At 43.2% G+C, this 56,759-nt stretch carries 56 protein-coding genes, 2 tRNA genes and 1 other RNA gene (2 of these 59 cut by a window edge); 29 read left to right on the forward strand and 30 right to left on the reverse strand.

What is annotated here, in order from left to right; all coding sequences use genetic code 11:
- The 6 genes from GJS45_RS03105 to acnA all read left to right on the forward strand — a co-directional run.
- Positions 1 to 2,484, forward strand: partial view of a PD-(D/E)XK nuclease family protein gene (locus GJS45_RS03105; RefSeq protein WP_162340012.1) — the 3' portion only. Its footprint begins 390 nt before the window's first position; 2,484 of the gene's 2,874 nt are visible here — the last part of the coding sequence; its start codon lies off the left edge, out of view; the stop codon is at positions 2,482 to 2,484.
- A gap of 57 nt (positions 2,485 to 2,541) precedes the next feature.
- On the forward strand, positions 2,542 to 3,708 hold the full coding sequence (locus GJS45_RS23755; RefSeq protein ID WP_235954572.1) for a response regulator: 1,167 nt from the start codon (positions 2,542 to 2,544) through the stop codon (positions 3,706 to 3,708).
- Positions 3,709 to 3,763: 55 nt separating this feature from the next.
- Positions 3,764 to 4,561 (forward strand): MlaE family ABC transporter permease, encoded by a 798-nt coding sequence (locus tag GJS45_RS03115; RefSeq protein WP_162340013.1) that lies wholly within the window; start codon positions 3,764 to 3,766, stop codon positions 4,559 to 4,561.
- 1 nt (position 4,562) lies between these two features.
- Positions 4,563 to 5,315 (forward strand): ABC transporter ATP-binding protein, encoded by a 753-nt coding sequence (locus GJS45_RS03120; protein ID WP_162340014.1) that lies wholly within the window; start codon positions 4,563 to 4,565, stop codon positions 5,313 to 5,315.
- Positions 5,312 to 6,286, forward strand: a complete 975-nt coding sequence (locus tag GJS45_RS03125; RefSeq protein ID WP_162340015.1) for an MlaD family protein — start codon at positions 5,312 to 5,314, stop codon at positions 6,284 to 6,286. The genes GJS45_RS03120 and GJS45_RS03125 overlap by 4 nt, the downstream gene beginning before the upstream one ends.
- 133 nt (positions 6,287 to 6,419) lie before the next feature.
- The gene (gene acnA / locus GJS45_RS03130; RefSeq protein WP_162340016.1) at positions 6,420 to 9,200 is read left to right on the forward strand and encodes an aconitate hydratase AcnA; all 2,781 of its coding nucleotides are present in this window, start codon (positions 6,420 to 6,422) and stop codon (positions 9,198 to 9,200) included.
- A gap of 283 nt (positions 9,201 to 9,483) precedes the next feature.
- On the opposite strand, the gene GJS45_RS03135 is transcribed toward acnA, so the two are convergent.
- A tRNA-Lys gene (locus GJS45_RS03135) sits at positions 9,484 to 9,556 on the reverse strand.
- Positions 9,557 to 9,905: 349 nt separating this feature from the next.
- Positions 9,906 to 9,979 (reverse strand) — tRNA-Arg (locus tag GJS45_RS03140).
- A 152-nt stretch (positions 9,980 to 10,131) separates the two neighbouring features.
- Here GJS45_RS03140 and GJS45_RS03145 point away from each other — a divergent pair.
- On the forward strand, positions 10,132 to 11,586 hold the full coding sequence (locus tag GJS45_RS03145) for a DUF294 nucleotidyltransferase-like domain-containing protein (RefSeq protein WP_162340017.1): 1,455 nt from the start codon (positions 10,132 to 10,134) through the stop codon (positions 11,584 to 11,586).
- A 100-nt stretch (positions 11,587 to 11,686) separates the two neighbouring features.
- Positions 11,687 to 13,018: an MATE family efflux transporter gene (locus GJS45_RS03150; RefSeq protein ID WP_162340018.1), complete on the forward strand. Its 1,332-nt coding sequence runs from the start codon at positions 11,687 to 11,689 to the stop codon at positions 13,016 to 13,018.
- A 147-nt stretch (positions 13,019 to 13,165) separates the two neighbouring features.
- Here the strand turns inward: GJS45_RS03150 and GJS45_RS03155 are convergent, their stop codons facing one another.
- From GJS45_RS03155 to GJS45_RS03170, 4 genes are all read right to left on the reverse strand, one after another.
- Positions 13,166 to 13,612, reverse strand: a complete 447-nt coding sequence (locus tag GJS45_RS03155) for an Hsp20/alpha crystallin family protein (protein ID WP_162340019.1) — start codon at positions 13,610 to 13,612, stop codon at positions 13,166 to 13,168.
- A 119-nt stretch (positions 13,613 to 13,731) separates the two neighbouring features.
- A complete protein-coding gene (locus tag GJS45_RS03160; protein ID WP_162340020.1) occupies positions 13,732 to 14,415 on the reverse strand; it encodes an ABC transporter ATP-binding protein in 684 nt (227 codons plus the stop codon).
- 1 nt (position 14,416) lies between these two features.
- Positions 14,417 to 15,676, reverse strand: coding sequence for an ABC transporter permease (locus GJS45_RS03165; protein ID WP_162340021.1), 1,260 nt, complete (start codon positions 15,674 to 15,676; stop codon positions 14,417 to 14,419).
- Positions 15,673 to 16,764, reverse strand: a complete 1,092-nt coding sequence (locus GJS45_RS03170) for an efflux RND transporter periplasmic adaptor subunit (RefSeq protein WP_162340022.1) — start codon at positions 16,762 to 16,764, stop codon at positions 15,673 to 15,675. Before GJS45_RS03170 ends, GJS45_RS03165 begins: the two co-directional genes overlap by 4 nt.
- A 196-nt stretch (positions 16,765 to 16,960) precedes the next feature.
- Between GJS45_RS03170 and GJS45_RS03175 the strand changes: the two genes are divergently transcribed.
- From GJS45_RS03175 to GJS45_RS03190, 4 genes are all read left to right on the forward strand, one after another.
- Positions 16,961 to 17,908, forward strand: coding sequence for a sensor histidine kinase (locus tag GJS45_RS03175; RefSeq protein ID WP_162340023.1), 948 nt, complete (start codon positions 16,961 to 16,963; stop codon positions 17,906 to 17,908).
- 12 nt (positions 17,909 to 17,920) lie between these two features.
- Complete coding sequence (locus GJS45_RS03180; RefSeq protein ID WP_162340024.1) at positions 17,921 to 19,909, forward strand: PAS domain S-box protein; 1,989 nt, start codon at positions 17,921 to 17,923, stop codon at positions 19,907 to 19,909.
- A gap of 178 nt (positions 19,910 to 20,087) precedes the next feature.
- Positions 20,088 to 20,519, forward strand: coding sequence for a response regulator (locus GJS45_RS03185; RefSeq protein WP_162340025.1), 432 nt, complete (start codon positions 20,088 to 20,090; stop codon positions 20,517 to 20,519).
- Positions 20,520 to 20,523: 4 nt separating this feature from the next.
- A complete protein-coding gene (locus tag GJS45_RS03190; RefSeq protein ID WP_162340026.1) occupies positions 20,524 to 21,540 on the forward strand; it encodes a response regulator in 1,017 nt (338 codons plus the stop codon).
- 7 nt (positions 21,541 to 21,547) lie between these two features.
- Here GJS45_RS03190 and GJS45_RS03195 read toward each other — a convergent pair whose 3' ends face one another.
- Complete coding sequence (locus tag GJS45_RS03195) at positions 21,548 to 22,048, reverse strand: GNAT family N-acetyltransferase (protein WP_162340027.1); 501 nt, start codon at positions 22,046 to 22,048, stop codon at positions 21,548 to 21,550.
- Positions 22,049 to 22,302: 254 nt separating this feature from the next.
- Here GJS45_RS03195 and GJS45_RS03200 point away from each other — a divergent pair, with 254 nt between their 5' ends.
- Entirely contained in the window at positions 22,303 to 23,283 is a 981-nt protein-coding gene (locus GJS45_RS03200; RefSeq protein WP_162340028.1) for an aldo/keto reductase, read from the forward strand.
- Between the two features lie 21 nt (positions 23,284 to 23,304).
- Here the strand turns inward: GJS45_RS03200 and GJS45_RS03205 are convergent, their stop codons facing one another.
- Positions 23,305 to 24,108, reverse strand: a complete 804-nt coding sequence (locus GJS45_RS03205; RefSeq protein ID WP_162340029.1) for a 3'-5' exonuclease — start codon at positions 24,106 to 24,108, stop codon at positions 23,305 to 23,307.
- A gap of 327 nt (positions 24,109 to 24,435) precedes the next feature.
- Here GJS45_RS03205 and dnaB point away from each other — a divergent pair, with 327 nt between their 5' ends.
- Positions 24,436 to 26,016, forward strand: coding sequence for a replicative DNA helicase (gene dnaB, locus GJS45_RS03210; protein ID WP_162340030.1), 1,581 nt, complete (start codon positions 24,436 to 24,438; stop codon positions 26,014 to 26,016).
- Between the two features lie 42 nt (positions 26,017 to 26,058).
- Positions 26,059 to 27,075, forward strand: coding sequence for a quinone oxidoreductase family protein (locus tag GJS45_RS03215; protein ID WP_162340031.1), 1,017 nt, complete (start codon positions 26,059 to 26,061; stop codon positions 27,073 to 27,075).
- Between the two features lie 65 nt (positions 27,076 to 27,140).
- On the opposite strand, the gene GJS45_RS03220 is transcribed toward GJS45_RS03215, so the two are convergent.
- Positions 27,141 to 27,467, reverse strand: a complete 327-nt coding sequence (locus tag GJS45_RS03220) for a tetratricopeptide repeat protein (RefSeq protein WP_162340032.1) — start codon at positions 27,465 to 27,467, stop codon at positions 27,141 to 27,143.
- A gap of 47 nt (positions 27,468 to 27,514) precedes the next feature.
- On the opposite strand from GJS45_RS03220, the gene GJS45_RS03225 reads away from it, so the two are divergent.
- The 4 genes from GJS45_RS03225 to GJS45_RS03240 all read left to right on the forward strand — a co-directional run bounded on the left by GJS45_RS03225 (position 27,515) and on the right by GJS45_RS03240 (position 31,254).
- Positions 27,515 to 28,246, forward strand: a complete 732-nt coding sequence (locus GJS45_RS03225; RefSeq protein WP_162340033.1) for an electron transfer flavoprotein subunit beta/FixA family protein — start codon at positions 27,515 to 27,517, stop codon at positions 28,244 to 28,246.
- Between the two features lie 13 nt (positions 28,247 to 28,259).
- Positions 28,260 to 29,225 carry an electron transfer flavoprotein subunit alpha/FixB family protein gene (locus GJS45_RS03230; RefSeq protein ID WP_162340034.1) on the forward strand — a complete coding sequence of 322 codons (966 nt, stop codon included), beginning with the start codon at positions 28,260 to 28,262 and terminating at the stop codon, positions 29,223 to 29,225.
- Between the two features lie 6 nt (positions 29,226 to 29,231).
- Positions 29,232 to 29,846, forward strand: a complete 615-nt coding sequence (locus tag GJS45_RS03235; RefSeq protein ID WP_162340035.1) for a bifunctional nuclease family protein — start codon at positions 29,232 to 29,234, stop codon at positions 29,844 to 29,846.
- A gap of 124 nt (positions 29,847 to 29,970) precedes the next feature.
- Positions 29,971 to 31,254 carry a NupC/NupG family nucleoside CNT transporter gene (locus tag GJS45_RS03240; RefSeq protein WP_162340036.1) on the forward strand — a complete coding sequence of 428 codons (1,284 nt, stop codon included), beginning with the start codon at positions 29,971 to 29,973 and terminating at the stop codon, positions 31,252 to 31,254.
- A gap of 8 nt (positions 31,255 to 31,262) precedes the next feature.
- Here the strand turns inward: GJS45_RS03240 and GJS45_RS03245 are convergent, their stop codons facing one another.
- Positions 31,263 to 31,697 (reverse strand): peptidylprolyl isomerase, encoded by a 435-nt coding sequence (locus GJS45_RS03245; RefSeq protein ID WP_162340037.1) that lies wholly within the window; start codon positions 31,695 to 31,697, stop codon positions 31,263 to 31,265.
- 209 nt (positions 31,698 to 31,906) lie between these two features.
- Between GJS45_RS03245 and GJS45_RS03250 the strand changes: the two genes are divergently transcribed.
- Positions 31,907 to 33,406, forward strand: coding sequence for a peptide MFS transporter (locus GJS45_RS03250; protein WP_394366568.1), 1,500 nt, complete (start codon positions 31,907 to 31,909; stop codon positions 33,404 to 33,406).
- Between the two features lie 48 nt (positions 33,407 to 33,454).
- Here GJS45_RS03250 and GJS45_RS23615 read toward each other — a convergent pair whose 3' ends face one another.
- From GJS45_RS23615 to GJS45_RS03265, 4 genes are all read right to left on the reverse strand, one after another.
- The gene (locus tag GJS45_RS23615; RefSeq protein WP_202927950.1) at positions 33,455 to 33,601 is read right to left on the reverse strand and encodes a hypothetical protein; all 147 of its coding nucleotides are present in this window, start codon (positions 33,599 to 33,601) and stop codon (positions 33,455 to 33,457) included.
- Positions 33,602 to 33,738: 137 nt separating this feature from the next.
- Positions 33,739 to 33,939 (reverse strand): hypothetical protein, encoded by a 201-nt coding sequence (locus GJS45_RS03255; protein ID WP_162340039.1) that lies wholly within the window; start codon positions 33,937 to 33,939, stop codon positions 33,739 to 33,741.
- A 54-nt stretch (positions 33,940 to 33,993) separates the two neighbouring features.
- The gene (locus GJS45_RS03260) at positions 33,994 to 34,482 is read right to left on the reverse strand and encodes a hypothetical protein (protein ID WP_162340040.1); all 489 of its coding nucleotides are present in this window, start codon (positions 34,480 to 34,482) and stop codon (positions 33,994 to 33,996) included.
- 73 nt (positions 34,483 to 34,555) lie between these two features.
- Positions 34,556 to 34,933 carry a response regulator gene (locus tag GJS45_RS03265; RefSeq protein WP_162340041.1) on the reverse strand — a complete coding sequence of 126 codons (378 nt, stop codon included), beginning with the start codon at positions 34,931 to 34,933 and terminating at the stop codon, positions 34,556 to 34,558.
- A gap of 226 nt (positions 34,934 to 35,159) precedes the next feature.
- Here GJS45_RS03265 and GJS45_RS03270 point away from each other — a divergent pair, with 226 nt between their 5' ends.
- A complete protein-coding gene (locus GJS45_RS03270; RefSeq protein ID WP_162340461.1) occupies positions 35,160 to 35,642 on the forward strand; it encodes a deoxycytidylate deaminase in 483 nt (160 codons plus the stop codon).
- Positions 35,643 to 35,871: 229 nt separating this feature from the next.
- On the opposite strand, the gene murB is transcribed toward GJS45_RS03270, so the two are convergent.
- Positions 35,872 to 36,909, reverse strand: a complete 1,038-nt coding sequence (gene murB / locus GJS45_RS03275) for a UDP-N-acetylmuramate dehydrogenase (protein ID WP_162340042.1) — start codon at positions 36,907 to 36,909, stop codon at positions 35,872 to 35,874.
- Between the two features lie 117 nt (positions 36,910 to 37,026).
- On the opposite strand from murB, the gene GJS45_RS03280 reads away from it, so the two are divergent.
- The gene (locus tag GJS45_RS03280) at positions 37,027 to 37,992 is read left to right on the forward strand and encodes a succinylglutamate desuccinylase/aspartoacylase family protein (protein WP_162340462.1); all 966 of its coding nucleotides are present in this window, start codon (positions 37,027 to 37,029) and stop codon (positions 37,990 to 37,992) included.
- Between the two features lie 89 nt (positions 37,993 to 38,081).
- Here GJS45_RS03280 and GJS45_RS03285 read toward each other — a convergent pair whose 3' ends face one another.
- Positions 38,082 to 38,891, reverse strand: a complete 810-nt coding sequence (locus GJS45_RS03285; RefSeq protein ID WP_162340043.1) for a hypothetical protein — start codon at positions 38,889 to 38,891, stop codon at positions 38,082 to 38,084.
- A 130-nt stretch (positions 38,892 to 39,021) separates the two neighbouring features.
- On the opposite strand from GJS45_RS03285, the gene GJS45_RS03290 reads away from it, so the two are divergent.
- Positions 39,022 to 39,894 carry an SDR family oxidoreductase gene (locus GJS45_RS03290; RefSeq protein ID WP_162340044.1) on the forward strand — a complete coding sequence of 291 codons (873 nt, stop codon included), beginning with the start codon at positions 39,022 to 39,024 and terminating at the stop codon, positions 39,892 to 39,894.
- A gap of 18 nt (positions 39,895 to 39,912) precedes the next feature.
- Here the strand turns inward: GJS45_RS03290 and GJS45_RS03295 are convergent, their stop codons facing one another.
- The 6 genes from GJS45_RS03295 to ffs all read right to left on the reverse strand — a co-directional run bounded on the left by GJS45_RS03295 (position 39,913) and on the right by ffs (position 42,695).
- Positions 39,913 to 40,437, reverse strand: coding sequence for a hypothetical protein (locus GJS45_RS03295; protein WP_162340045.1), 525 nt, complete (start codon positions 40,435 to 40,437; stop codon positions 39,913 to 39,915).
- Between the two features lie 70 nt (positions 40,438 to 40,507).
- Complete coding sequence (locus tag GJS45_RS03300) at positions 40,508 to 40,693, reverse strand: CPXCG motif-containing cysteine-rich protein (protein WP_162340046.1); 186 nt, start codon at positions 40,691 to 40,693, stop codon at positions 40,508 to 40,510.
- A gap of 186 nt (positions 40,694 to 40,879) precedes the next feature.
- Positions 40,880 to 41,593 carry a cell division ATP-binding protein FtsE gene (locus GJS45_RS03305; RefSeq protein ID WP_162340047.1) on the reverse strand — a complete coding sequence of 238 codons (714 nt, stop codon included), beginning with the start codon at positions 41,591 to 41,593 and terminating at the stop codon, positions 40,880 to 40,882.
- A 1-nt stretch (position 41,594) separates the two neighbouring features.
- A complete protein-coding gene (locus tag GJS45_RS03310; protein WP_162340048.1) occupies positions 41,595 to 41,798 on the reverse strand; it encodes a fructose-6-phosphate aldolase in 204 nt (67 codons plus the stop codon).
- Between the two features lie 63 nt (positions 41,799 to 41,861).
- Entirely contained in the window at positions 41,862 to 42,518 is a 657-nt protein-coding gene (gene fsa / locus GJS45_RS03315; RefSeq protein WP_162340049.1) for a fructose-6-phosphate aldolase, read from the reverse strand.
- Between the two features lie 84 nt (positions 42,519 to 42,602).
- Positions 42,603 to 42,695: signal recognition particle sRNA small type (ffs, locus tag GJS45_RS03320), an RNA gene on the reverse strand.
- Between the two features lie 150 nt (positions 42,696 to 42,845).
- Between ffs and GJS45_RS03325 the strand changes: the two genes are divergently transcribed.
- The 6 genes from GJS45_RS03325 to GJS45_RS03350 all read left to right on the forward strand — a co-directional run bounded on the left by GJS45_RS03325 (position 42,846) and on the right by GJS45_RS03350 (position 48,848).
- Positions 42,846 to 43,178 carry a hypothetical protein gene (locus GJS45_RS03325; protein WP_202928023.1) on the forward strand — a complete coding sequence of 111 codons (333 nt, stop codon included), beginning with the start codon at positions 42,846 to 42,848 and terminating at the stop codon, positions 43,176 to 43,178.
- Positions 43,179 to 43,532: 354 nt separating this feature from the next.
- Positions 43,533 to 44,879: a Gfo/Idh/MocA family protein gene (locus tag GJS45_RS03330; RefSeq protein ID WP_162340050.1), complete on the forward strand. Its 1,347-nt coding sequence runs from the start codon at positions 43,533 to 43,535 to the stop codon at positions 44,877 to 44,879.
- A 36-nt stretch (positions 44,880 to 44,915) separates the two neighbouring features.
- Entirely contained in the window at positions 44,916 to 45,524 is a 609-nt protein-coding gene (locus GJS45_RS03335; RefSeq protein WP_162340051.1) for a 3-keto-disaccharide hydrolase, read from the forward strand.
- Positions 45,525 to 45,688: 164 nt separating this feature from the next.
- Positions 45,689 to 46,831: a 1-acyl-sn-glycerol-3-phosphate acyltransferase gene (locus GJS45_RS03340; RefSeq protein WP_162340052.1), complete on the forward strand. Its 1,143-nt coding sequence runs from the start codon at positions 45,689 to 45,691 to the stop codon at positions 46,829 to 46,831.
- Between the two features lie 60 nt (positions 46,832 to 46,891).
- The gene (locus GJS45_RS03345) at positions 46,892 to 47,767 is read left to right on the forward strand and encodes a carbon-nitrogen hydrolase (RefSeq protein ID WP_162340053.1); all 876 of its coding nucleotides are present in this window, start codon (positions 46,892 to 46,894) and stop codon (positions 47,765 to 47,767) included.
- Positions 47,757 to 48,848, forward strand: a complete 1,092-nt coding sequence (locus tag GJS45_RS03350) for an agmatine deiminase family protein (RefSeq protein ID WP_162340054.1) — start codon at positions 47,757 to 47,759, stop codon at positions 48,846 to 48,848. The genes GJS45_RS03345 and GJS45_RS03350 overlap by 11 nt, the downstream gene beginning before the upstream one ends.
- A 300-nt stretch (positions 48,849 to 49,148) precedes the next feature.
- Here GJS45_RS03350 and GJS45_RS03355 read toward each other — a convergent pair whose 3' ends face one another.
- From GJS45_RS03355 to GJS45_RS03390, 8 genes are all read right to left on the reverse strand, one after another.
- A complete protein-coding gene (locus tag GJS45_RS03355) occupies positions 49,149 to 49,412 on the reverse strand; it encodes a HepT-like ribonuclease domain-containing protein (protein ID WP_162340055.1) in 264 nt (87 codons plus the stop codon).
- Positions 49,405 to 49,695 carry a nucleotidyltransferase family protein gene (locus GJS45_RS03360; RefSeq protein WP_162340056.1) on the reverse strand — a complete coding sequence of 97 codons (291 nt, stop codon included), beginning with the start codon at positions 49,693 to 49,695 and terminating at the stop codon, positions 49,405 to 49,407. The genes GJS45_RS03355 and GJS45_RS03360 overlap by 8 nt, the downstream gene beginning before the upstream one ends.
- Before the next feature lie 568 nt (positions 49,696 to 50,263).
- Positions 50,264 to 50,521, reverse strand: a complete 258-nt coding sequence (locus tag GJS45_RS03365; RefSeq protein ID WP_162340057.1) for a type II toxin-antitoxin system RelE/ParE family toxin — start codon at positions 50,519 to 50,521, stop codon at positions 50,264 to 50,266.
- Positions 50,506 to 50,739, reverse strand: a complete 234-nt coding sequence (locus GJS45_RS03370) for a hypothetical protein (RefSeq protein ID WP_162340058.1) — start codon at positions 50,737 to 50,739, stop codon at positions 50,506 to 50,508. Before GJS45_RS03370 ends, GJS45_RS03365 begins: the two co-directional genes overlap by 16 nt.
- A 335-nt stretch (positions 50,740 to 51,074) precedes the next feature.
- A complete protein-coding gene (locus tag GJS45_RS03375; RefSeq protein WP_162340059.1) occupies positions 51,075 to 52,115 on the reverse strand; it encodes a Fic family protein in 1,041 nt (346 codons plus the stop codon).
- A 289-nt stretch (positions 52,116 to 52,404) separates the two neighbouring features.
- Positions 52,405 to 53,127, reverse strand: coding sequence for a hypothetical protein (locus GJS45_RS03380; RefSeq protein WP_235954573.1), 723 nt, complete (start codon positions 53,125 to 53,127; stop codon positions 52,405 to 52,407).
- A gap of 576 nt (positions 53,128 to 53,703) precedes the next feature.
- A complete protein-coding gene (locus GJS45_RS03385) occupies positions 53,704 to 56,469 on the reverse strand; it encodes a GH116 family glycosyl-hydrolase (RefSeq protein ID WP_235954574.1) in 2,766 nt (921 codons plus the stop codon).
- Positions 56,466 to 56,759, reverse strand: the 3' portion of a protein-coding gene (locus GJS45_RS03390) for an RbsD/FucU domain-containing protein (protein WP_162340061.1). It continues 273 nt past the right edge of the window; 294 of the gene's 567 nt are visible here — the last part of the coding sequence; its start codon lies beyond the right edge, outside the window — the gene reads right to left on this strand; the stop codon is at positions 56,466 to 56,468. Before GJS45_RS03390 ends, GJS45_RS03385 begins: the two co-directional genes overlap by 4 nt.

A 56,759-nucleotide genomic window follows, 5' to 3' on the forward strand; every position in this document is an offset into this window, starting at 1 on the left:
GATTGGAGTTTCCTGAGTCCCGAACAGGTGAAATTGATTCGGGAATTTTGGGCATCTTTCGAAGGAAGGGACCGTGCCCATCAGGAGAAATTCTTAAAATTCTGGGACATCCTTTATCCCCTCTACAGGGGCTTTAATGCTGCTATTGAGAGCCTCGGACTGGCCTATGGTGGTAGAATTTACCGTGACGTGGCGACAGGATTGGAAAAGTTGAAACCAATGGAGGAGCAATTGGTCTTCGTAGGATTTAATGCCTTCACGACCACGGAAGAAAGACTGATTAAGCATTTGGTCAGCCATTTTGGGGCTGAAATTTTTTGGGATCTGGATACCTACTACCTGAATCAACCGGAGCAGGAGGCCGGACTCTTTTTCAGGAACTACCAAAAGGATCCCATTTTAGGACCTACCTTTCCGGAGCGTATTCCAAATTACCTGCAGCAGCACAAAGCAACGATTAAAACCTACAATGTGCCCCTAAAGATCAATCAGGCAAATTTGGTGGCTGGATTACTGGAACAGGTAAAAGGTAGGGAAAACTGGGAGGAAACAGTAGTGATTTTACCGGAGGAGCAATTGCTATTTCCCTTGTTAAACGTCTTACCTGAAAAGATCAATCGGGTCAATGTAACCATGGGCTATCCGGTCCGGCAAACACCGGTTTATACATTTCTGGAAGCTGTTTTGGAATTGCAGCGCTATGCGAAAATGGAGGATGGGGCGTTGCTGTTTTATCACAAACCAGTCAAGGATCTTCTGAGCAATGTGTTTTTAACCGAAATGGCTCCTGAATTTTCGAAGCAGGTTCATGACGAATTGCTGCGAACCAATGCCATCTATTTTCCAGCCAGGAAACTTCGGGAAGGAGGGGAAGTGTTTGCGCTTGTTTTTCAGCTATTTACAGCGGAAACCATTATGGATCACCTTTTGGAGCTCATCCGAACTTTAGCAGCCAGGATGGAAGAGAAAAGTATGGAGCGGACCTATCTTTATCAGTGTTTCAAGCAAATGAACAGGCTGAAAGAGGTTTTTGATAAAGAGATAAAGGAAACGGTTAGCGTGGGTTTTTTTACCAGGCTTTTCAGGCAGGTTTTTGCGGAGAGCAGGTTGCCATTTGAGGGAGAGCCCTTGGAAGGACTGCAACTGATGGGGGTTTTGGAAACCCGTAATCTTGATTTTAAGCGGGTAATTATCTGTTCTATGAATGAGGGAAGTTTTCCGCCATCCAAATCCATGGATTCACTCGTTCCCTTTAATTTACGTCAGGCTTTTGGCATGCCAGTGCAAGAACAGAACGATGCCATTTATGCATATACCTTCTACCGCCTACTGCACCGTGCGGAAGAGGTGCACCTAATTTATTCCACTGCCGGATCCCAGGGACAGGTGGGTGAAAAGAGCCGGTACATTCATCAGTTACAGATTGAAATGGAACACAGCGGGATCCAGAAAGAGGATACCCTTGTCCATGTTCCGGTAAACCTCACTCAAGCCAATCCCATTCAGATTCAAAAATCTCCATCCATCCTGCGTGTATTGGAGAGGTACACGGACAGTCCCGGAGAAGGCCAAACGGCCACCTCATTTTCACCATCTGCGATAAATATGTACCTGGACTGTCGTCTTAAATTTTTTCTGACCTATATCGCCGCTGTGGAAGTACCGGATGAGGTCCAGGAAGCCGTTGATCCTGCTATTTTTGGTAATTTGGTTCACCAGTCTCTGGAAAATCTGTATGCAGGATTCATAGCCAGAAAGGGCAGGAATTGGGTAGAGGCCTCAGATATCGAGGGGTTGATGGATTACATCAGTCCTGCGGTGGAAAAAGCCATTCGTGCACAATATTTTCTGGATGAAGATGCAAAATTGAAATTAACCGGTCAGCTGACCATCGCCCGCGATGTGTTGCAAAAGTACCTGGAAGGCGTATTGGAACAAGACCGGCATACGTCTCCATTTGAAATTATTTCGCTGGAAGGAAACAAAAAATATGCTACCCAATTACCGGTTGCCACCCGGTCGGGTGTCAAGAGGGTGTCCTTATCAGGTATTATTGACCGGGTGGATCGGGTTGGAACGACCATTCGGCTCATTGATTACAAATCTGGGAATGACAAGAAAGACTTTAAGGGAATCCCGGGTCTGTTTGACAGGGAAGATAAATCCAGAAACAAAGCAGCGATGCAAACCTTATTTTACGGGTTGCTTTATGAGGCCAGGCATCCGGAAAACAAATCACCATTGAAACCGGCATTATTTAGTTTGCGGGATGTATTTAAGGAAGATTTCTCACCCTATTTGCGAGAGGTGCTGGGTCCGGGACAAAAGCAAGAAGTAAATGATTTTGCAGATTACAGGGATGAATTTGTGGGAGAACTTACCCGTATTCTGGAAGAAATAATGAATCCTGGCGAGGATTTTGACCAAACGAATGATTTGGAGAAATGCAGGCTATGTCCTTTTTCGGAAATTTGTTCCAGATAGGTGTCTCCCTTTAGTTTTTTAATGAAATTGATTACCTTTAGCTCTTTGATGTTGAAGATGAAACCAACCATTCATTCTGTTTGGATAATTGGATTAACTGGGGGATTGGCATTGTTTGTATCGCCGTATCTGGTCAAGGGGTTGGATTGGATTTCCTTTCAGGAAAATGCCTGGCATTTCCTACAGCTATATGGTTTTATTTCCAGTGTGGCATTGATCGTCATTTCATTTACCTACAAGAAGATTACTGCCAGGGACCTGGGAAATTACGGAGGGATGTCTCACCAGATCTTCAATAAACTCCCGAATTGCGTTTGGGTGTTTTCATTGGATAACCGAAGATTGGAAATGTCTAATGAGGTAGCTGAAGCCATCTATGCGATTAAGGAACGATCCGATCCATTTGGGAGTTTTAAGTTTCAATTTTTTAACACCAGAATTGGAAATAAAGTACTTGGGGGAGAAAATTGTGTTTTCAGTAACATTGTCATGATCGACAAGCTATACGAACCCAGGTATGTAGATCTTTTTGGTATCCCCTTTAGTAACCGGCAGAAGGAGAAAATGGTCTTGGTGATGGTTTTGGATCGGTCGGAGGTGCATCGGTCACTCGATCAGATCCGGAAATTATCGGAATCCCTGCAACAGCAAAATGAGCAACTCAGAGCGTATTCGTTTATGAACTCTCATAAGATACGGTCACATTTGACCAACATACTAGGATTGATCCAGGTAGGGGAAAAGGGAATATCGGGTGAAGCCCTCGGGATGTTAAAAGAAGCTGCCGAGCGTCTGGATTCTGAGATTCAAAACATGAACAAACTATTGATGGAAAAGGACCGAAACGCAAAAAAAGTGGAGCAAAAAGAGCAAACGATTGTATTTGTAGATGATGACAAGGTACAACACATGATCAACAAAAGGATCTTACTCAAAGTAAACGAAAAGCTTAAGCTTGTGTTCTTTGAAAACCCGTACAAAGCCTTGGATTGGTTGGAAGAAAATAGAGCAGATGTGCTATTGCTGGACATCAATATGCCGGAGATGGATGGCTGGTATTTTTTGAAGTTGATGGAAGAAAAAGGAATTAAAATGGATGTGAAAATGCTTACCTCATCTCTGGACCCTGATGATTTGCAAAAGAGTAAAGCTTACCATCAGGTAAGTGGTTTTTTGATAAAACCGCTAAAAGATGAAAATATTGCGGAATTTTTGGCCAATTAGAAGTATTGGTTGATTTTTGTTGTCAAATTGCAATTCTAAATTAAACCCTCAGAACATGTCGGGAGAGTCCACAAAAAAAGACAAGGTAATCAGTAAGCGTATCGATCGGTTTTTTATGGGGCTGGAGAGTGCTTACCTTTTTGTCAAAAGATTTTTCAAAGAAGTTTGGTTTCCCCCTTACGAATTCAAGGAAGTAATCAGGCAATGCTATCAAATAGGCTACAATTCCCTACCGCTGATTTCCCTAACGGGGTTCATCGTTGGTGTAGTATTTACCAATCAATCCAGGCCTTCCCTGGCCGAATTTGGAGCCACTTCCTGGCTACCGGCCTTAATTTCTATTGCCGTCATCCGGGCCATGGGTCCTTTGGTGACAGCCCTGATTGCCGCTGGAAAGGTGGGCTCCAGTATCGGAGCAGAAATCGGATCCATGAAAGTGACTGAGCAAATTGATGCGATGGAAGTTTCCGCCACCAATCCCTTCAAATTTTTGGTGGTTTCGCGGGTTCTTGCCAGTACGTTTATGATTCCTATATTGGTGCTTTACACGGATTTTGTAGCCCTATTGGGAGCCTTTGTTAATGTTCATGCAAATGAAATGACAAGTTTAAGCACGTTTTTTGTACAGGTATTTGATGCCTTATCTTTTCTGGACATCACGTCTTCTTTAGTAAAGTCGGTTATTTTCGGATTTACCATTGGAATCGTTGGTTGTTATAAGGGATATAATTCCACCAAAGGTACTGAAGGAGTAGGTAAGGCAGCCAATTCCGCTGTGGTAATGGCCATGTTTTTAATTTTCATAGAGGAGTTACTCTCCTTGCAAGTAACTAATTTCTTTAGACAACTGTAACATGATAGAATCGGTAGTACAGGCAAGGAACCTGGTAAAATCATTTGATGACCTGCACGTTCTCAGAGGAGTGGATCTGGATTTATTCCGGGGTGAAAACCTGGTAGTATTAGGTAAATCAGGTAGTGGTAAGTCTGTCTTGATTAAAATAATGGTAGGACTGCTTACTCAGGATGAAGGATCTGTGAAGGTGTTAGGGCAGGAAGTCAAAGATCTGAATTCTAAGCAACTCAATGAACTGCGGCTGAAAATAGGTTTTTCATTTCAGGCCAGTGCCCTTTACGATAGCATGACGGTCAGGGAAAACCTGGAGTTTCCCCTGGTACGAAATGTAAAGAACCTAAGTAAGCAGGAAAAGGATAAAATGGTGGAAGAGGTTCTGGACAGTGTAGGGCTCTTGCAAACCATTAATCAAATGCCTTCTGAACTTTCGGGTGGACAGCGCAAACGAATTGGAATAGCCCGAACGCTCATTCTTCAACCCGAAATAATGTTGTATGACGAGCCTACCGCAGGTTTGGATCCCATTACTTGTATGGATATCAATAATTTGATCAATCAGGTGAATGAGAAATACAAGACTACTTCCATCATTATCACCCATGATCTCACTTGTGCCAAAGTAACCGGTGATCGCGTGGCCGTTTTATTGGATGGTACTTTTGGTGCCAGTGGAAAATTTGAAGAAGTATTTGAAAATGCCGAGGATGGCAGAATTAAATCATTTTATGACTATAATTTCATTAAGCAATGAGAAATGACAATAAAAAATCGGTTACTGTTGGCATTTTTGTGCTGATAGGTATCATCATTTTGGTTACCGGCATACTAACATTAGGAGCGCAGCAAAAGGCCTTCGTGAAAAGCATTCGGGTGTCTGCTGTTTTTGATGACGTTGGAGGGCTACAAACCGGGAATAATGTTTGGTTTTCTGGTGTTAAAATCGGAACCGTAAAGAAGATCAATTTTTATGGGGAATCTCAGGTGGAAATTGAAATGAATATTGAGGCCTCGGCCAAAGATTACATCAAGAAGAACTCCAAAGCCACGATCAGTTCCGATGGCCTTATTGGTAATAAGATCATTGTTATTTATGGAGGAACAGGGCAGGGGCCGTCTGTTGAGGAAGGAGACCAGCTGACGGCGGTCATGCCGTTGGATACCGACAGAATGATGGAGACCTTACAGGTAAATAATAATAATTTGGTATCCATTACCGAAGATTTGAAGGTGTTAACTGGGAAAATCGCCAACGGAGAAGGAATAGTAGGAGCAGTTCTTACCGATAGCATGTTGGTAAAAGATTTTAAATTGATGATGAGTAACTTTCAGCGAGCGGCTGCGAACAGTACCCAAATGACTTCAGAACTTGCAGCGTTTTCAAAGGGGCTGAATCAAAAAGGAGGTCTTATTGACGAACTGGTAAATGATACGGTCATTTTTGAAAGCCTGAGGACTACCATTCAAGGGCTGGAAGCGACGGGTGAGGAAGTAAATAGCGCCGCTGAAAGTTTCAAAAAGGTCAGCGAAAATCTGAACCAAACCGATAATGCGGTAGGAATGTTGCTTAATGACGAGGAATTTGCGTCCTATCTAAAAAATACCATGGTGAATCTAGATACCGGTACGGTTCGTCTAAACGAAACGTTAGAAGCCATGCGGTATCATTGGCTGTTTCGGGGGGCCTTCCGAAAAAGGGACAAAGCTCAGAATAAAACAGAGTAACTCCATTAAAATAGTAATCAGAAGTGCATCGGTTTCCCTTTGAAATTTGATAAAAAAACGTATATTAGAGGCAATGGAAAATCGAATCCATTATACCATTTAAATCCTTTTTTTCATTAAACCAACACAACTCATGGCTTATGATCCGTATCAAATAAAAAAGAAATTACCATCTTCTCAAGGGGATCTGACTTATTGGAGTCTGGAGGCTCTACAGAATCAAGGATACGCTATCAATAAATTACCCTTTTCCATCCGAATTCTTTTGGAAAATGCATTGCGAAATTTTGATGATTTTGCCATTACCAGAGAAAATATAGAGACCCTGCTTAATTGGAAACCGGAAGTCTCTGATAAAGACATCCCTTACAAACCAGCGCGGGTGTTGATGCAGGATTTTACGGGGGTACCTGCAGTCGTTGATATTGCCTCCCTTAGGGCCGAGGCGGTAAGAAAAGGGAAAGACCCCGAAAAAATTAATCCACTTATCCCGGTGGATTTGGTAGTAGATCACTCCGTTCAGGTAGATTTTTTTGGTACCAATTATTCATACAAACGGAACGTTGACGTAGAATACGAGCGAAATGGAGAACGGTATGAATTTTTAAAGTGGGCTCAGAAATCTTTTAATAATTTTTCCGTAGTTCCTCCCGGGATGGGCATTTGCCACCAGGTCAATCTGGAATACCTCGCTCAGGGAGTCATTTCCCGGGACGGGAATGTTTTTCCAGACACATTGGTTGGAACCGATTCGCATACCCCAATGGTTAACGGAATTGGCGTAGTAGGGTGGGGAGTAGGTGGAATTGAGGCCGAAGCGGCCCTTCTAGGCCAACCGATATATTTTATCATGCCGGAAGTAGTTGGACTCCGGCTTACCGGTGCCCTTCCTTTGGGGACTACTGCCACGGATATGGTGCTTACCATTACCGAATTACTAAGAAAACAAGGGGTGGTAGGCAAGTTTGTGGAAGTATTTGGGCCGGGGCTGGATGGTTTATCCGTGCCTGATCGCGCCACGATTGCCAACATGTCTCCTGAATTTGGTTGCACGGTGACTTATTTCCCGATAGATGACCGAACATTGGACTATATGTCCCGGACTAACCGAACGGAAGAGCAGATTCAATTGGTAAGAGACTACACCAAGGCCAACATGCTTTGGCGTGCCAATGAAGATGATATCAATTATTCTACTGTGGTGGAACTTGATCTCAGCTCGGTAGAGCCAACCGTATCCGGTCCAAAAAGGCCACAGGATAAAATCCTCGTGAGAGAATTTAAAGATAAATTCGGCTCTTTGTTAAAAGAAGTACATGGAAGAGATTACATTCCTATAGACAAACGCGATGTAGGAAGGTGGTTCGGTGAAGGCGGCGGAAATCAACCGGTAGAAGGTGCGGAATCGCCAGCTGAAAAGCACGTGGAAATCGAAACGGAAGTTAAAAATGGGTTGAAGACCGTCGTGGTTGAGTTGAACAACGAAAAATTTGCCCTTCATGATGGGTCGGTTGTCATTGCTGCCATTACTTCCTGTACCAACACCTCCAATCCGAGCGTAATGATTGGGGCAGGGCTGGTAGCCAGAAAAGCCCGGGAAAGAGGCCTGGATGTGAAGCCATGGGTTAAAACTTCGTTGGCTCCGGGATCCAAGGTGGTTACAGATTACCTGGAACACTCCGAATTGTTAGATGATTTGGAAGCCCTGCGATTTCATGTGGTAGGCTATGGTTGTACCAGTTGTATTGGGAATTCCGGCCCTTTGCCCGTCCATATAGCCAAAGCAGTGGAAGAAAATGATCTGGTCGTTGCATCGGTACTCTCCGGAAACCGGAATTTTGAAGCCAGGGTTCATCCTCAGGTGAAAATGAACTACCTGATGTCTCCCATGCTGGTTGTTGCCTATGCCCTTGCAGGCCGGGTGGATGTAGATTTGAACAACGAGCCGTTGGGTTATGACCCCAACCTGGAACCTGTATACCTGAAGGATATTTGGCCTTCCAATGAAGAAATCTTTGAAGTGTCAAACAGGGTGCTGTCTCCCAATGATTACAAAAAAAATTACGGGGAGATATTTGAGGGAAATGAACAGTGGAGAACGCTTCAAGCACCAAAAGACAAAGTGTATCAGTGGTCAGATAAATCTACCTATATTAAGGAAGCTCCTTTTTTCCAGGGGATCTCGGAAGATGTTCATGAGGCCGACGATATTTTGGGGGGCAGGGTACTGCTCAAATTAGGAGATTCCATTACTACGGATCATATTTCCCCCGCAGGTTCTTTTTCTCCGTCTTCACCTGCTGGTAAATACCTGATAGGAAAAGGAGTGGAGCAATCCATGTTTAACTCCTATGGCTCCAGAAGAGGGAATGACGAAGTGATGGTCAGGGGAACATTTGCCAACGTAAGGATCAAAAATCAACTCGTTACAAAAGAAGGCGGGCATACCTTGCACATGCCTTCTGGTGAAGAGATGACCGTATACGATGCCTCCCAACAATATCAAAAGGACAATGTTCCGTTGCTGGTGCTGGCGGGTAAAGAGTACGGCAGCGGTTCTTCCAGAGATTGGGCAGCAAAAGGCACGACGCTATTGGGAATTAAGGGCGTTATTGCCGAAAGTTACGAAAGAATACATCGGTCCAATCTCGTTGGAATGGGAGTATTGCCCATGCAGTTTGCCAAAGGGGAGTCCTCTGAGTCGCTGGGTCTAACCGGTAAAGAAGAAATCTCTATCGTAGGTATTGCCGAGGGTCTGAGCCCCTTAAAAGTCCTGAATGCAAAAGCAAAAAAGGACGATGGAAGCGTGGTCAATTTTGACGTGATCGCTCGATTAGACTCTGCCATTGAGGTCGAATATTATAAAAATGGGGGGATCCTTCATTATGTCCTGAGACAATTTCTGAAATCGTAGGCACCAATGCCTGAGTTAATAAAGCAGCTGTGTTCTTGTGCAGCTGCTTTTTTTTGGCCCAATCAAGCCCCGCTCCAAAAGATCAAGATGTAATTCAAATTGGTTCCAGCCCTGCATCCTGGCCCTAGCCTAAAAATGTTCACTGGACATTTTCTTGACGGCTTGTCCTCCCGCTGGGGCTTCCCGATAGCCTCCTGGAGTCGGCATCGGGATAAACTTCTCGCCCCAAAGACGCGCGTAAAAAATAAAAACTTGCTCCGAAGAACAAGTTTTCTACAAATTGTGATCCCGCTGGGGCTCGAACCCAGGACCCATACATTAAAAGTGTATTGCTCTACCAGCTGAGCTACGGAATCAAACCTATGTGATGCTGTCAGGACTCGAACCTGAAACCTTCCCGACTTAAAGTCGGGATGCACTATCCAATTGATCTATTGAATCAAATCTATGTGATGCTGTCAGGACTCGAACCTGAAACCTTCCCGACTTAAAGTCGGGATGCACTATCCAATTGATCTATTGAATCAAATCTATGTGATGCTGTCAGGACTCGAACCTGAAACCTTCCCGACTTAAAGTCGGGATGCACTATCCAATTGATCTATTGAATCAAATCTATGTGATGCTGTCAGGACTCGAACCTGAAACCTTCCCGACTTAAAGTCGGGATGCACTATCCAATTGATCTATTGAATCAAACCTATGTGATCCTGTCAGGACTCGAACCTGAAACCTACTGCTTAGAAGGCAGTTGCTCTATCCGGTTGAGCTACAGGACCTATAAATAGAAACAGGCTTTTCAGCCTGTTTCGGAGTGCTTTTTCAAAAGCTTGTGCAAATGTAAGGCGGTTTTTTTTAATTACAAACTCAAATTCACAATTACTTTTCTTTTACTCGGGTGTATTGATGATCTTTGCAAAAAAGAGTTTTCATGTCTGAGGAGCCATTGACACCTATTGATGACTTTTATGTCAAAACCATTGGAGAAATACCGTTAAAGGAGATTCTGTTATGTTTTCCGCACACTCCGGTTTCAGAAGCAGCCCGGATAATGCGGGATGAAAAGTCAAGTTGCCTTTTTGTGGGTGATAGCAAAGAGTTGATTTACGGAGTAATTACCGACATAACGCTGCGGGACAACGTAGTGGCCTCCGGGGTTTCTCCTGAGAGCGCTGTTAGCGAAATCATGGATCCCACACTGGTATCCATTTCGAAAGAAACGTTGGTATATGAGGCCTTGCTGCTCATGTTCCGCACGAAAACCAGGTACTTGCTAGTCAAGGAGGGCGGGGCCTACATTGGGGTGACTAGCCGGAATAAGATATTGACGGTACAGTCCCAATCACCTTTCGTATTTATTCAATCTGTTAAATTGGCATTGGGAAGGGAAGAACTTAAAGAAAAGTGGAAACAAGTTCCTCGGATTGTTGATCAATTAATTCAGCGGGGAGTACGGGCTGAAATCATCAATCAGATTATTTCAGCCATTGCTGATTCGATTGCGTTACGTGTCATCGAACAGGCAATTAAAGAGAAAGGCACTCCTCCGGCCAGGTTTGTTTTTTTTGTCTTGGGAAGTGAGGGACGCAAAGAACAAACGTTAAAGACAGATCAGGATAACGCCATCATTTATGAGGACAAAGCCAATGAGCATAGGGAATTGGTTCGGACATTTTTTTTAGATTTTGCCAAAGGCGTTTCGGAAGATTTAGACTTTATAGGTTTTAATTATTGCAAGGGAGGGTTTATGGCCAGTAATCCCAAATGGACTCACTCACTTTCCCACTGGAAATCCAATTATGCCAGTTGGTTTCAGGAATCCAGCATGGAAACAGTAATGAGTTATGGGACATTTTTTGATTGTCGACCCATTTATGGGGATTTTTCATTGCTGGAAAGTTTAAAGGACTTTATGGACGAGCAATTACAACATCCACTGGAACGTTTTTTTTACAATATGGCGCAAAATGCCTTGCAATACGATACTCAGCTAACCTGGTTTCGAAACATTCGAACCTTCAAAGTAGATAAAGAACAGGTTTTTGATATCAAAAAGGCCATGACACCGATGGTAGATACCATTCGGCTTTATGCATTGGCAAACCGTGTATTTGAAACCAATACCGGGAAAAGGTTAAAATTGTTAACAGAAAAAGGAGTCTTTACTAAAAAAGAATCTGAGGAACTATACCAGGGATATTACTACCTGATGGGATTGCGGCTGGAAAAACAAGCCATAGCTGTAATTCGGGAAAATAAAGATCCGCTGAATTACATTAAAATAACAACTTTGACCAAGGTTCAAGCAGTCACTATCAAGGAAATTTTTAAAGTAATCCGAGATCTTCAATTAAAAGTTAAAATTCAGTTCACCAAAACTTTTTAGTTACTTTGCATAATTGAAGTTTATCCATTGGGATAAAATCGGTACTTTGCCGGGATAACTTATTTTCAGGAATTCCTTTCTGGCAGGAAATCCACACCCTATGGAAAAAAACAACCATTCTTTTGGTAAGGCACCTGTAGGTAAATTATTACTACAGCAGGCGGTTCCGGCCGCAGTGGGTATATTGGTTTTATCCATATACGGAATTGTAGACACTATTTTTGTGGGCCGTTTTGTCGGGTCTCTTGGTATTGCTACCATTACGGTAGTTTTGCCGATTACCTTTTTGATTTCAAGTATAGGCATGTCCATCGGGGTAGGAGGAGCATCGGTGATTTCCAGGGCTTTTGGGGATGGCAATGATGCCAGGGCTTTTTCCACCTTTGGAAATCAAATAGGAATGACCTTGACCCTGGCCCTGCTTTTTGTGGGCCTGGGTTATTTGTTTTCGGATGAGATCTTGCAACTTTTTGGAGGGAAAGGAGCGGTATTGGAGCCCTCCAAAGAATACTTTTCTATTATTTTAATTGGAATCCCTTTCTTGGCCTGGGCGATGATGAGTAATAATGTCATTCGGGCAGAAGGTTACCCTAAAGTGGCCATGTACACCCTGATAGTACCGGCCGTTTTCAATATTATTCTGGATCCCATTTTTATCGTTTGGCTGGATATGGGATTGAAGGGCGCAGCCTGGGCGACTACTATTTCTTACATTGCCAGTGCTGCTTACACCTTGTGGTTTTTCATGTTTGGAAAATCTATTATGAAAGTGAAAAGTGCTTGGTTTAAACCAGATTTCCAGATCGCCCGGGAAATTGCAGCTTTAGGAGCAGTGACGCTGGCCAGACAGGGAACGGTGAGCATACTGGCGATTGTTTTGAATAATGAACTCTTTATATACGGAGGAGAAATGGGCTTATCGGTTTTCGGAGTTATCAATCGGGTAATGATGTTTGCCAATTTCCCCGTCCTGGGGATCACACAGGGCTTTGTGCCCATAGCAGGGTACAATTACGGAGCCAAACTAAACGGTAGGGTTCACCAGACCATCCGCCTTGCCCTGAGGTCTTCTAGCCTAATAGCACTGCTTATCTTTGTGCTGATAATGAGCTTTACAAGTTCTTTGGTTCAGGTATTTACGGAAGATGAGAACCTTATTCTGGAGAGCATCCCGGCCATGCGAAAATCTTTTTTGGCCACCCCATTGCTAGCATTCAGTTTAATCGGAAGTGCTTATTTTCAGGCCATAGGTAAACCGAAAGCTGCGTTGTTACTGGCATTAAGTAAGCAGGGGATTTTCCTGATTCCGCTAGTAATAATCATGCCCCTGTTTTTTGGACTAGAGGGTATTTGGTATGCCTTTCCCCTGGCAGATACCGGAGCTGCGGTCATATCCTATTTTTACCTTAAAAAGGGAACAAACGCCCTATAGAGGTATGTTTCTTCCAAGTCAGTTAAAAAGGCTTCCATACAATGTTTTTGGGAAGGTTTACAGGGTCTGAGGTAAACCAATGTGAAAAATAAAAAATTCTGGCAAAAAAAAAGCCCCGACCAAACGATCGGAGCCTTTCTACTAGACCTAACCAACTTTAATTTTCTTTGCAGGTGGAGCCTCAACCTCGCTTACCTTGGGTAAGTGAATATGCAAAATCCCGTTTTCGTATTTCGCATTGATTCCTTCTTCATCAATTATTTCGGGGAGATTGAATGACCTTTTGATGGCAGCATAGGAAAATTCTTTTCGTTTCATCTCTCCCTTTTCATCTTCTTTCTTTTCTTCCTTTTCGGCCATTAGTGTCAGTATTCCCTTGCTAAAATCGATTTTGAAGTCATTTTTATCAAAACCTGGGGCTGCAACTTCCAACTGAAATTCCTTTTCATTTTCGTTAACATTTACAGAGGGGATTTGGTATTTTTCCTCCCAATCGTAAAACCGCTTGCTCCAATCTGGCAGATTTTCTGATTCAAAAAAATCAGAAAATACTCTGGGCCAGAAGTTGTCTTTAATTTTGGATGGAGTTTTCATAGTGCGCTTTTTTAAATATTGAAACGGCATTTAATTCACTACTAATGTATCTATAAACCATTCCATTCTGTATGACAAATGTCACAGATAGGCCTGATTTTTATCAAAAAGCATTGGCGTTAATGGGAAATGATGCGTCCATCTTCCATCACGATGGTCCGATCGGTTTTCTCGGCAAAATCCGGATCGTGGGTAACGATAAGTAGGGTTTGATTGAAATCTGTGGCCAATTCTTTAAAAATTCCGAAGACAATATCGCTGTTTTTTTTATCCAGATTTCCAGAGGGCTCATCCCCCATGATGATCAGCGGATCGTTAATTAGTGCCCTGGCTATGGCTACACGCTGTTTTTGCCCACCCGAAAGCTGGTTGGCCTTTTTGAGCGCATGTTCTTCCATTCCAAAAATCCGGAGCTTTTCCATGGCTTTTACTTCGAGCTGCTCCCTGTTCAATTTACCTAATTTCAGACCGGGTACCATCACATTTTCCAATACCGAAAATTCGGTGAGTAAGTAATGAAATTGAAAAACGAAACCAATTTTTTCATTGCGGATGCGGGAAAGGTAGCTGGCAGATTTATCGGTAATTATTTCCTGGTCTATCAATAGCTTTCCCTGGTAACTGGTATCCATGGTGGATAAAATGTAAAGAAGCGTCGATTTCCCACAACCAGATTTGCCCATGACGGATACAAAATCCCCGCGATTGATCGAAAAGGAAATTTTTTTGAGTACTTGTGTTTTTACCGGGCTGTAGAAAAACTTATCAATATTCTGTGCCTCTAATACTTTCCTGTTGTCCATTTTATTTTCCTCTGATAATATCTACCGGGTCAACCCCGCTCGCTTTTTTGGCGGGGAAATAGCCAGCAAAGTAAGTCGTGACTAAACTAAATATCCCTCCGATAAGGTAATAACGTGGGTTAAAGTCCACAGGAAAGGTCTTAATGGTAGGCAAGGCCTCTGTCTCAAATGGGAGCTGGTCAATACCCAACCCTGCCAGGTAACCAAGGCACAAACCAAGGGTACCTCCTGCTAACCCGATAATTAAGGCGATGTTGATAAAAATGATGTTAACATCCCTTCCAGAAAATCCAATTGCTTTTAAGATGGCAATGGTATCCATTTTTTCATAAATCATCATGTTTAAGATATTGTAAATACCAAATCCCGATACAATTAATAGCGTAATCCCGACGGCATAACTGATTAGGTTCCTTATCTCTGTTCCTGTCTCAAATTGAGCGTTGACCGTTTGAATATCATCTGCGTTAATCTTAAAAAGGCCGGCATAGTCTCTTGCCATGGAAGGAGCCAGATCCAATTCCCGAAGTTTTACCTGAATGTCCGTGATGTAAGAGGGGGGCTCGCCCAGTATTTTCTGGACCGTTTGAAGGGATGCATAACTTTGGATATTATCCAATTCCCCCAAACCTGATTGATAATACCCCACCACTTTCAATTGTACCCGGTCTCCACGGGAAGTCGTCGCTTGAATGACATCTCCAATATCCGCCAGCATTCGGTCAGCAGCCCCTTTCCCCAGGATGATGCTATTGTTCGTTTGAGTCAGGTCCATAGGTGTACCGACAGTAACATAATCGGATAATGCAAACAAGTCATTTTCTGCTGGTACGTCGATTCCACTTATCGTTCCGGAAATATCGCTTGAACCAACATTAAAAAACACTTGGGTAGACACCTTGGGGGCAACGCCCAAAACCCGGGGATCTTCCTCCAGGGTTTTGATAATGGCACTGCTATTGTAAATGCGTAATCGGCTGCTCGTTGGTTTGATTGACCGAATGGTATTGGTGTAATTTTTATATTTTTCCGATTGGTCTATGGGTTGATCCGGATTAGGCTTGATTTCATTATAAAACCGAATATGAGGTGTACGATTAAGCACCAGTCCATCCAGCATCTGGTTTAGCCCATTCATAAAACCAAGTAGGGCAATAAACATGGTGATACTAAACGTTACACCAACAGCTGCCACCATTGTTTGCTTAAATCTTGCCAGCATGAGAGAACGTGCAATGTGCAGTAACAAACCGTACTTCATGGTTTTAACAGTTGGGTGGTTTCGTCTATTCCGCTAAGGATTTCTGTTTCACTGTAATTTTTAATACCCGTTCTGACCTGAAGGGTATCACCGCCGGAAGTGATCACCTGATTGCCCTGAAAAATATAGGAACTGGGAATTAAAAGCGCATTTTCCTTTGCTTCTATAATAATATTGGCTTCAAATGTTAGGTTTGGGTACAATGTCTTGGGTTTGGTTACCATAGAAGCTTCCACCACGAAACTTTTGTTTCCGGAATCCATCATCGGATTGATTTTGGAAATCCGGGCATCAAAAACCTGATCCTGGTAACTGTCAAAGCTTATCATTACCTCCTGGCCTAATTCGATCTGAGAAATATCGTACTCATCTACCAATAACTCCAATATAAATTCTTCTCCATCCCCGATTATGGCCAGGGTATTCTGGGCGTTTACCAGTTCCCCCTTCTCCTTGAGCACGGAATACACACGCCCGTTAATCGTACTCTTGATTTCCAGCTCATTGGCTAAAGCGGAAGCTTTTTCCAGGTTTTTTTTAGCAGTAGTCTCGTTATGATCTAATTCCCTTTTCAGGGTTTCTTTTTTGAGTTTCAGTGAAGCATATTCGGTTTTCCTCTGGGCATAGGACAGCAGGCGCTGCTCTAGTTGCAGGTCCGTGCCTATTTCCCGTTCATTTAGTCTTTTTTGTCTCTCCAACAAAAGCGAATCATGGGCCATTTGGGATTGAGCCAGGTCAATTTGCACTTCCAGCTCCTGAATTTTCTCCAAGTTATTTTCCCTTTCCGAAAAGGATCTTGAAAGGGATGCGATTTCCCGGTTCAGGATAGTAGTTTCGTTGGACAGCGAAAACAAGCGCATTCCGTTTTGGACAGAATCGCCCTCTTTCACATAAATTTCCTTGATATAGCCTGTAGTATTCGGCTTTACTTCGTATTGGTTTTTACTTGCCACTTTCCCGGAAGCATAAACGGATAAGGTGATGTGTTCCCTTACCGGGCTGGTTTTTTCCGCCTGGGGCTGGCAGGAAATAGTAGTCAACAGGCCGCTAAAAATGGCACTCGTAACAATTCTATTTAAACTAAGCATGGTTCAGAAATTCCTTGTTTCATGGTAACAAGTTATGGGAATTTTATCTTCCTTTAATGTAAATAAAAGAAAAATACTTGCTTACTTTAGAATAATTAAAGAAAGAGATCAGAGTCCAGTTAATTTTTGTTTTGTATTTTAACGGAAGATTTTGAAGATGGAAAAGTATTCAGTTTGAAGGTAACCACTCATTAAAATGGAAGCGAGTAAAAAGATTTCGATTATTTATGTGATGGTCGGAGTCCTATGGATTTTTGGAAGTGATAAATTGATTCATTTTTTGTGGGGTGGTATGGATATGGCACAATTGGGTTATCTACAGACCGCTAAGGGGGTTTTTTACGTGGTGCTAACGGGATTTTTATTGTACTTATTGATTGACAGGCATTACCATTTTCTGGACAAGAAGGTAAAAGAGCTGGAGCTGGCTAATAGCAAATTAGAAGAAGAGCGACTGAAATCGGAGCATTCAATAAACCAGCTGGACCAGTTTATCCTGGTGGCATCCAATGACCTTGCGGAGCCTGTACGACAGAGTCAGGGTTTTTTAGAATTATTTATCAGAAAAAATGAACAAATATTGCCAGAAAAATCGATTGCTTTCTTGCGCCTTACATTAGATAACTTTATAAAAATAAAGCATGTAATTCAGGATTTGGTTTCCTTTTCACAGCTTTCAGAAAAAGGAATCCAAGTGGAAGATGTAGACTTGAATGAGGTTCTTGAAAAGGTTATTCACCTGAATTCCAAAAAAATCAAAGAGGGAAATATTGACATTAGAAAAGAGGTACTTCCCATTGTGAAAGGGGACTACAAACGTTTTACCCAGCTTTTTGACCATTTATTTAATAATGCCATTAAGTTTGGAGACCCTGAACGGGCATTGCGAATAGCGATAAGTGCCTCCCGGTCGGAGGATAGGCTCATATTGGCAATAAAAGATAATGGGAGAGGGATATCTCCTGAATACCTTCAAAGTATATTTTATATTTTGCAGCAATACGACCATGGGTTTATCAAAAGAGGCACGGGCATGGGGCTGGCCATTTGCAAAAAAATCGTTGAAGATGTGGGAGGAGAGATATGGGCTACTTCGGTACAAGGAGAGGGTAGCACGTTTTACGTTGCATTTAAGGACAAGTAAATTTTTCAAAAGATGAAACAAGATAAACGATACTCTATTGATCTGCTATCTGTTTTTGATGATGCCACTGTTGGAATTGCATTTATCGATCCGGAGGGAAATTGGGAAAAAGGGAACTCAAATTTTTTACGTTTTACCGGATGTGATGAAGAACATTTTCCCGGCTTTACCTGGGACGATGTTTTTAATAAGGACGAAAATAATGCCGGGTTTTCCAGTGCCATTAGGGCTGCGTCTTCCAAGTTTTCCCCGGTAGTGCTAAAAGTTTTTCGAAAGGATGGTAAACAGATTTGGCTGAATGTGTTTTTGCTTCCGTTAGAAAACAAGCATTTTGCCTGCATTGCAGAAGATATTACAGAGGAAATAATCTTCAAGGAGCTTGATCAACTGGAGCGGGATGTTTTGGAAAAAAATGCCTTGCCTTATTACCGGTTGGAAGAAGTTTTGGATGAATTCATTCTGGGATTGGAACAGATTTTCCCTGAGACGGTCTGTTCCATTATGAAAGTGAGTGATGATAAAGTGTATTGCTGGTCGGCGAAGGGCCTTCCGGAAGATTACCTTCGGGAAATCGAAGGGGCCAGTATCGGTCCAAAAGCCGGATCCTGTGGAACGGCGGCATTCTTCAAGGCTGCGGTGATCGTGGAGGATATTTCGAGCGATTATCGCTGGGAACCCTATAAGTCCACCATTTTATCACATGGATTTAGGGCTTGTTGGTCCAATCCGATTCTTTCAGCTTCGGGAAAAGTACTGGCGACTTTTGCTATTTATTATCGAAAGGTAACCTCTCCTGAATCGATGGAATTAAGTTTCATCAACAGATCTGGTAAAATCCTTGCCATTATTTTGGAAAACTACCAATCCGTTCAGTCTCTTAAACAAAGTAACCAACGGTTTCAATACGTAACAGAAGCAACTTCGGAGGCTATATGGGATGCGGATTTAAGAAAAGGCACCGTCGTTTGGAGTCAAGGATATCATACCCTTTTTGGACATCCCCACCAGCAAGATGAGATGGATGGTAGTTCCTGGTCAGATTACATTCACCCCGATGATTATGATGCGGTTACTGGTAGTATTCAGCGTATAATTGATGGTAGAAAGAAAACCTGGACCCAGGCGTACCGGTTTCGGAAGGCGGATGGAAGCTACCTGAGAGTGGAGGACAAAGGCTTGGTCGTACGGGACCCCGAAGGTAAGCCGCTTCGGATGGTAGGGGCTATGAGGGATATTTCTGCCCAATATGCTTACAATCGTGCGCTTAAGGAATTAAACCGATCGTTGGAAACTAGCAAGAAGCATCTTGAGGCCACTAATGCGGAATTAGAGCAGTATGCTTTTATTGCTTCGCACCACCTTCAGGAGCCTTTACGAACGGTGATTGGATTTATGGATAATCTTTACAAATCCTACGGAAAAGACCTGGATGATAAGGCCCGCAGATACGTTTTATTTGCAATGAATGATGCCAAACAAATGAGGCAGCAGATTCTTGATTTATTGGAGTACGGGACCATCGGAAAAGAGCAAAAAAAACCGCCATTTCAATGGCTTGAAACTTCCAATTTAGTAGAAGATGTGCTACGAATAAACTGCGAATTCATTCAACAGGCATCTGCGAAAATCAATGTCGGTAATTTGCCTCGGGTCTGGGCTGATAAAAAGCGATTGATTCAGGTGTTTACGCATCTGATTTTAAATGGAATCAAATACCAGCCTCCTTCTCAAAAAGCAGAAATTTTCATTAGTAGCCAACAGAAAAAAGGAGAAGTCGTCATTTGTGTTCAGGATAATGGGTTGGGTATAGACGCAGCCTATCATCAAAAAATATTTTTGCTGTTCCACCGATTGCATGGAAAGGACGCGTTTCCCGGAACCGGAATTGGTTTGCCCATCTGCAAAAAAGTAATAACACACCATGGGGGCAGCATTTGGGTGGAATCACAGCTTGGGAAGGGTAGTAGGTTTTATTTTACCATACCTTCAAAATCGGAGTAAAATGTTTGGGATTATGTCCGATTTCTTATTCGCTAACAGACTGAACTTAACTTCTTTAGAATATTATTATTAAAATTTGCAGGGTAATATTTGGATTTAAACTAGATTTGTTTTTTATTCAACTACCACGAAAGGGTACTTTCTGGTAAAGTCGGCTGACCAACCAAAACTTTAATAAATGAAAATGCTAAAGCTTTTTTTAATAGAAGATAATGAAGGAGATATTTTATTAATTTCCGAAGCACTGGAAGACTTGAATTTTCCCCTTCAAATCACTTGTGCCAAAGATGGTCAGGAAGCAGTGGAGTTTCTTAAAACCTGCGTCCATGGAAACCAAACCGAAGTGCCCGACCTTGTTTTACTGGATATTAATTTGCCCAAAAAAAATGGGCAAGAAGTGCTTCATTTCATTAAAAATTCGGAAGGATTGAAACAGCTTCCAGTGATCATGTTGACTACCTCATCTAGTCATAACGATATTCTGGAATCGTATTTAAACCATGCCAATAGTTACATTACCAAACCGGTAGGCTCAGAAAGTTATCAGGATATTCTGGAGAAAATTGAAAAATTCTGGTTTTCCCTGGCTCAGCTTCCCTCAAAATCCTGACTCCATGTCACCTGCTTATGACAACCTTAAACTTCTAGTTATAGAAGATAATGAAGGTGATTTTTTGTTGGTTTCTGAAGCCATTGAGGAAAAATTCCCTACCATTATCGTCGATAATGCGACTACTTTTAAAAGTGCATCCGAGAAAAATATGAGAGACTACCAGCTCATTTTGCTGGATTTGTCTCTTCCTGATAAAAGTGGTGAACAATTAATCAAAGAAATCCTTGGTTTGGCAGGAAAAATTCCGGTGGTGGTTCTGACCGGATATGCAGATCGAAATTTTGCCGTAAAGTCTATCGGTTTGGGCATGTCCGATTACCTTGTCAAAGACGAGCTTCATCCGGATATCCTATCCCGAAGTATTATCTACAGCATTGAGCGAAAGAAGGTTTTCAACCGCCTGGAAGAGTCTGAGCTCCGGTACAAGGAGCTTTTTCACCTTAGTCCATTACCAATGTGGGTATATGATAAGGTATCCCTTGGGTTTTTGGATGTCAATGAGGCTGCGATTCAGTCCTACGGCTTTTCACGGGAGGAATTTCTTGCCATGACCATTGAGGATATACGACCTGAAAAAGAAAAGAGGAAACTCTATGAGGCCCTCGAAGAGGGTAAACGAGTCGATGGGCTAAGGAACGTAGGTTCTTTTTTGCACACGAAGAAAAACGGAGACGTGATCACCGTAGAAGTGAGTTCAAACTTGATTAACTTTGATGGGCAGCCCGCCAAACTGGTTTTGGCTAATGATGTCACCCTGAAAAAAGCCTACATAGAAACCATAGAACAACAAAACAAACGCCTGAAGGACATTGCCTGGGTCCAATCCCATGTGGTTAGGGCACCCCTGGCGCGGCTGATGGGGCTGGTAAATTTATTGGGAATAGAATTGAAAGACCTTCCTGCGGATAAAAAAGAGCTGTTGGATCATATACTGTTTTCAGCCGATGAACTGGATGAAGTGATCAAGGACATCAATGGTAAAGCCCGGGACATTGACCTGCCGGATAATGAGGGATAGGAAGCGTTCAAATGGGTTTTAGCAGTGAGTAATCATCCATCACAAAGCCTTTTCCAATGGGAATGACCTCTTCCCTGAATTTTTGGAATCCCATCTTCAAATAAAAATCCAATGCTTGTTTATTATATTTATTAACGTTTAACTCCAGGTTTTTCATTCCTTCCTTTTGACCTGCAGTTTTCAGAGTCTTCAAAAACTTGCTTCCCAAACCTTTGCCCTGTGCCGCAGGCAAAATGTATAATTTATGAATTTTCAAGTGCGGCTTTTTTAGGTAATTGGTTTCAAAGGAGGAAAATCCAAGTGCTTTTTGACCCTCGTATGCGATTAAAAAACGATGTTCTTTTGCCTCTATTTGTTCCTTCAGAGCCGAAGTGCTGTACATTTTCTGCAGCATATAGGCCAATTGTTCCTGGCTGAGGATCTTTCCAAAAGCAGATGGCCAGGTTTCTGCGGCCATTTCCTGCACCAGGGGAATCTGCTCAATACCTGCAGGTAAAAGTTGAATCATTTCGATCAGATTGAATGGTATGGGATTGTTTTCAAGAGTTAAACTTGTAATGACTGCCTGACAAAAATACCAACAATTTTTATTTTTTAAGAAAATTGTAAGATTTAGAAAAAGGGAACATAGGACTTACCCTTAACCGAAGATCAGATTAAAATTTAGGGCTTGAATGAAGGACATATCCCTATTTTTGGTTAGCTTCATATCCTGCTATTGGAAATTTTAATGCTATTTAAAATGACACTTCACGGGTAATTATGGAGTATAGAAAATTTGGAAATACCTCGCTTCGGGTCAGTGAAATTGGATTTGGAGCCTGGGGAATCGGAGGGTCTTCCATGGCTGGAGACATCCCGATCGGCTGGGGAAGTGTGGACGATAAGGTGTCCGAAGAGGCGGTGAAAAAAGCCTTGGATTTAGGGGTGAACTTGTTCGATACCGCAGATTTTTATGGTCTAGGCCATTCCGAACGTCTGCTGGGAAAAGTTCTGGGCAATCGGCAAGATGTGATTCTGGCCAGTAAACTGGGGCATCGGTTGGACTCGAATGGGGCGATTTATACGGATTATTCCGCGAAGCACATTATTCGGTCTTGTGAGGAAAGTTTACGGAGGTTAAACCGGGAGGTAGTCGATTACTACCAGCTTCACACGGCCAAAGTCGCAGATTTGGAAAAGGGGGAATGCGTGGAAGCAATGGAGCACCTCAAAGAAAAGGGCAAGATCCGCTATTGGGGGGTATCGTTGAATACCTTTTCGCCAGAGGCAGAGGCCGAATACTTATTTTCACATAAGTTGGCTGACGGCATGCAATTGGTGCTGAATATTATGAACCAGCAAGCCCTGCCAATTGTAGAAAAATCCCAGCACCTGGGTTATGGAATATTGGCGAGAATGCCGCTACAATTTGGTTTGTTGACGGGTAAATTTTCCAAATCCACCCGTTTTCCGAAGGACGATCATCGGGCTTTCAGGTTACCACCGGAGTTACTGGCAACCGCTCTGGATACGCTGGAAAAAGACGTTTGGCACCTATGTGAAACGGATGGACTTTCAAAAACCGAGTTGGCGATGAGTTTCATTTTAAGTTTTAAAGGCGTTTCCTCGGTGATTCCCGGTATCAAAACACCCCGGCAAGCCCTTCAAAATACGCAGGGTATTCGCCCACTCGCAAAGGAAGACCTGGACTATCTCCGTTCACTATATCCCTCGCCTTTTAAGTCATTGCTTGGCCAATAAGGAATCAGCCAGCAACCAGAATTATTGATTGAATCCCCTGAGCTTTACCTGGGTAAGTTTTCTTTTGGTGTCTAATGGAAAGTCTCCTTTCATCATCCAGTCGTAATAGCCCGGCTCTTCCTTTAAAACCTGAGCCACGGGTTTGCCCTTTTGCTTTCCAAAATTAAAACACTCTTCCCCTTTGTCATTGAAAACGAATCGACCTGCCAAATCCACCATTTTTTCATTGATCATGCTATGGATTTTTTTCATGTCATTTTCCATAGTACCCACGGTATTTCCCTGAAGATCCTCCATTTCTTCACCCGCATATCGGTTGATTTGGGCCTTGAAAACTTCATAGGTTGCCAATGTATCGGCTTCGGCACTATGGGCATTTTCCAGCACCTTCCCACAGTAAAACTTGTAGGCCGAAGCGAGGTTTCGCTTTTCCATCATGAAAAAGATTTTTTGGGCATCCAGTAGATTCCTTTTTTCAATGTCAAAATCTATTCCTGCCCGCAAAAATTCCTCCACCAGCAAGGGAATATCGTATTTAAGAACGTTAAAGCCAGCCAGATCGGCACCTTCAAAAAACTGGTGCAATTCCCGGGCAACATCCTTGAAGGTTGGTGAATCTGCCACGTCCTTATCGTATATCCCATGAATAAGGGATGATTCCAGTGGGATAGGTACCGTAGGATTGATCTGCATTGTTTTGATTTCTTCCCGCCCTTCAGGGTATACTTTTAATATCGAAATTTCGACGATTCTATCGGTAGATACGTTGATTCCAGTGGCTTCAAGATCGAAAAAAGCAATGGGTGATTTTAAATTCAATTCCATGATTGGGTGTTTATTTGGTACAGAAGAAGTTTCACAGGGGAATGACGAAAGTCAGGAAACAAAAACAACTTGGTTTTGCGTCTACTACATTCCTCGAAGGATTTCTTTAAAAATTATTTTCAAGGCACAAATATAGGGAATTTTATGGCTTTAAATACCTAACCGGCTTTGTCATAGTGCCGGTAATTCATTTTTAATTAAAATTAAAAAGACTTTGGAATAGATGTTGGTGCCAAGTCGTTGTCTATATAGTGCTTAGCATTTTGTGGATAATAAAGTGCATAACTTGTTCAAAAACTTTGTACTGAAAGGGGTACTTTTGCAGATATGGCGGAAAACGATAGTAGTAAATCGGAGCGAAAAATGGGATTGAGGAGAAGGCCCTCTGAGCCTTATGGGGCCCTGGGGAAATTACCTCCGCAGGCCATTGATTTGGAAGAAGCGGTATTGGGTGCTCTGATGCTGGAAAAAGATGCACTTACCGCTGTAGTGGACATTCTTTCTTCGGGTAGTTTTTACAAGGACGCTCACAAATTGGTTTATGAAGCCATTTTGGATTTGTTTAATGCCGGAGAACCCATCGATTTGCTGACAGTTACCAACCAACTTCGAAAGAACGGAAAGCTGGAGTTGGTAGGAGGTGCCTATTTTATAACCGAGCTCACTTCTAAGGTTTCCTCCGCCTCCAATATTGAATACCATGCCCGGATTATCACTGAGCAGGCCATGAAGCGGGACATGATACGCATATCATCAGAAATCCAAAAGGAAGCATTTGAGGATACTACTGATGTGTTTGAACTGCTGGACAAAATGGAGCAGTCCCTTTTTGAAATTTCTGAGAACAATATCAAAAAGAACTACATGGACATGCGTTCGATCATGCGTGAGGCCATCGTGGAGTTGGAAAGCAAAAAGGGACAGAAAGACGGCCTTACGGGCGTTCCTTCCGGATTTACGGGTCTTGACAGGGTCACCTCCGGCTGGCAAAAGTCGGATCTGGTGATCATAGCGGCAAGGCCTGCCATGGGGAAAACGGCCTTTGTACTTTCTGTCTTGCGAAATGCGGCCGTTGATCATGACCGGCCGGTAGCCATTTTTTCCCTGGAGATGTCTTCCCTTCAGTTGGTAAATCGACTGATAAGCTCGGAAGCAGAACTTGATTCGGAAAAAATAAAAAAGGGAAACCTTGCCGATTACGAATGGCAGCAATTGATACATAAAACAGGTAAACTTACAGCAGCTCCCTTGTTTGTGGACGATACGCCAGCCTTATCCATTCTGGAGCTCAGAGCAAAATGCAGACGGCTTAAAGCACAAAATGACGTGCAACTCATTGTTATTGATTATTTGCAATTGATGTCAGGAGACAGCAAAGGAAACCAGGGAGGTAACCGGGAACAGGAGATTTCAAGTATATCCAGGGCGTTGAAGAAAATTGCCAAAGAGCTGAACGTGCCTGTCATTGCGCTCTCACAGCTATCAAGGGCCGTAGAGACAAGAGGGGGCGACAAGCGGCCACAGCTATCCGATCTCCGGGAATCCGGAGCCATCGAGCAGGATGCAGATATCGTCATGTTTTTATACCGGCCAGAGTATTATGGGATTACGGAAGATGAGGATGGTAATAGCACCTCCGGGGTTGGGGAAGTAATCATCGCCAAGCATCGGAACGGTTCCCTGGAAAGTGTCAAGCTCAGGTTCATTGGAAAATACACCAAATTTACAGACCTGGACATGAACGTCCCTTACCAGCCGCAGGATGCGCTTTATGGAAGCAGGTTTCCCAGCAGTGCTGGCGGGCAGGGTTTTGATGATGCTGGCATGGTAAGAATGGGGAGCAAGGCAAATGGGGATGCCCAGGGAGATAATCCCTTTCCGGAAGGGGACGACAAAGCTCCATTTTAGCCAACCAAAGCGAATAATTCGTTAACCATAGAAACCAAACTCATGAAATGCATTGTACTGGACAGTAGTCATAAAGATGGAGTGACCTTCGTGGAGCTTCGGGAGCCCATACCTGAAGCGGGGGAGGTAAAAGTGAAGATCAGTGCTGCGGCTTTAAATCACCGGGACCAATGGTGCCGGGAACAAAAATACCCCAATCTAAAGGACGGTATTATATTAGGCTCGGATGGAGCCGGTGAAGTAGTTGCGGTAGGAGAGCAGGTGGATAAATCCTGGATTGGGAAAGAAGTTCTAATCAATCCTGCAAAAAACTGGGGAGAAGACGCTGCAGCTCAGGGCCCGGATTTTAGCATATTGGGAATGCCCGAACACGGCACTTTTGCGGAGTATTGCTGTGTGCCAGCAGATAGGATTCATCAGAAACCCGTCCATCTGGACGCTGTTCAGGCGGCGGCACTTCCCTTGTGTGGCGTGACAGCCTACCGGGCTACGATCGTTCAGGGAAAGGTGAAAAAAGGAGATAAGGTATTGGTCACTGGGTTTGGAGGAGGAGTGGCTCAAATGGCAGTTCAATTTGCCCTCTCAAAAGGGGCCAGGGTGTTTGTTACCAGTGGTGCCGTCTGGAAGCTGGAAAAAGCAATAGCTATGGGAGCAGAGGCGGGCTATTTGTACCATTCGGAGTCCTGGACGGACGAGGCAATGGCCCATACGCAAGGTTTTGATTTGATCATTGACAGTGCCATGGGGGCTACGGTCAACCAACTGATGGATGTCATTCGACCTGGCGGGAGCCTTGTGTTTTACGGAGCCACCCTGGGGAATATACCAGAGCTGAATGCCCGAAAACTATTTTGGAAACAAGTGACCCTACAAGGGACAACCATGGGATCAGACAGTGATTTTGAAGAAATGCTTGCCTGGGTAACAAATCAGGAGCTTGTACCCGTGGTGGATGCAGTCTTTCCGCTAAGCGGTGCGCTACTGGCATTTGAAAAAATGGAAAAAAGTTCTCAACTGGGAAAGTTGGTGTTGCAAACCGGTCCGGAGGCGCAGGATTAGCCTGTTGGCGGGATGCCTTTGGGGAATAAAGTGATTTATCCGGTTATTGCCATGGAAAACAGGAGCTAATCGTTCTCAAATTGGAAATTTAGGTAAGCGTTCTGCAGTTCTTTGAGCGCGTGAGCATTGCTTTGGTTTTTAGCAAGTTCGATTCCTTCCAGGTAGGTGCTTTCTGCTTTTTCCATCAGCCCCAGGTCGGAAAACAAGCGGGCAGCATGGTAATAAGAAGGAAGATAGCTTTTATGTTCACGTAATAGTTTGTTAAAATAAAAAGAAGCCTTTTCTTTGTCTTGGTTTTGATATTCCAACGCCAAGGCATAAATATTAAATGGATTTCCGGGTTCCTCTTCCAGGTACATTTGCAGTTCCCGGACTCTGTCATGCTGATTCATGGTTTTGCGTTTGATTCCTAATTGACAAATTTAATTAAAAATTATACATGAAAATATTGGTTTGTATCACGCATGTGCCGGATACCACTTCAAAGATAAAATTTACCGATAATAACACCCAATTTGATAAAACCGGCGTTCAGTTTATCATCGGTCCTTACGATGATTATGCGCTGGCCCGAGCGGTTGAGCTGAAGGAGCAAGGTGGAGGTAGCATTACCGTTTTAAACGTAGGAGAATCGGATACGGAGCCTACCTTACGGAAGGCGTTGGCGATAGGAGCCGATGAAGCCGTTCGTATAAATGCTTTTCCTAGAGATGCGGCGTTTGTGGCCGGTGAGATTGCCCGGTTTGCGAAAGAGGAAGCCTTCGATCTGATTCTTATGGGTAGAGAATCCATTGATTACAACGGAGGGATGGTTCACGGGATGGTGGGAGAGTTGCTGGGCATTCCTTCCGTATCTCCGGTGATGAAATTGGATATTGAAGGGAATACAGCTACTATTTCGCGCGAAATTGAAGGGGGGAAAGAATTTATCTCCGTAGACCTCCCGTTTGTTGCGGGTTGTCAGGAACCCATTGCGGAATGGAAAATCCCGAACATGAGAGGAATCATGTCCGCCAGAAGCAAACCTTTGAAAGCGGTTGATCCGGAAACGTCTGGAAGCCAGACTGAAACGAAAAAATACGAGTTGCCTCCTGCAAAAGGAGCGGTAAAATTGGTGGATACGGTAGAAGAGTTGGTTGATTTGTTAAAAAACGAAGCCAAAATACTTTAATTAACGAAAGAAAATGTCAATATTAGTATATATAGAGAAAGATCAGAGACGAATCAAAAACTCCTCCCTGGAAGCCGTTTCTTATGCGGCCGCCTTGGGGGAAATTACCGGGGATAAGGTGCAGGTAGTAAGCCTTGGAGAAGCGGTGGAAGGAGAAGCGGAGCTGCTGGGCAAAGCAGGGGCAGCCGGCGTGTATCAGGTAACGGATGACCGTTTGAATGCAGGAGTCATTCAGGCCCATGTCGAAGTAGTCGCTCAGGTTTTTGATAAGGTAAAGGGAAAAACCCTGGTTTTAGCCAAATCTTCGCTGGGGGATGCTGTGGCGGCGCGTTTAGCGGTAAGGCTGGACGCTGGCATGGCCACCAATGTGGTGGGCTTGCCGGATTTGACCGAGGGGTTTGTTGTTAAAAGGAGCATTTTCACCGGAAAAGCCTTCGTAGAAACGGCTATCCATACCGAGAATAAAATACTTGCCATAAAGAAAAACATACAGCCTGTGAAAACAGACGGATCGGCCGCTCCGGTTGAAAACGTTGCGATAGATCTTCCCGGGGAGACTTTCTCAGCTAAAATAACCGGCACTGAAAAAGCCACTGGCGAAGTATTGTTACCGGAAGCGGATATTGTGGTTTCCGGAGGAAGGGGACTCAATGGCCCCGAAAACTGGGGGCTGATCGAGGACCTGGCAGATGCCCTGGGAGCCGCTAGAGGTTGCTCAAAGCCTGTCTCGGATTTGGGTTGGAGACCTCATCACGAGCACGTAGGACAGACCGGGGTGAAAGTAGCACCTTCTCTGTACCTTGCGGTAGCCATTTCCGGTGCCATACAGCATTTGGCAGGGGTAAATGCTTCCAGATACATGGTGGTAATCAACAAGGATCCGGAAGCACCCTTCTTCAAAGTGGCTGATTATGGGATCGTTGGGGATGCATTTGAGGTAGTCCCAAAATTGACTGAAGCGATTAACGCATTAAAATAATAGACCGTGGATAATACTGTTGAGTTAGAAATCTTGGGTTTATCTTCCAATAGCACCCAATCCGGATCATTTACCTTGGTACTGGGGGAATCGGAGGGAAGGCGAAAATTACCAATTGTCATTGGAATGTTTGAAGCGCAAGCGATCGCCATTGAGATTGAAAAAATCATCCCCAACCGGCCAATGACACATGATTTATTCAAATCATTTGCCTCCAATTTTCAATTTTCGGTAGATCACATTTTGATTTCAGATATGAGAGAAGGGGTGTTTTATGCCAAAATCATGTGTAAAAGTTCCCTTAAAACGGTGGAAATTGATGCGCGCCCATCGGATGCTATTGCCATAGCTGTCAGGTTCGATGCGCCGATTTATTGCGCCAGTGCGGTGATGTCCGAAGCAGCGATTGAATTTACCGAGGAAGATGAAAAAAGGGAACAGGAGGCCTCTGGGGGAGGTACTTCCAGAAAAGATTCCTCAAAAGAAAAAGGCAAATCCCAGGAAGCTTCCCTCAAAGACTTTAGTTTGGATAAACTAAATCAATTATTGGAAAAAGCCATCAGCAATGAGGACTATGAAAGGGCAGCGCGATTAAGGGATGAGATTAACAGAAGAAATTGATCGGAAAAGTGCCCATAGCTGGCAGCCATCCCCATTGCTTTTTAAAGAAGGGAAAAAAAGGTGCCGAATTTTTGGGCTGAAGTCCTTCGTTTCGAGGCGTTTTTTTTCCTAAAGATGGCTGGATATGGATTACGCTAGAGGTGTATTGGGAATAGTGGTACTAGTGGCTATTGCCAGTCTTTTTTCAGCTAATTTTAAAAAGATTGATTGGCGATTAGTAGCCATTGGGATTGCCCTACAAACCATATTTGGAATATTGATTACCAAGGTGGCCTTTGTGGCCGGTATTTTCAGCAAGATCAGCGAGGGGTTTGTGAAATTCCTGAGTTTTTCAGAACAGGGAGCAGAATTCTTATTTGGGGAGTTAGCCAGTAGTTCTTTTGGATTTATTTTCGCATTTCAGGTATTACCGACGATCATTTTCTTTTCTACAGTCTCTGCAGGCCTCTATTACCTGGGAATCTTGCAAAAAGTAGTCTTTGGAATCGCCTGGCTGATGGCACGAACCATGCGTTTATCAGGTGCGGAGAGCCTGTCGGCAGCAGGAAATATTTTTCTGGGTCAAACGGAAGCGCCCTTGCTGGTGCGGCCGTTTATTCCCACTATGTCCAGATCCGAACTGATGTGTTTGATGACCGGAGGCATGGCGACCATCGCTGGCGGGGTATTGGCGGGGTACGTAGCCTTTTTGGGAGGCGATGACCCGGTAGAGAAGACGCGGTTTGCTACCTATTTACTGGGGGCGAGCATTATGAACGCCCCGGCTGCCATTGTCATTTCTAAGATCGTCATTCCGGAAGAAAACAGGGAAGTGATCAACGATCAGTTGCATATCAGTGCGCAAAACACAGATGTAAATCTAATCGATGCCATGTCGAGAGGAGCGACTGAAGGCTTAAAACTGGCCTTAAACGTAGGGGCAATGTTATTGGCCTTTATAGCTGTCATAGCAGCATTGAATTTCTTTCTTTCGGGGGTTATCGGAGACTATACCGGTTTGAACTCCCTGGTGGTTTCCTCTACAAACGGCACCTTTACAGGGTTTTCATTGGAATATTTGCTGGGACAGGTTTTTCGATTGTTTGCCTGGGTGATCGGGGTGGAATGGAAAGATACCCTGGCTGTTGGCTCTTTATTGGGGCAAAAAACGGTCATTAACGAGTTTGTCGCCTATTTGGGATTAGCCGAAATGAAATCGGCAGGAGACTTGTCTGCCAAGTCTATCGTCATCGCCACCTATGCATTATGCGGTTTTTCCAATTTTAGCTCCATCGCCATTCAGGTTGGGGGGATAGGAAGCATAGCGCCTGAACAGCAGGGAAATCTGTCCAGGCTTGGTATGCGTGCGTTGCTGGCTGCTACCATCGCTTGCCTGATGACGGCCACGGTAGCAGGAGCGCTTTTTTGACTTTCTACTTATTCATGGATGACGATTTTACTGATTTTATCGCCCGCACGAATCTGATCGATGATTTCTAGCCCATCGGTAACTTTTCCAAAACAAGTGTGGTTTCGATCAAGGTGTTGGGTATTGCTGCGGTTATGACAGATGAAAAATTGAGATCCTCCGGTATTTCGGCCAGCATGTGCCATAGATAATACCCCCCGATCATGGTGTTGTAATTCTCCATCCAGTTCACAATCCACATGGTAACCAGGACCTCCGGTTCCATTACCTTTGGGACAGCCTCCCTGGATCATAAAATCTGGGATTACCCTGTGAAAAGTCAATCCATCATAAAAGCCTTTTTGAGCTAATTGAATAAAGTTTGCGACGTTTTTTGGGGCATCTTCCTCGTAAAAGGTGATTTTCAGGGTGCCTTTTTCGGTTTGTATTTCTCCGGTTTTCATGAAGTTATCGTTTGTTTTTTTTGCAATAATACTGATTTTATGCCAGGATCATGCTATACTTGTATTTACTGTACATGCCTTTTTAAGTAAAAACCACCTTAAATAATTCAGATTTGGAAAAAGAGGACAAGTTTATTGGAAAACACAACGCTCCGGAGGATATTCTGGAATTCGAAGGACCCCAACTTTTTGGGCATCCAAAGGGATTGATGACCTTGTTTTTTACCGAAATGTGGGAACGGTTTAGTTATTATGGGATGCGCGCCCTGCTCATCTTATTTATGACAGCGCCAATTGCTTCGGGAGGGCTGGGTTTTGATGATCAAACCTCAGGGGCGGTTTATGGCTTGTACTCCATGGCGGTATACCTGCTCGCGCTTCCCGGTGGCTGGGTGGCGGACAGGCTGATCGGTCTGAAAAAATCTGTTTGGTACGGCGGAATTATCATCACCATAGGTCATTTCACCATGGCCCTGCCGGGGGTTTTTAACTTGTTTTCAGGAGCCTCGGTTCCGGAAGGGCAGTTAGCGGCATGGGACCTGCCATCCTTCTTTCTGGGGTTGATATTGATCGTTTTTGGTACCGGGTTGCTGAAACCAAATATCAGCTCCATCGTTGGGCAACTCTATCCCGAAAATAGTTCCAAACGGGATGCCGGGTTTTCCATTTTTTACATGGGGATCAATCTGGGTGCGTTTATGGCCCCCATCGCTTGTAGTACCCTGGCCATTTACGATTGGCACCTGGGCTTTGGGCTTGCCGGTTTTGGTATGTTGATGGGATTGATTCAGTATAAGGGAACAAAAAAATACCTGGAAGGAGTGGGGGAGCCGGTGGAGAATAATAGCAGGGAGGAAAAACAAGCGTATCAGCGATTACTGAAACGCGTTTGGCTGGTTTTAGGTTTGGTCGTTTTAACTATGGCGTTATTCTTTTTTCAGGTAATTCCCTTGGATCCGGTCTCCCTGGCCGGGGTCTCCAATACCGTTATTGCAATTGTAGCCCTGCTTTTTTTCGGTTACGTTTTGTTTTTTGGGGGATTGGATTCCGGGCAGAAAAAGAAAGTGGTGGTGATTATGATCCTTTTTGTCTTTTCAGCCATCTTCTGGTCCGGGTTTGAACAGGCGGGTTCCTCATTGAACCTTTTTGCAGAACGGTTTACGGATCGGACGGTATGGGGTTGGGAGATTCCGGCTGGCTATTTCCAATCGGTAAACAGTATATTTATCATTATTTTTGCTCCTTTTTTTGGAGCGATGTGGGTGGCCCTGGGAAGGAAAAAACTGGAACCAAGTTCTCCTTTGAAATTTGCGATAGGCCTTATTTTTCTCGGTATTGGGTTTTTGGTTATGTATTTTGCTGCCAAGATCGCCGCATCTGGAGATTTGGCAGCTCCATCCTGGCTGGTGATTACCTATCTTTTCCACACGTTTGGAGAGCTCAGTCTTAGTCCCGTGGGCTTGAGTTTGACGACCAAGTTGGCTCCTAAAAAGTTTGCCGGTCAAATGATGGGCATGTGGTTTCTATCCATTGCCATGGGTAATCTGATCGCGGGAAGAATTGCTGGAAGTGCAAGTGGAGGCACCTCAGAAGCCCTGGCCGAAATGCCGGATCAGTACATGCTGATTGTGTATACCGTAATAGGTGCCGGAATGGTGTTAATGTTGATTTCCAAACCGATTCGAAGTCTAATGGGGAAGGTACACTGAGGTGTACCAGGAAAGAAAAAAGGCCGGTTTTCCAAAACCGGCCTTTTTTTAATCTTCTTTATCTTGTTTTTTGAAAACAGTACTTCTGAAATCAATGGCCGAAATGCCAGCTCCCAGGCCTACCAAAATGGCAACAATTAACCAAAAAATTTGTGCTCCGGAAGCAATTGGTGAACTGAATATTTCTAATAACATACGATTATTGGTTATGACAATGTTTAAAGCCGCAATTTAGCATCCAAAATAAGGATAACAAAGCGAATAAATAAAAAGGATTAAATCAATTTCCTGGAGCGAGTCTGATTAAACTAGAATGGCCCCCGATAAGAAAATCAATCGATCTCATCGTCTTCCTCCTCATCGAACTCAAAATCTCCTGAGAAATCGTCTCCAGTGTCATCGTAGCCATCGTCTTCGAAATCCATAAAGACATCTTCACCGAAGGCAGAGTCTTCATCTTCATCGTAAATGGAGTCGTTGAATTCATCACCGAAATCATCGTCATCGAAATCGTCTTCAAAATCTTCATTCATAAGCGTCAATTGTTAAGGGAATGCTGTTTTTTGCGCTAAGTAATGAAAATTTTATTAGTAACTCAATAGCTCATTGGAAATTAATTTTTCCTGGGCAGGTTTCAGGGTATGTGGTTGATTGGCAGCCCATTGATTCTCCAAAAGAGCGACCCATGTTTTCAGGTACAGCAACAGGTCTTCCTTCCGGTTTTTAACCAAATTTTTCCGCTGATCGAATGGAATATGTTCCAGAATCTCCGGATCAGATAATCGCTCCAGATGGATCAAGTCCTCTCTTTCTAACCCGATCTCAAGTAATTCGGAGATCATCAAATCCATGGGCAGCCCACTTCCGGGACAATAATCATTTAACTGTTCGCTCCAATCACCGCTCCGCTGCATTGCAAAGCGGTGAATGTCTCCTTTCGTAATTCTGGTGATTTCCTGCGCCAGGTTGCCGCAGTTGCAAGCCCCCATATGCCCCCATTGATAAGGAGCTCCCTCTTTCAATCTTGTAATGGTTTTCCTCAAGGCCAGAATTAAATTTGGATTTGCTTTTGCCATGTGTTTTTGGTTTTATTTTAATAACCGATTTTGGCAAAAGTAGTTTCCGAAAAGTGAGATAATATGCCCCTGTTTAAGAAATATTCTCTCTGTATTTTCCAAAAATGAGATTGATATATTGTTTGATCAAGGGCTTGGAAAGGTATTTTTTTACCTGATCGTATTGATTGGCTTTAAGGATGTCTCGCTCGTCAACAGAGCTGCTTAGAATGTATATTTCCGGATCTGATTTGGCAGGGTTAAATGTTTCCAAAAAATCCCATCCCGTCATTTCGGGCATATTGAGATCTAGGAATAAATAATGGGGACTTATACGATAGATGTCCTTCAGCGCGTCCATGGCATTATCGAATGAGAAAACCTTGCAAGGTTGCATGATGTTTCTTTGAATCAGTTTTTCGGTTACAAAAATACTAATGGGATCGTCGTCTATAAGAACTATCTTAATCATTGAAATACATAAATCGTGTTTTGAAAAGCAAAATACAAGCTACAAAAGTAAATAAAAAATTTTACTTTAAACTTTTATTTGCTCTTTTTTTCTTAATCCAATGAAATTTCTGAATTAAAAAATTTAAATAGCTAATTTTGTGCCAGTTCCCCTAGTGGGGAAGTTATCTTCTGGTTTTACTTTTGAAGATGGCCGTGAATTTTACCAGGCAGCAAACCGAAACCCTATGAGCAAACCGGATTTTGATGATATTTTTATGGAGTTAGCCGTTAGCCTTGCCCAACGCTCTCACTGTATCAAGAAGCACGTTGGCGCTGTATTAACGAAGGATACGCGGATCATTTCCATTGGTTATAATGGCCCTCCATCGGGCACGCATAATTGCGACGAAGAGTTCCCCGAGGAAGGCTGTAGCCGTGATAGCAAAGGCAGTTGCTCGCTGGCATTGCATGCCGAGCAGAACGCGATCCTATATGCCGTAAAAAACAAGGCAACTGTGGAGGGATCTACCCTATATGTGACGTTAGCACCCTGTTTGCCCTGTGCCCGAATCATTTATTCCATGGGTATTTCGAAAGTTATTTATTTGTATTCCTATGCGGCCTATAAGGGATTGGGAATCGACGAAGGGATCGTTTTTCTGGAAAAATTTGGCGTATCGGCAGAAAAATATCCCAAATCGATCCGAATTAAGGATTCTTTAATTTAAAAGTGCAGGAGCATAAGCTTAACTGGATCGACAAACATTTCCTTCCGGTATAACAATAAGTCCGGGCCAGAGTCCGATTTTGATAACCAGTATAACTTTATCACGCCTGAGAATAAAAGGGTATATCCATGCTTTCCTGCTACCTAAAAATCTGACCCCACACTGTCGTCCAGGCAGGCGCAACCTGCAATACACTCAACGGGGGTTGAGCGTAGAATAAAGGATCGGCTTAGGGATTGATCCATTGCTGGGGAGAAATCAGGTTAACTTCCCTTTCCAAGGTGATACCGTACTTATCGTAAATATCAGCTTGTATTTTTTTGCTCAGGTCAATTAAGTCCGAGCCCTCTCCATTGCCATGGTTTACCAAGACCAGGGGTTGGTGCTCATGTACCCCTATGTTGCCAAAGCGTTTTCCTTTCCAACCGGCTTGCTCAATCAGCCAGGCCGCTGGTATTTTTACGAATTTACCCAAGGGGTACCCGGGGATCCCGGGAAATTTATCCCGGAGACGTTCAAAGGCTTCCACCGGGACCGTGGGGTTTTTGAAAAAACTACCCGCATTTCCAATTTTGGCAGGGTCAGGCAATTTCCGTTGACGGATGCTTATCACCGCTTTGCTGATATTTTCGGGAGTGGGGTGGAGGTTCCCGAGTTCCTGCAAGGTACCTTGGATATCCCCATAGTCGATGGTCGGCCGGGGCTTCTTGGATAACCGGAGGGCCACGTGAGTAATGATATACTTGCCCTTCCATCTGTTTTTAAAAATGCTTTCCCGGTAGCCAAATGCGCAATCCGCTTTATAGAACCTTTTGGTCTGGCGACTGGCAATTTCGATGGCATCCAAATGGTCAAAAACCGATTCGATTTCCACCCCATAGGCTCCGATGTTTTGCATGGGGGCTGCCCCGACGGTACCGGGTATTAAGGACAAATTCTCCAGGCCGCTTAATCCCGATGCCAGAGAAAAGGTGACCAAATTGTGCCAAACCACACCTGCGCCCGCTTTTAGCAAAATAGAATCCGCATCTTCTTCTATTTTTTCGATGCCCTGAATGTTGATTTTGATAACCAAGGCATCGATGTCTTGCACGAGTAGAATGTTACTTCCACCGCCGAGAACAAATAATTTTTTACCCAAAGACCGGGCATGCGATATGGCCTGGATGACCTCATCGGAACGATTGGCTTCCAAAAATAATCGGGCTTTTTTGTCGATCCCAAATGTATTGTACTGACGTAAAGAAATATTTTCTTGTATCTTCATCTTTTTAATTATGACACGAAATAAGGATTATTTGATCAAATAGAAAACAAGACGGCTCGTTTTCTCCGTGTTCTTTTACCCTGAGCCGTTTTGGAGGAAAAGCAAAAGGAGTATTTTATGAAAGAAATGGTGATCAATGGCATACGGATAAGACCCGGGCAATCATTAAACATAGAAATTGCCATTGCCAGGCTGCCTACCCATACCTTGATTGACCTTCCGGTGTTTATCAGGAGTTCAAGTAACCCCGGCCCGGTGGTACTTATCAGCGGCGGCGTACATGGAGATGAAATCAATGGGATCGTGACCGTAAAAAGAATGCTGGAAGAAAACATTTTCGAGCCGAAGAAGGGTACGCTGATCTTTATTCCATTGGTAAATGTGTATGGTTTTTTGAGCAATTCCCGAACATTCCCGGATGGCAGGGATCTGAATAGAAGCTTCCCTGGAAACAGAAAGGGATCCCTCGCTTCCCAGATTGCCAATATTCTTACCAATGAAATTATCCCGCAAATAGATTATGGCATCGATTTTCATACCGGCGGGCGGATGCTTTCCAATTATCCCCAGGTACGCGTGGATTTTAAAGATAAAAAAGGGTTGAAGTTAGCAGAAGTATTTGGGGCTAATTTCACGGTTAACTCTCCGCATATTGACCGGTCCTTTAGAAAAGAAGCTTATAAGCACAAGAAACACCTGCTGGTGTTTGAAGGGGGGGAATCCATGCGACTGGATGAGCAGGTGATCCAGGAAGGCATTATGGGTACGGGAAGGATATTGAAACACCTTGGAATGATTGACGGAGCGTTTCCTTTGGTAAAGACCCTGAAAATTCAGGATAGCAGCTGGGTAAGAGCTAAAATTTCGGGTATATTTAATGCTTCGGTGTCTGCAGGAGATGAGGTAAAAAAGGGCCAGGTACTGGCAAAAATTTCCGACCCTTATGGGCAGGTAAAGGTTCCCGTTAAGAGTACCTTTTCCGGACACGTCATCGGGATCAATAATCAACCGGTAGTCAATGCAGGCGATGCGTTGGTGCATGTAGGCAAATCACAAACAGCAGCGGAAGCCTCCGAAAAATGAAACCACAGTTATAGAAGCCAATAGCGCATTCTATCCATTCCGGTAAAAGGGCTTCAATGGCGGGATATAGAAACACCGGATTAGATGTATCAGGGTTCCTTTTCCATGACCACGCCTTCTGCCAATCTGATAGTAGTTTTGGAGTCACAAGCTTCCCCTACAGAATACGTTAATTCGTGGGTGACTGGATTCTCTCCGGTCCGGTTAATGGTCCATGTTTCCGTACCGGAGGCTGGCCGTAGTAGCGTTTTAGAAAGGCAGGCTTCGGATATCTTTTTTTCAGGGTTCACCTGAACCGTAAAGCTGTTGCCACTCCAGTTCCGCCCCTCCATAGATCCCACGCTGGTAATTTCGCTTACTTTTCCAGATTGAATCCTGCCTTGATGCGTGTACCTGGGGCTCAGGCGTGTAGAAGAACCTTCTGAACGGACCAGTAGCAGGGAGTCGGTTAATTCATTCATGCTCAGGCCTCCGACCTGTTTCGCTGAGAGTTGAAAAATCCGCTGCCCGTTTACCTGAGTGCCTTCGATTTCGTATCCATTAAAGGCCAAATGGAGAGAATCACCAATTCCGAGGTTGGCTTGCCCGTACTGGATCGTAATTTCTCCCTTTCGAATGGAAGCATCCGTATCACACTGGGGTTGATCGTAATGAAGACTCACGGAATAATTGGCCGAATCCAGGGTAATACCGGGACAACCCGGCAACGAATCCGTATGGGAAGTATCGAGGAAAGATTCCCAATCCTGAAAAACCAGATAAAGGTGCTCGTCCAGGCTCTTGGAAGCCCAGTAGGCCTCTTCCCCTTCAAATGATTGATTGATCTGCAGGTCTTTGCTTACATCGGGTACGCAGGATATCAGAACCCATAGCAGTAAAAAAGGCACCTTATTTTTCATTCAAACTGAATTTAATGGGTGAAGCGTTTCAATGACGAAATTACTCAAAGTTAAATTAATATCCATGCCAAGGTTTAAAGCGTATAAAAATATGTATTTTAAGGCTTGTAAGGACTAAAAAAGGAAAAGAATGAACTACAAGGAAGGGATGTTGGTAAAAGGAGCCTTGGACAATCAAGTGATTATAGTAACTGGGGGTGGCACCGGACTGGGGGCATCCATGTCTCGTTATTTTTTATCACTTGGAGCAAAATTGGTCATCAGTAGCCGGAAATTGGCCGTATTGGAGGCGACTGCGAAGAAATTGGAGAAGGAGACTGGGGGGGAGGTTTTACCGCTGGCCTGTGATATACGGGATCATACGGCGGTGTCCGATATGTACGCTAAGGCCAAGTCCCATTTTGGAAAAGTTGATGCAGTGGTAAATAATGCGGCGGCTAATTTTATCAGCCCCACCCAGCGACTCTCTCCCAATGCCTTTCATACCATTTTGGATATTGTGCTCAAAGGCAGCTCAAATATGACCTTGGTAGTAGGCCAGGACTGGATCAAAGATAAAAAGCCGGGTGTGTTTTTAAACATTGTAACTACCTATGCCTCTACGGGGTCTGCTTATGTGGTTCCCAGCGCTGCGGCTAAAGCAGGCGTATTGGCGATGACACGCTCCCTGGCTGTGGAATGGGCTCCCTACGGTATACGGAGTAATGCCATCGCTCCGGGTCCTTTTCCTACAGAGGGAGCCTGGGAACGTTTGTTGCCAGGTCATCTGGCTGAAAAGTTTGATCCTGCCAAAAGGGTCCCCTTGGGAAGAGTAGGTGATCACCAGGAACTAGCCAACCTCGCGGCCTATTTGATTTCTCCCTTTTCCGCTTTTGTAAACGGCGAAGTAATCACCATTGATGGGGGCGAGAGGTTACAGGGGGCCGGTCAGTTTAATGCCTTTCGGGACGTAAAGGAAGAAGAATGGGATGCCCTGACTAGCAAAAGGAAAAAGACAGACTAAAATCCTTCAGGCTTTAATTTAGCGTTTATCTTCTTTAAAGACCGGCGGCTTTTTAAATGGCAAGGCCAGCCTAAAATCCCAATTTGGCAAAACTTTCTGAATGTTATTTTCTTCCAGGGAGGTGGTTTCGATAAAGTACCAGTTCTCTCGGTTTTCGGTGCCTACGGCGATCAGATTGCTCTCCGTGATCAGTGTTCCCCCCGGCACTTTTGTGACTTGCTTTACAGGCACGATCGCATGAACCTCATCCTTTACCTGAACCGTTCGTATTTCCTTCCCAAATTGCAGGGAGGCCAACCGCTGCCCCTGCCTCTTCTTAGTTTCCTGAATCTGCTTTAATAATTCTTTCATGGCTTCCCTGCCTCCTGCTTTTTCGATCAAGGATGGATAGGTAAAATCCAACAGGATTTCATGGTCGCCATGTAACTGAGCGTAAGCATAAATCTGACCGGCTGTTTTTATTTCTTCCACTACCTGCCCATGGGCCGTTTGAACTTGTACTCCCGTCCAAAAAATAAGACCAAACAGTAAATTTTTTATCATAGCTAAACCGTTATTTTACTTCTAAAATAGGTCTAAGAAAATGAAAGTCAAGCCAAAAAATCAGAAAATTTCATTGCTCTACACCAGATGCATTAAACCAGTGAAGTTCGCCATTTTCCATCCCATAACTGATCTGAATGGGATTGCAACAAACTTCACAATCCTCAATATACTCCTGATCCGAAACGCTGGGGTCAAGCAACATGGATATTTCTGAAAAGCAAAAGGGACATTGAAAAAAGTGTTCGATTTCCATTATTTTTCGTGGGATAGTTTTTTTAGTCTACTAAAATCCGGAAACAAAGTTGCGCTATCCTCCGGTTTTTTCTTTCGGTCGGTTTTTTACCGGAAATGACAAAGCCTTTTTTAGGATGAGGTTCCTCATTCAGGTGGTCTTATTTCTTGCGGTAACGAAAGGGAACTGGCATGGGGGATGATTCTCTTACAAACCGTTGCCACCTAAGGAAATGGTCGTCAGTTTGCTATCCAAAACCTGTCCTTTTTCACATTTCAGGATTCGGTAAGGATATTTTTTTAGCAGTTCGTAATTGTGGGTGGCCATAAGGATGGCGGTACCTTTCTTATTGATTTCCTGAAAAAGCTTAAAAATTCCATCCGATACTTCCGGATCCAGGTTGCCGGTGGGTTCGTCTGCCAGCAGAATGGAGGGTTCGTTTAGCAGTGCCCGGGCAATCACGACCCGCTGTTGTTCCCCACCGGATAGTTGATGGGGCATTTTCGTGGCAGCTCCTCCCAATCCCACACCCATCAGGACTTCAATCATCCTGTTTTTCATTTTGAGTTTGTCCTTCCAGCCGGTTGCACGAAGGACAAAATAGAGGTTTTCGGCCACAGAACGATCGGGAAACAATTGAAAGTCCTGAAATACAATGCCCAATTTACGACGTAAAAAGGGCACTTCTTTCTTTTTGATTTTTTCGATGGAAAAACCGGCCACTTTGGCCTCTCCCATAATTAGGGGAAGGTCGGCATACAGGGTTTTTAGCAGGGAACTCTTTCCACTTCCAGTTCTGCCAATCAGAAAGATAAATTCGTCTTTTTCTATGGAGAAATTTACATCCTTTAGAATCGTATTGATTCCCTGAAAAATACAGGCCCCCTGTACCTTGACTACCGGCTCATTCGAAAACACCATATCAGAGGCTGAGTTTTTTGAGTTTGCCAAAAGGAAGTTCCTTGATCAATTGCTCTAGTTCAGCTTCTTTTCCCTCCAGACCGAATTTTTCAATGTTCTTTAATGGCCGGTCGGCTCTAAAATAGGCCACCAATACAAAATTCTCATCCCGTATCTGTATGTAGTCCGGGATTTTTGCTTTCCCTTTTACTTTTATAATGTACATAGGCGGACCGGTTAATTTTTGGAGATAGGTGACCTTTCAGGTGAAAGATCACCTGCTATTCAATTATGGATTGGCCTTGGCATGGTCTGACAGAAACTGCGCAAGTCCCTTGTCTGTTAGCGGATGATTCAGTAATCCGGTGATGACTTTAAGCGGGCAAGTCACCACATCAGCACCTAGTTCTGCGCATTTTACCAAATGCATGGTATGCCGTATAGAAGCGGCCAATACCTCGGTTTCGTAGCCATAATTCTGGTAAATATGGACGATTTGTGAAATGAGATCCAATCCGTCAATAGAAATATCATCGAGCCTGCCAATAAACGGCGAAAGGTAACTCGCACCTGCTTTCGCAGCAAGGATGGCCTGTCCAGCCGAAAAAACCAGGGTGCAATTGGTACGGATGCCTTCGCTGGAAAAATATTTGATGGCTTTGATTCCTTCCTTAATCATTGGAACCTTCACCACGATTTTGTCATCAATTTTAGCTAATTCTTTGCCCTCGCTGACGATCTCGTCAAAATCAGTTGCAATTACTTCCGCACTTACGTTGCCATCTACAATATCACAAATGGCTTTGTAATGATTCCTGACTTTTTCTTTTCCACTAATCCCTTCTTTTGCCATCAGCGAGGGGTTAGTCGTCACGCCATCCAATACGCCCAAGTCGTAGGCTTCCTTAATCTCAGTTAAATTTGCGGTGTCAATAAAGAATTTCATGTGCGAAAATTAGGTTTGGTTTTATTACAAAATGGATAATAATTCAAAAGTAACAAAAAGAAGGGGAGCGTTTAATAAAAAGATAAAAAATAAGCGGCATCGCACCGCTACAACCGCCTACCCTTGCTTCCTTCCGGACCTGGGGGATTCAGCAGGAGCTGGTCGTGCCGCTCAGTACAAAGGTAGATAAATTTCTTTCAGCAACAAAAGTTTTTCCTCATCCATAGCTAATTCCTTTAGGGTCAAACCGATATTTTTTGGCAATATTATTGCAACCCTTTTTTACAACGGATAACGAACACACGTTTTCTCAAAACATTTTAAAATATGTTGACAAAATCGATTGGTATCATAAGTTTGATTTTTTTGCTGGGTTCATGTGCCCTATTTCAGCCAAGAATCCCCTATCAGTTGGGCATGTCTGAAAGCAAGTTTCTTCGACAAAATAAAGAAGCCGTCATCAGCCAGCTCAATGAAGACCGAAAAATATATCGAGTCAACAACGATGAGCGATTTTACATACTTGCCACGTTTGAAAATGGGGAATTGGTGAATTTAGAAGAAAAGGAATTAGCCCCTCAATGGCCTCGCCAGCGAATGATGGATGAAAATGATTCCTACCAACAAAATCCCCAAAATCCCAACCAGCGCATGCCTTAAATAGACGAATGCTTTCCGCTTATCCGAAGGCCAGTTTTCCCTATTCATTACTTTTTGTCCCGGACAAATGAATTATTGAAAAGATAATCTAAAAAATTTAGTAAGTTTGACTTATTGATAAAAATTGTCTGTTACTGGTGGGGTAAGCTTGGCGTTAAATGGTGAAAGTCACCTGAAAAATCAGGGGATAAGCCACAGGTTCTTCAAAATATAGCAAAGGAAAGGTTTTAGTCCAAACATGATATGTTCCGGATCTATTTCCGACTTACCCATCCTTATGATTTATTCAGGCAGGCATATTACCGGTAAAAGCAAAACCTAAGTTTTAATAGCGATCAGATCAAACGTAAAGAAATGGAAAATAACCGACGGAAGTTTTTAAAGAGAATAGGAATGGCAGGTGCCGCCTCGGCTATTGCACCGGCGGCTTTTGGGGCAGCCCATCCGAAAAAGGTGGTGCCAATGAACCGCCTGTCCCAAAAACCTGCTGACAGGGAGTTGAAAATCGCACTGATAGGTGCGGGGATTATGGGAACGCAGGACATGAACACGGCACTTCAGCATGAAAATGTGGAGGTGGTAGCGGTTTGTGACCTGTACGATGGTCGATTAGAGTCGGCCAAGGAAAAGTGGGGGCAGCATCTATTTCTCACAAAGGACCACAAAGAGATCTTAAAAAGAGACGATATCGATGCCGTATTGATTGGTACTCCCGATCATTGGCATAAGCAAATAAGTGTGGATGCGCTCAATGCGGGAAAACACGTTTATTGCGAGAAACCCATGGTTCACTCCGTAGAGGAAGGAAAAGCGGTCATCGATGCCTGGAAAAATTCCGGTAAGGTCTTCATGGTAGGTAGCCAGGGGATTTCCAGCCTGGGAAATGAAAAAGCAAAAGAACTATTGGCATCGGGCGCGATCGGAGATATCAATTACGCAGAGGGATTTTGGGCTCGTCATTCTCCTGAAGGAGCCTGGCAGTACCATGTGCCTGCGGATGCTTCTACGCAAACGGTAGATTGGGAACGTTACATTTCCAATACCACAGACAGGGAATTTGATCCGCTTCGGTTTTTCCGTTGGAGGAATTACCTGGATTACGGTACCGGCATGTCCGGAGATTTGTTCGTTCACTTGTTTACCAGCTTGCATTTTATCACCAATTCCCTTGGGCCAAATAAAGTTTCTGCCATGGGTGGATTAAGGTACTGGGAAGACGGAAGAGAGGTTCCGGATGTATTGCTGGGAATGTTTCAATATCCCGACAGCAAGGAGCATCCGGGGTTCAATTTATCCCTGCGATGTAATTTTGTAGATGGCACCAGTGGGTCCACCTATTTGAAAATTGTGGGGAGCAAAGGATCTATGGATGTGAAGTGGGACGAAGTAGTGGTCAAAACCAACCAGCAGGCATCTAGCGACGATCCTTTTTTAGAAGCACAAGCACAAATGAGTGGCGGGGCTGCTGATCGCAAACGTATACTGCCTCCTAATGAAATGGTTTATAAAGTGGAACCCGGATATAAGGGAGCTCATTACGACCACTTTGGGAATTTTTTCACCGCCATTCGTGAAAATGGAACAGTGACAGAAGATCCCGTTTTTGCATTTAGAGCGGCTGCACCGGCGCTTTTATGTAATGACAGCTACTTTCAGGATGAATTTATTGCCTGGGATCCGGTAGAAATGAAGTTGGTGTAACGAAATAGCTTTTACCTAAAACAATAAAATAGAAGAATGATGAACACACTTGCAAAAAAATCCGGTCTGTTTCTGGCCATGGCCATGGGGCTGTTTTTGACCTCATACGGTCAAAAAGCACTTTTCAATGGAGAAGACCTTACTGGATGGACGATCTATGGCACCGAAAAATGGTACGTTGAAGACGGGATTTTAGTGTCCGAAAGTGGACCCGATGCCGAATACGGGTACCTGGGTACGAAAGAAAATTACGATGATTTCGAATTGACGGCACAGTTTAAACAGGATCAGGATGGAAATAGCGGCATTTTTTTCCGGTCCACCTTCGAAGGAACCAAGGTATCTGGTTGGCAGGTAGAGGTCGCCCCTCCCGGCAATGACACGGGTGGAGTATACGAGTCGTATGGAAGAGGTTGGCTTATCAAACCAGATCCGGAATTGGACAGGCACCTGAAGTTCGGGGAGTGGAATGATATTAAAATAAGGGTAAAAGGAGACCGGGTGAGAACCTGGCTGAATGGAAAGAAAATGGTGGATTACAGCGATGAGAAGATCGGACAAGGTGAGGGACAGATAGCCTTGCAAATCCACAGTGGCGGAGGCTTGAAGATCTCCTGGAAGGATATAGAAGTGAAGGAACTTTAGATCCCATTCCGGTAGCCCTTTCGAAAGCTAATCGCAAAAGCTAAAAAATGAATCAAAAAAGGTCCCATTATAGGGGCCTTTTTTGGTATCAGGACTATTGTTTGACGAAAGGAAGGAACCTTTGGGGCATTTTTCGTAATTTGCACCCTGTTAAAAGATACTATATGTCTAAATTTGATTCCATAAGACCTTTTTATGATAGTGAAGTCAACAATGCGTTGAAGGAAGTCGCCGATCATCCCATGATGAAGGCGATGATGAATTTTACTTTTCCGGATAAAGAAGAAAGGGAATGGACCGAGCAACTTTTAAAAACACATTCCATCAGGGATTTTCAAATTAACTTTATTTATCATTCTGTTCGAAAAGTGCTGGACCTCACTTCTGATGGCCTTACCACTTCGGGCTTCGAAAAGCTGGAGCCGAATACGGCCTATTTGTTTATCTCCAATCATCGTGATATTATTCTCGACACTTCCCTTTTAAACGCCACCTTGTACGAGCATGGCTTGTTGATGACCACCTCAGCGATCGGCGATAATTTGGTGAAAAAGCCATTTCTAAAGTCACTTTCGCGACTCACCCGTAACTTTATAGTCTATAGGGGGCTGAGTAGCAAAGCGATGCTGGAGTTTTCCAGATTAAACTCAGAATACATTCGAGAGGCTATCCTTTCCCAAAACCGATCTGTATGGATTGCCCAACGGGAGGGAAGAACCAAGGACGGGCTTGACCTCACGCAGAAAGGGATCCTAAAAATGCTATCCAAAGGGTGTGAAAACCTTTCGTTGAAAGATTATTTTCTGAAACTTAAAATTGTACCCGTATCCATTTCCTATGAAAATGATCCGACCGATGTCTTGAAAATGCCCGAACTTCTGGCTAAAGCGAGGGAAGAAACCTACGTAAAGCAGAAAAATGAGGATTTCAGAACTCTTATGAGTGGGATTATGGGACAAAAAAAGCGGATTCATATTTCCGTTGGTAAAGTTCTGGATGAAGAAATAAATGCTATTTTTGAAAAAGAAAGTAGTGTCAATAAACAACTTCAGTTATTGGTAGAGGAACTAGACAAGGTCATCGTACGAAATTATCGGCTATGGCCTACGAATTACATTGCGCTTGACTTATTGAATCAATCGGATGAACACCGGCATCAGTACACTTCTGAAGAAAAAGAAGAGTTTCAGGAAAGGATTCAACGAGGTGTGGAAATGGATAACCCAATGGCCGTAAAGAATTTCCTTTCCATGTATGCCAACCCCGTAATTCATAATGACAATTTGCAACAGTTAGCTCCCAAATAAGGAGTCCAACACAATAGATAAGAAATCCACTAATTTCCACCACAAACTACTCGTAATCCCTTGAAAGAAAAGCGTGTAAAAATAGGTTTGGTACAGCTGAGCTGCAGTGCCGATATCGATCAAAACCTGGAAAAAACCAAGCTGGCTATTCGGAAAGCGGCCAGTGAAGGGGCACAGGTCGTCTGTTTACAGGAACTTTTCCGATCCCTGTACTTCTGTGATTTAGAGGAATATGAGAATTTCGCGCTGGCAGAGAAGGTTCCCGGGCCCTCTACGGAAACCTTTTCCTCGTTGGCCCGGGAACTGGAACTGGTGTTGGTAGTATCCCTTTTCGAAAAACGAGCAGAAGGCATCTACCACAACACCACTGCCGTAATAGATGCAGATGGAAGGTACCTTGGTAAATACCGAAAAATGCATATTCCGGATGATCCAGGCTTTTATGAAAAATTTTATTTCACGCCCGGAGATTTGGGATATAAAGTTTTTTCCACCAGGTTTGGGAAATTGGGCGTGTTGATTTGCTGGGACCAATGGTATCCGGAAGCGGCACGGATCACCAGCCTGATGGGGGCTGAAATTTTATTTTATCCCACCGCTATCGGCTGGCATGAATCCCAGGATGCTGACACCAACGAGGAACAATACCAAGCTTGGCAAACCATTCAGAAATCACATGCCGTGGCAAACGGGGTGCCTGTAGTGGCCGTAAACCGAACCGGAATGGAAGGAGAAGTACAATTTTGGGGAGGCTCTTTCGTAACCAATGCTTTTGGAAAAGTGGTCTATCAGGCACCCTATTTGGAGGAACAGGTGGAGGTGGTGGAAGTGAGCCTGACCCAATCGGACCGGTACCGGACGCACTGGCCGTTCCTCAGGGACAGGCGCATCGATAGTTATGACCCCATTCTCAAGCGCTTTCTGGATGAAGATTGATCCGAAATTTAATTTTAAAGGTAATTCAGGCACCGACCCGGTATGCCCTTCAGCTTTGGGGTATTTCTTTCCGGCAGAATTCCACAGACACGAGGCCACCTGGCTTAGTTGGCCTCACAAGGAGGCTTCCTGGCCAGGGAAAATCGAAAGTATCTATCCTTCATACAGTGAGTTTGTGGCCTGTCTGGCTAAGAGTGAAAAGGTAAATATAATGGTAGCGGATGCGGCCATGGAAGCTTTTGCCTGCGAGCACCTGTACAGGGCAGAGACAGACATGAGTCACGTGATTTTTCAACATTTTCCGACCAACGATGCCTGGTGCAGAGACCATGGCCCCTCTTTTTTGCTGAATAAGGATAAGGAAATGGGGAAAGCCATCGTGGATTGGGGATACAACGCCTGGGGGGATAAATACCCGCCCTATGACCTGGACAATCTTATCCCGGAAAAAGTGGCTTTGATTTTGAAAATCCCCTGCTTTAAACCCGGTATCATTATGGAAGGGGGGTCGGTGGATTTTAACGGCAAAGGTACCCTGATCACTACCGAGGCCTGTTTGTTAAATCCCAACAGGAATCCCCAGCATAGTCGGGAAGGGATTGAAAGGATTCTTCGGGATTATTATGGCATCCAGCAGCTACTTTGGTTAAAAGATGGGATCATTGGAGATGATACAGATGGACATGTCGATGACCTGACCCGCTTTGTCAGCGAAAATAAAGTGGTGACCGTGGTCGAGTCCGATAAAAAGGATGAGAATTTCCAGGTATTAAAAGAAAACCTGGAGATGCTGCAGGATTTCAGGCTTCCCGACGGGCAGGCTTTGGATATTGTTGAATTGCCCATGCCTTCGCCTGTAATTTACGAAGATACCCGCTTACCTGCCAGTTATGCCAATTTTTACATCGCCAATAAACATGTGATTGTACCTACCTTTAGGGATAAAAATGATGAAAAGGCGCTGGATATACTCAGCGGCTGTTTTCCCGACAGAAAGGTAGTAGGGATAGATTCCTGGGATCTGATTTGGGGGCTTGGATCCTTCCATTGCCTGAGTCAGCAGGAGCCGGCGTATCTCTGATCCGGATTCAGAAAACGGAATCCCTTGTAGCAGGGTAGCGAAATATATTTCGCCCTTGCAGGGCTTGAGTTGCAGTAGTCGATGGTTTTCACAGGGCTACACCCTATGTTTTGGTATTTCGCACTTTCAGTGCTTGGATGCAGCACCCTTATCATTCTGGTAAGTCCTGTAGAAGGCTATGGATTAGATTTAATTTACTGTTGGACCTACCGAAAGAACTTACCTCCAACCAAGTCGTGCAGGCACGAAATACCCTGGCAATGGAGGTATCTCATTTCAACAAAAGAATCATCAATTATTTCAGGAAAGGGCGGGATCTCTCAGCGATGGGTGTAGCCTATCGTAAAATGAGTTCCTATGATTTTTGAGACCTGGCGGGGCGGTATATATTCCTCGTTGCCAAGACTGACCAGTGTAATTCACCCTTTCAGGTCTTGAGTTCACGTAGCTGGTCTTTTCATCTTTAAGGAAATCTTCAAATGATAAATCTGCGGTATATCGCTTGATCTTTTTAACTGATTCAAGCATGTCTTCAAGGAGTAAATTGACATCTCTTTTAGACATAAATAAGATCGGATGCGATTGATTTATAATATTTGTCTTTGATCCCTTTTCTTGAAATTAAATCGACTTTGAATCCGATTAAATTTTCCAGTTCATCAGCAAGATCAATGAATCGTATTCCAATTTTATCGTTGAATTCAACAATAATGTCCAGATCACTATCATCATTTTGTTCATTCCTGGCAAACGACCCGAAAATTGCCAAAGATTCAATGGGATAGCTTGAAAACAATTGATCCTTGTGTTCAACTAAAGTAGCCTGAATGTCTTGCAATGACTTCATATTCCCAAAAGTACGAAATTATTGAAAAATCGTTTGTATTTCCGGTTTCAGCCCTGGTGCGGTTTTTTATACCATTGCCCCCAAGGGCCCTGGCAAGTGTGGGTTTTGAAATCGAATCGTTGTCCGCCCGACCTAATGTTGTGTAGTTGCGATATCTTCAATTTTAGTAGTCAGCTCCCCGCATTTGCTATCGCCAATGTGTGCGCCTTTTAAATGGTGAATATAGGTCAAAAAGTTGACCGTTCCAACGGGTGAAATGCCTGTACGGATCCCTAAGAGTAGCCTGTACCGATTTTAAGGTGTCTCTTTACATAGGGCTAACCCCGTGTTGTCGGGGCTGGCTGTCTGCAGGGCCTTGCCAAGTTCCACTTGGATTACGAATTGGATTCCGCCAATTTGCCGGGAGAATCCTATTTTTGTCGCACCCGGGTGGTCGCGATGGTCGGGATAAATTGTGTGGGCTGCTCCGCAGGCTTATGGCCTGTGGCCATCCACTCGATTATGGGCTGCCCTGGCACAATTCATTGGAGCTCTAATTTGTCCCGGTCTTGTCTTGGATCCCAAATTGTTAGATTGTTAGTATATTAATTATTTCTCCATCTAATTCGTAGAACATTAAATAATCTCGGACTAATTCCTGACGAACATTTCCAATGTCTGTTGATCGACCCATTTCTGGAAAATTGGCAATCAGTTCTGTGGCTTCCTCAAACAAATCAATTAATTTTTCGCTAAAGGATTCTGACTTGTTTCGGTTAGTCCAATATTCTAGAATTTCATCGAATTTCTTTTCGGCTAGAGGAGACCATTTTATTTTTTTAGCCATTTACGCGCCTTTTTGAAAACTTCTTCTGAATCAATTCCTTCTCCGTTTTCGATTTGTTTTCTGGCTTCAGCTATTTCAGCTTTTTGTTTTTCGTTTGTCACATAAATGGTATCGTCAAAATCAACCTCAAGAAGCCTATAAATTTCATCAATGATATCCTTTTTATCAATTGATTTGATTTTTTCGATAAGTCTATTTCTATGTTCGTCCGTTACCATATTATAAGATACTGTGATTTTTTGAAATTAGTTTAAGAATCTTCACTTGTGACGGGCTTGCCCATAACGTTTTGCGCAAATAAAAGGTTAATTTTTCTTCATTTCGGTAGCCTGTCCCTTTACGGGCGATATTGTCCGGTTAGCTTCGCACCATTCCGTTACTAGCAATGCACGTATCCTATTGATGGAATACCAATCGTTCATGGAACGGTAAATAGTTATCTAATCGACTTCTTGTCGCGCCTCGGTGGTCCCGATTATCGGGATAAATCGTGTGAGGCGCTTCACGTCAGAGGAATCTGGCGAGGCCTTCTACACGATTTTAGGGCGTTTTTCTACAATATCGAGTAATTAGTACCTGGTCCAGTTCCGAATTTTTCAATCAGTTTTTTCTTAATCAACGCTGGTAAAATCCTTTTCACTGTCGGACTAGGAATTCCTAATTTTTTAGCGATATCTCCCGATTTACAGCCTGCATTATTCTCAATAAAGGTCAGAATTGACTTTTCTCGTGGAGATAATCTTGTTTCGACTCCTTTGCTCCCAAGTTTTGTCATCAATTGATTCTGAATATTTCCCAAAGCATCAAAGAAAAAACGAATCCATTCGGTAACGTCTTCATTCGGTCTCTGCGATTGACAACTTCTTAATACGCTGTAATACGCTGTTTTTCGACTTTCAATCTCGTGTTCAAAACTCACATATTGAATCCACTTGTAACCATGTTTCATTAGAAGTAAAGTCGTAAGTAATCTACTCAATCGCCCGTTTCCATCTTGAAACGGATGAATACTCACAAAATCGTATGCAAATAACGCGCATTTTACCAATGGATGCGTTTCTTTGTCATTTAAATACCAATCAATTAACATTCTCATAGCATCCTGCATTGGAAACCCTGCTTCAGTTGTCTGAAAAATTATCTGTCTAGTTCCATCAGGTAGTTTAGCTTCTACAGCATTGCTATGCTGCTTGTAATCTCCTTTATGCCATTCATCTTTCTTACTGTGTTTCAGTAATATGTTGTGCAAATTCTTCAAACTACTTTCGGAAATTGAAATATCCTCAAACGATTCAGAAATTAAATCTAAGGTTTCAAAGTATCCGACCACTTCTTGTGAATCTCTATCTACAATCTTTGTGATATCAATTTCTTTAAGTAAAACTTCTACTTCTTCATCAGACATTTTCGAACCTTCAATCCTAGTAGAAGCACCAACACTCCGAACTGTAGCAATCGTTTTCAATTGCTTCAAACTTTGACCTTCTTTTTTTTCTATCGTTGTCCAAGAAGCATCAAATCGGTCTATCTGACTAATCAGTCGAATTAGTTCCCAATCAATGTTTAATGAAAATGTATGTACTTTATTTTCCATTCATCCAAGATATCACATTAATCTCAAAAAACGATACGATATGATTCGTTTTTGCTCGATAAATATCCAATAGTCATGATACGATATGAGCCTATTTTATACGATATTGGTTCGGTCAAATGCCCTATAACGGTTAGTATACGAAAAGTAGGCGATTTCGAAGCACGAAACTTTCGGTTAAGTACGAACGTTGATACTGCACTCTGCTCCAACTCATCTACCGAAGGGTAAAATGTCCAACCACCCTGCGGCTCATCCCTGATTAGCGGTTCGGTCGTTTCTTCTTTTATTAGTATGGACTTTTTGCTACCTGAGTGTTTTCGGGAAGTTGAAATTCTTGTTTATCTAATTTCATTTCTTTAATCTCTGTCGCTACACTTACTAATGTGAACTGCTGGTTCTCAATTATTGATTTCAGTGGTAGTGATTTTGATACTTTCAGAAAGTCATACCAATTTCCAAAAAGGTGGTTTTTAAATAATGAAATATCAACGCCAATTTCTTGATTATAGTAATATTTTTGAACTCCACTTAAGCAATATAAAACAACTTCATCACACTTGTAGCCAAGAATTTCAGTGACATCTTCGTTTAATTCAATATTTATTATACTGTCAGGATTAATATTAGCATCATTCCAATAAACGGTTTCAGAGTTAGACATTTTATTGTACAGTTTGTTGTTTTTATTAATGTAGAGCTGCCTCTGAAATAGAGAACCGTTGGAACTTGATTTATAGTCTCCGATTTTAATACTATATTTCTGTGTTGTCCCCATCATCGTGTTAAATTGTTCGGTTTCGATGTTTGGGAGCTTACTAGTATAGCTGTTTTGATAGGTGATTTCTCCTTCAAAAGTCTGCCCGAAAACTGTTGCTGTAATAACAGACAGTAAAATTGTCAAAATGTGTTTCATTGTCTCTATCTTTGAATTCCTATTTATCCTGGTTTTGATTTCACTTTTGTTTATTTCCGTTCGGCTAGAGGAGGCCATCTTATTTTTTTTAGCCATTTACGCATTTTTTTAAAAACTTCTTCTGAATCAATTCCTTCTCCTTTTTCAATTTGTTTTTTGGCTTCAGCTATTTCAGCTTTCGTTTGTCACATAAATGGCGTCGTCAAAGCCAACCTCAAGAAGCCTATAATTTTCATCAATAATATCCTTGTTATCAATTGATTTGATTTTTCGATACGTCTATTTCTATGTTCGTCTGGTACCATATAATTAGATACTGTGATTTTTTGAAATTAGTTTAAGAATCTTCATTTGTGACGGGCTTGCCCATACCGTTTTGCGCAAATAAAAGGTTAATTTTTCATCATTTCGGTAGCCTGTCCCTTTACGGGCTATATTTTCCGGATAGCTTCGCACCATTCCGTTACCAGAAATGCACGTATTCTATTGATGGAACACAAGGTTTAATTGTTCTTTGAACGTTAAACAGTTATCTAAGCGACTTCTTGTCGCACCTCGGTGGTCCCGACAGTCGGGATAAATCGTGAGGGGTGCTCCGCAGGTTTATGGCCTGCGGCCATCCACTCGATTGGCGTGTCGTTGTTTTTTGTTCTCATTTTAGGAGATACAAGGCTATAATTTTATGACAGCAGTAATCATATCTTTTTCCGTAAGAACAACACTTTCAAAAATAACAATGGTTTTATCAGCCTCTTTTTTCATTGCCGCAGCTACTGATTTATTATTTAAAGTAATTTCGATGGAGCTTGCTGATTTCCCTTCAGGTAATGCCACTGCTATTTCCTGCAAATTCAGTTTTCCGTCGACCATTTTCACCGTGTTGGTTTGAGATGTTGCTGTTCTTGTTTGAAGGATGCTTCCCCAACCTTCAGCGCTGGTAAAGGCGGCTTTGAAATTTTCAGCATTCATTTTCGGAGCAAAACCAAGTTGCCCTTTTGGTCCATTGTATGTAAAGCCACAAGCAGCAATAAAAGCACCATAACTAGACATAGCTCGGGAATAATGGTCGCTACATTCTATCTCATTGTATGGGTTTCTCTTCTCAGGGCCATAACGTTCATGAATCGCTTTTACGATAGAAAGCCCATGGTCCAACTTGTCTTCCCAGATCATATGGCTGGCAGCCTGATGTTCAAAACCCGTCATGCACTCGTTGAAATATCCAAATTGCCAATGGCTTTCCCAATCCTCTCTTTTCCCTCCAAGTGGCCAGGTGCATATAACCAAACCTGCATCGCCAGCAATGGCATAGGGTCTTCCATTTATTTTAGGAGACAAACCGGCTCGCAAAGGCCCAACATCAGGAACGAAATTGTATTTCCATAGCGCCTCTAGTGAACTGTTAATCATTTTTTTGTTGTATAATTGACCTAATCCAACCTGATGAGCCCATCCTTGTCCGAAAACCTGATCAATATAACATCCTGATCCAATGCCAATTGCATCCTTATGGTTAGGGTCTTCATTTTGAACGAAGTATTCTCCATTGAAAAGTTTCTCAATGTTCTTTTTTCCTACTTCAAGGATTGCCGTGTATTCTTCTTCTACAGTGGTGTCATTCATCACTTTTGCCATTTCAATAGAAGCAGCCAGAGCGGCTAAATAGAGAGAGGTAATTACCGGTATATTTCCGTACCATTCGGCATCCAGCGTGTTGTGCTGTTCTCCATAAATAGTGCCGTTTGCCTTGCCATCTTCTTTATCTAAGTTTATCAGGTATTGTAAGGTGAGTTTTATGTTTTCCCAATGTTTTTTCAGGAACTCATCATTTGTTGACATTTGATAGTCACGATATGCACGCAGCACAATTCCTGCTTGCCCATCAGCTGCATTTTTATTGGCCATTCCTCCTCTGAAATCAATCCCACCTGATAAGTCATCAATGACAACAAAATCTGTTTTCTCTCTAAGATTTTTTTCCAGTTCAGGAAATATTCTCCCCATGGCCTGAGCATAATGCCAAACATGCGTACAAGTGCCCGGGCAGCAGCCAATACCTTCCCATGCCCAAAAACGATCATCATCCAATAAATAACAAGTTTCTGTTGCCAGGATGGAAGTATTTACAAATGTTCTGTTTAGAAACCAATGAGGCAGTGTAGACTCTTCGTAAAAGCTGTTTCTCCAAGCGATCGTTTTCCGATATAAATCTTCGTATTTAGTAGCAATATCTTCAGCTACTTCCTGAGCGTTTTGAAATCGTTTTTTATAATATCGGCCTTTGTTTTCTCTTTCTAATTCATTGTTTTTGGGAAGTATGATGTTTGGGAAATACCAGCTGATTATAAAAGTGATTTCCTGCGTTTCGTTAGGGTCTAAATGTATTGTTTTACTCAATGCCCCACACAATTGTTCACCAAGTATTGCTGAAGCTTTTCTTTCATCATTTTTTGGAAAAAGTAGGCTACCCGTTACTTGAGTTCCGGCTTCAGCTTTCACTTCATGGCTGGCATCCAAAAGAGACAATGACATGTTGCCAAAGTCGCGTTGTTGTTTCAAAGACGCTGCATTCGTTTGTGCAGAACAAGTCAAAATCGTATTTCCGGAAACTTCTGAAATGGTATTGACAAGTGTTACTTCGCTATTGTTTTTCGTGTTGTTGAGAACGGCATTTTCTAACCAGCCAGCCAGCTCTGCGCTTACTTTTTTGTTGCTCGTATTGGTGGCTTTAAATCGCATGATAGTAGCGGGGTAACTTGAGGCATCTACATCGAGGGGAATAAACGGAGAGAAGGATTGCAAATCAATGGCTACCGGTAACTCTCTATCCCGATAGGTAACTTCTGCAATAGGATATTGCCCTTTAAATGTAATGTCATCAAAGCCTTTAAAGTCAAGCGATTTCTCCCAAGTGTTTTTACCCTGCTTTACTCTTATTCCAAAGCCTTGCTCAAAAGGATATTCAGGAGATACAGGAAAAATGAAATTAGCACCGTCTCTTGGCCTTACTTTTTTCTTGCCTTGCCAGTTTTCGTACTCCTTGCTACTTATCCCCTCTTTGTTTTCATTGAATATATCCCACAACCAAAGTTTGCCATCTCCGCCAAAGTAGACAGTCCCGGTAAACAGACCGCCAATAGGCATACCTATATAAGCCAATTCTTTTCCTGTATAGACTTCTGCTGCTCCACGATCATACAAGCTTTTATACCACTCGGGAGATAGACCTTTGTCTGTTGGTATTGTATAAGTGGATTGTGAATTTTTCATGCCAATAGCAGGAAGTCCAAGCATAACTCCACCAGTAGCCAGCCCTAAATATTTCAAAAAATCCCTTCTTACAATACTCCCTTCGATAGAAGAAGAAGTTCCGCTCGGAGAACAACATCCAGAATTCGGATCGCACGATTTATTGTTTGATTTTTTACTCATAATCATTTTTTTTTCTTAATTATTTTTTCACTTCCTGCTATAGCAGTTCTGAGGTTTTCTTCGGCATCCGTATTCCAATAGCCGCATTCTAACTCAAAAAAAACGGATGTATAAGGAATTACTAAATCCGTTTTAATGATTAGCACATTAAACAATTTTGCAGATGCATCAATTTTCTGAATAATATCATCATGCAACATAGTTTTGACAGGCTTTCCTTCTAATACATTATCAAGTTTAGCTCTATAGTTTTCGATACCTTTTGCTTCCTTTTCTGGAACGAATTCCATTTTTTT

Origin of the sequence: Cyclobacterium salsum (genome assembly GCF_010119245.1) — a bacterium.
Taxonomy (GTDB): Bacteria; Bacteroidota; Bacteroidia; order Cytophagales; family Cyclobacteriaceae; genus Cyclobacterium; species Cyclobacterium salsum.

Excerpts from the sequence above, each read along its gene's own strand:
- murB (WP_162340042.1), bottom strand. The coding sequence starts at position 36,909 with ATGAAGATACAAGAAAATATTTCTTTACGTCAGTACAATACATTTGGG.
- GJS45_RS03305 (WP_162340047.1), bottom strand. The coding sequence starts at position 41,593 with ATGGTGTTTTCGAATGAGCCGGTAGTCAAGGTACAGGGGGCCTGTATT.
- GJS45_RS03285 (WP_162340043.1), bottom strand. The coding sequence starts at position 38,891 with ATGAAAAATAAGGTGCCTTTTTTACTGCTATGGGTTCTGATATCCTGC.
- GJS45_RS03240 (WP_162340036.1), top strand. The coding sequence starts at position 29,971 with ATGGATTACGCTAGAGGTGTATTGGGAATAGTGGTACTAGTGGCTATT.
- GJS45_RS03295 (WP_162340045.1), bottom strand. The coding sequence starts at position 40,437 with ATGATAAAAAATTTACTGTTTGGTCTTATTTTTTGGACGGGAGTACAA.
- GJS45_RS03325 (WP_202928023.1), top strand. The coding sequence starts at position 42,846 with ATGTTGACAAAATCGATTGGTATCATAAGTTTGATTTTTTTGCTGGGT.
- GJS45_RS03120 (WP_162340014.1), top strand. The coding sequence starts at position 4,563 with ATGATAGAATCGGTAGTACAGGCAAGGAACCTGGTAAAATCATTTGAT.
- GJS45_RS03170 (WP_162340022.1), bottom strand. The coding sequence starts at position 16,764 with ATGCTTAGTTTAAATAGAATTGTTACGAGTGCCATTTTTAGCGGCCTG.
- GJS45_RS03335 (WP_162340051.1), top strand. The coding sequence starts at position 44,916 with ATGATGAACACACTTGCAAAAAAATCCGGTCTGTTTCTGGCCATGGCC.
- acnA (WP_162340016.1), top strand. The coding sequence starts at position 6,420 with ATGGCTTATGATCCGTATCAAATAAAAAAGAAATTACCATCTTCTCAA.
- GJS45_RS03385 (WP_235954574.1), bottom strand. The coding sequence starts at position 56,469 with ATGATTATGAGTAAAAAATCAAACAATAAATCGTGCGATCCGAATTCT.
- GJS45_RS03355 (WP_162340055.1), bottom strand. The coding sequence starts at position 49,412 with ATGTCTAAAAGAGATGTCAATTTACTCCTTGAAGACATGCTTGAATCA.
- GJS45_RS03225 (WP_162340033.1), top strand. The coding sequence starts at position 27,515 with ATGAAAATATTGGTTTGTATCACGCATGTGCCGGATACCACTTCAAAG.
- GJS45_RS03185 (WP_162340025.1), top strand. The coding sequence starts at position 20,088 with ATGAAAATGCTAAAGCTTTTTTTAATAGAAGATAATGAAGGAGATATT.
- GJS45_RS03260 (WP_162340040.1), bottom strand. The coding sequence starts at position 34,482 with ATGGCAAAAGCAAATCCAAATTTAATTCTGGCCTTGAGGAAAACCATT.
- GJS45_RS03195 (WP_162340027.1), bottom strand. The coding sequence starts at position 22,048 with ATGATTCAACTTTTACCTGCAGGTATTGAGCAGATTCCCCTGGTGCAG.
- GJS45_RS03350 (WP_162340054.1), top strand. The coding sequence starts at position 47,757 with ATGAAGATTGATCCGAAATTTAATTTTAAAGGTAATTCAGGCACCGAC.
- GJS45_RS03165 (WP_162340021.1), bottom strand. The coding sequence starts at position 15,676 with ATGAAGTACGGTTTGTTACTGCACATTGCACGTTCTCTCATGCTGGCA.
- GJS45_RS23615 (WP_202927950.1), bottom strand. The coding sequence starts at position 33,601 with ATGTTATTAGAAATATTCAGTTCACCAATTGCTTCCGGAGCACAAATT.
- GJS45_RS03115 (WP_162340013.1), top strand. The coding sequence starts at position 3,764 with ATGTCGGGAGAGTCCACAAAAAAAGACAAGGTAATCAGTAAGCGTATC.
- GJS45_RS03365 (WP_162340057.1), bottom strand. The coding sequence starts at position 50,521 with ATGGCTAAAAAAATAAAATGGTCTCCTCTAGCCGAAAAGAAATTCGAT.
- GJS45_RS03380 (WP_235954573.1), bottom strand. The coding sequence starts at position 53,127 with ATGGCTAAAAAAAATAAGATGGCCTCCTCTAGCCGAACGGAAATAAAC.
- GJS45_RS03340 (WP_162340052.1), top strand. The coding sequence starts at position 45,689 with ATGTCTAAATTTGATTCCATAAGACCTTTTTATGATAGTGAAGTCAAC.
- GJS45_RS23755 (WP_235954572.1), top strand. The coding sequence starts at position 2,542 with ATGAAACCAACCATTCATTCTGTTTGGATAATTGGATTAACTGGGGGA.
- GJS45_RS03300 (WP_162340046.1), bottom strand. The coding sequence starts at position 40,693 with ATGGAAATCGAACACTTTTTTCAATGTCCCTTTTGCTTTTCAGAAATA.
- GJS45_RS03270 (WP_162340461.1), top strand. The coding sequence starts at position 35,160 with ATGAGCAAACCGGATTTTGATGATATTTTTATGGAGTTAGCCGTTAGC.
- GJS45_RS03160 (WP_162340020.1), bottom strand. The coding sequence starts at position 14,415 with ATGGACAACAGGAAAGTATTAGAGGCACAGAATATTGATAAGTTTTTC.
- GJS45_RS03370 (WP_162340058.1), bottom strand. The coding sequence starts at position 50,739 with ATGGTAACGGACGAACATAGAAATAGACTTATCGAAAAAATCAAATCA.
- GJS45_RS03230 (WP_162340034.1), top strand. The coding sequence starts at position 28,260 with ATGTCAATATTAGTATATATAGAGAAAGATCAGAGACGAATCAAAAAC.
- GJS45_RS03150 (WP_162340018.1), top strand. The coding sequence starts at position 11,687 with ATGGAAAAAAACAACCATTCTTTTGGTAAGGCACCTGTAGGTAAATTA.
- GJS45_RS03290 (WP_162340044.1), top strand. The coding sequence starts at position 39,022 with ATGAACTACAAGGAAGGGATGTTGGTAAAAGGAGCCTTGGACAATCAA.
- GJS45_RS03310 (WP_162340048.1), bottom strand. The coding sequence starts at position 41,798 with ATGTACATTATAAAAGTAAAAGGGAAAGCAAAAATCCCGGACTACATA.
- GJS45_RS03215 (WP_162340031.1), top strand. The coding sequence starts at position 26,059 with ATGAAATGCATTGTACTGGACAGTAGTCATAAAGATGGAGTGACCTTC.
- GJS45_RS03265 (WP_162340041.1), bottom strand. The coding sequence starts at position 34,933 with ATGATTAAGATAGTTCTTATAGACGACGATCCCATTAGTATTTTTGTA.
- GJS45_RS03360 (WP_162340056.1), bottom strand. The coding sequence starts at position 49,695 with ATGAAGTCATTGCAAGACATTCAGGCTACTTTAGTTGAACACAAGGAT.
- fsa (WP_162340049.1), bottom strand. The coding sequence starts at position 42,518 with ATGAAATTCTTTATTGACACCGCAAATTTAACTGAGATTAAGGAAGCC.
- GJS45_RS03330 (WP_162340050.1), top strand. The coding sequence starts at position 43,533 with ATGGAAAATAACCGACGGAAGTTTTTAAAGAGAATAGGAATGGCAGGT.
- GJS45_RS03245 (WP_162340037.1), bottom strand. The coding sequence starts at position 31,697 with ATGAAAACCGGAGAAATACAAACCGAAAAAGGCACCCTGAAAATCACC.
- GJS45_RS03255 (WP_162340039.1), bottom strand. The coding sequence starts at position 33,939 with ATGAATGAAGATTTTGAAGACGATTTCGATGACGATGATTTCGGTGAT.
- GJS45_RS03220 (WP_162340032.1), bottom strand. The coding sequence starts at position 27,467 with ATGAATCAGCATGACAGAGTCCGGGAACTGCAAATGTACCTGGAAGAG.
- dnaB (WP_162340030.1), top strand. The coding sequence starts at position 24,436 with ATGGCGGAAAACGATAGTAGTAAATCGGAGCGAAAAATGGGATTGAGG.
- GJS45_RS03200 (WP_162340028.1), top strand. The coding sequence starts at position 22,303 with ATGGAGTATAGAAAATTTGGAAATACCTCGCTTCGGGTCAGTGAAATT.
- GJS45_RS03175 (WP_162340023.1), top strand. The coding sequence starts at position 16,961 with ATGGAAGCGAGTAAAAAGATTTCGATTATTTATGTGATGGTCGGAGTC.
- GJS45_RS03375 (WP_162340059.1), bottom strand. The coding sequence starts at position 52,115 with ATGGAAAATAAAGTACATACATTTTCATTAAACATTGATTGGGAACTA.
- GJS45_RS03155 (WP_162340019.1), bottom strand. The coding sequence starts at position 13,612 with ATGAAAACTCCATCCAAAATTAAAGACAACTTCTGGCCCAGAGTATTT.
- GJS45_RS03250 (WP_394366568.1), top strand. The coding sequence starts at position 31,907 with ATGACCTTGTTTTTTACCGAAATGTGGGAACGGTTTAGTTATTATGGG.
- GJS45_RS03205 (WP_162340029.1), bottom strand. The coding sequence starts at position 24,108 with ATGGAATTGAATTTAAAATCACCCATTGCTTTTTTCGATCTTGAAGCC.
- GJS45_RS03280 (WP_162340462.1), top strand. The coding sequence starts at position 37,027 with ATGAAAGAAATGGTGATCAATGGCATACGGATAAGACCCGGGCAATCA.
- GJS45_RS03125 (WP_162340015.1), top strand. The coding sequence starts at position 5,312 with ATGAGAAATGACAATAAAAAATCGGTTACTGTTGGCATTTTTGTGCTG.
- GJS45_RS03145 (WP_162340017.1), top strand. The coding sequence starts at position 10,132 with ATGTCTGAGGAGCCATTGACACCTATTGATGACTTTTATGTCAAAACC.
- GJS45_RS03180 (WP_162340024.1), top strand. The coding sequence starts at position 17,921 with ATGAAACAAGATAAACGATACTCTATTGATCTGCTATCTGTTTTTGAT.
- GJS45_RS03190 (WP_162340026.1), top strand. The coding sequence starts at position 20,524 with ATGTCACCTGCTTATGACAACCTTAAACTTCTAGTTATAGAAGATAAT.